Below are 57671 nucleotides of genomic sequence, written 5' to 3' on the forward strand. Positions count from 1 at the left end.
TCGGGCACGCGGTCGGCATCAGCATTCTTGCGCATCGCGCCGTCTATGAAGAGAACCATATGCACATCAGGCATGAAAGACAGCGGGTTGCGACTGCACTGTCGCAAGTTGGATTTTCTCTAACGCCCTCCCACGCAAACTTTTTGCTAGCGCGTGTGCCTGCGGGACACGACGGAAGATGGTGGCAGGCCGCTTTGGAAAGGCAAAGAATACTTGTTGCCTTCCTTCCCGATAACGGTCTTGAAAATTGCATCCGCGTGAGCATCGGGACAAAAGCGCAAATGGATGCGTTTCTGGGAGCTGTCAGTGACATCTCTGACAGCTTAAAGCTAGGAAGATCGCCAGTTGAGCCGCGCTAACGTCTGGTTTCTGCGTTACCCGGGCGAACGTACCACGACGCTGCCAATGGCGAAGATCTGTTGTGAGTGAGCGGCGAACAGTAACAACGGATCTATCCCCCTTGGCAACGGATGCTTAGGCCTCGAAGAGCGACGGACAATCGCCTCGCGATCAGCGATGAATACAAAAGCAGAGGAGAACAAAATGTGCGGCCACAATAGGAGAGGTCGCCGTCTTTGACCCGCTCAGATACCGAAAACAAGCGAACTTCCTGCCTTCACCTACAATTGGAGACAATCCAGTGAAAGACGCCTTTTCTTCTTCAAAACTAACGTTTGGCATCTTCGATCACTTAGACGAGGACGGCCGCGATATCGCCCGACAATATGCAGATCGCCTCGTCTTGGCCGAGGCGTACGACCGTCTCGGCTTCTTTGCATATCACGTGGCAGAGCACCACTGTACGCCGCATGGGAGAGGTCCATCGCCAAATTTGTTCTTGTCGAGCGTCGCACAGCGCACACGGCAACTTCGTATCGGGCCATTGGTGATGCTGCTTAACCTCTATCATCCCCTGCGTGCGTTTGAAGAGATTTGTATGCTCGATCACTTGAGCGGTGGCCGGCTTGAGGTGGGTATCGGACGCGGCTCTCTTCCGCTTGAATTGGGCTACTACGGCATCAGCGCCGACGCGGCGCCAAGCCGTTATGAAGAAGCAAGCGAAATCCTCATCAGCGCTATGAAAGGCGGCACGCTGTCCTATCGAGGTCAGCATTTTGAGCTAAACCACGTTCCGTTGACGGTAAAAACTTATCAGCGTCCAAGGCCGCCGACATGGATTGCCACAAATCGACCCGAGTCCGCAGCTTGGGCCGCTGCCAATGGCGCAAATCTCGCGTGCGTAGGCCCCTCCTCCGCTGTACGCAAAGTTACCGACGCCTTCCGCGCTCATCAAGAGCCCAGCGGCGAGGCTAACGATCAAATGCCATTTCTTGGCTTGCTTCGCATGGTCGTGATTGCGCGTTCAGAGACAGATGCGTATTCGCTCGCGGCATCTTCTTACGCACAATGGCTCGAGAGCTTTAAGTTCCTTTACGAGCTTAATGCCATCCCTACACCACCACACCTTCCGCTGACCTTCGATGCGGCAATCGAGAGCGAATTGTGCGTCGTCGGAACGCCAGCTTCTGTGCGACAAATTCTTCTAAATCAGCTGGAAGAGGCAGGTGCCAATTACCTTCTTTGTCAACTCGCATTTGGCAATCTGCCATTAGATGCTTCCCTGTGCACCGCAACCGCAATCCAATCCGAAATCATGGCTGGACTTGGCCGACAATGATTTGCCCGTCCGGCTTTAGAGATCAAGCGTTGTGGCAGCGCTCCGACCTCTCCCGTACCGTCGGCGGGCAGCATGCGCTCACGATCAGCGGCTCCTGTTTGCTCACCACGACGTCCATGGGTCAATGAGGTGCGCTGTTGCCGCGATCCAGCAACCGCACGTTTTTCTAACCATACCTACGAGGACTAACTAATGACGAAAGACCGATTCGCCATGGGCTTTGCCCTTGCATTCATTCTGATGGCAAGCTTTCCTGGAGCTGCCGGCGCGGAGGAGCCTGCGTACGCGGGGCTGAGCGGGGGCGCGCCGATCAACGTCGGCGACGTGTTGTCAGGCGAGCTCTACGCGTTGCGCATACGCGATGCCAAACACGGCAAAAACGTCGCCTACCAGATCATCTCCACTCCGCGCCGGCTGCCCGAGCCGCACGGGCTGTGCAAGCTAGAGACTGGACCGGTAATGTTTCAGCTCCTCACAACTGGCGAAGCGCAAGCCAATCAGCTGAAGCCACTAGTCGGCAAGAGGATCTCGGTGAAGGTCGATGAAATCGCCTGTACCGACGCTGAGCAGATGAGCGAGGCGGTGATCAAGAAGTGGAGTCTTGTGAAACAGCGTTGACTTTTTAGAGCCTCCGCTGACGATGTTCGGCATATCGCGCAAACAGTTGCGGAATTTACCGTGGAAGGCAGCTACCGCAGGGTAAGGATTTGAATCTATAAAGCGAAGCTTAGGCCATGATGAAACATTTTTCGTTGAAGACATATAGGCAATCACATGCTGCGTCCGAAACGCAGATGCTGAACTACGGCTACAATCCGCAATTATCGCAAGGAGCGGTTAAACCGACGGTTTTTCTGACCTCGACCTCTTCGTTTTCCTGACTGCGGAGAAGACGGGATGGACCTCTTCGATCTCGTCTCGGGTCAACCCGAGCCTCCCGAGGGAATCGACCAGGCCTGGTTTATTCGCGGTTCAATCACCCCAACAGTGAACGTGTAGGACAGGCTTTCCGTTTACGAGCGCACAAAGAGTTGCGCACTTCTCGTCCGGCATGGCGGTAATTGGACGATGATCCTCGCGCTCGGCAAGCCCTGGCGACGTGATTCTGCGCTCACCCCTTTACGGTGCACCGGAAGCGTTGCTTGCTTGCGGGCCTTTCGATCCGTTGCGTCGGACTTGCCTACGGCCTCGACGAAACCGGCGTCAGGTTGGCGGCGGGGGACGCGATACGCAAAGGTAGGGTGGCAATGATTTTCATCGAAACTCCGGCAAAACCAACCGATAGGCTGGTCGATATTGCGATGGTCCGCCGTCGCAGAGATAACCGGCCGGCCCCCCGGGGCACTCGCCGATCGTCGCGTGCGACAACAGATTGCTCGGGCCAGTGTTTCAGCGACCAATCGAACATGGTGCGGATTTCACTTTGTGTTCACTGACCAATATGTTCCGCGGTCATTCAGACCTGATTGCTGGCCCTGCGTCGGGCCAAAAGTCCTCATGAAGGACATCAAAGCGCGCGAGGCGCCATCTACACCCAGCTGACCCCTCCCGTAATCACTTTAACGAACTGCTTGTGACCTCCGAACAACCCTGAGCTGCGCTGCACGGAATGCGTGATAGGCAGGCTGCCAGCGCGGCTGCCCTTTTCATCCATAGAGGTCCGATTGCCATATCGATGCCATTAACAGCGCTATCAGGAGCTGCAAGCATCATCATTCGCTAAAGGAGAACCGTACGTGCGCGTTAGTCCGTATTTCGAGGAGATCAAGGCTCGCGCGCTGCAACTGCTAACTAGCTTTCGGCCCACCGCAACCACATTCCCTCGAATCAAAGGGGAACTCCGACATGCCGTGCGCGGCGCAGTCAGCCAAGCCCGCGACGAAATGTACAAGCGCGAGAGACCCCGCATTATGGGGTCGCGAGCGGAACGCGCTGCTGTGTATCGGCGCACTCACTTCAACGTCGGCAACTTCGCGCGAGCAGAGCGGGAAATTTGCAAGCTCATGTGGACGCGGCTGCACCACTGACGGTGGCGCCTATCGCAGCTCGTACAGGCATGGCAGCGTTTTGGAATAAAATCAAATCGCGCGCGAGCCTCACGCAACTCAGCCTTTGAATGTTTAAGACGCGGCACTCTTCCGCATTTGCATCTCAACCACAAAGTTGGACCTAAATGGGCGTAGATACAAATGGCGACGTTTCGTCGAGAGACTCTGCGGGCATCGCAAGAGACAGCAAAATCCGGGCTTAATCAAACTCGTCATCGACCGCTACTTCAAGCGAGAGCGGAATGGGCGCTACCTGCTCGGCGAATCTGTTCCCGACCTGCTAAAGCATCAAGGCGCAGAAGCGCGAAGACGAGCCCCGCCTCATAGCATCTGCTCATGGCCCGCGCCGAAGAGCGCTTAACGGTCGGCGTCGGCAAGCCATCCAGATTAAGCAGCACTGCGCAATCGGTTGAAACGCGCTCATGAGCGAAAGCAGACGCTATCTCCTCGGAATTCGGCCCGCTCTTCGAGCGAGCGTCCCGGGTAAGCATTTCGATAGTTGGGACTTCGCCGGACCGCCCCAAGGGCAAAATCCGCCACCTCCTCCCCTGACTTGATGGCGTGCTGATAAGCACCCGGCGAAGCGCCAGTCGAACTCGGATATTGCTTTGATCCCTGCCGCAGAGCGTTACCGGCGAATGTCTATGAAGCCTTGGGTTGCCCGGGAAGTCAGTAATTGTGCATTCCGTGATGCGTGAAGGCGATCACGTGTCAGTGGGAACAATCCATTCTCAATTGAGAGTTGTAACCGACAGATTTTTGCTATTTGGTCACACCGCCACGCAGCAAATCGCGGTAACGGTGGTCTGCCATCCATTTTGCTCGCGCCAAGTGACTATCAAACGCACTGCGAGCGCGACGGTTCGCGATCCGGATCGATATGCAAAACGATCCGAGCAACCTCCTTCCAGTCGGCGCCGTCGGCCTCGGCATCGAGAAGCCGCAAATACGTGACCAGATGCCGTTCACCGTAGCTCGTGAGCACCGGATCAACCGGAGCTGAGTCGGCGACATCAGGATCGAGTAGCGGGGTCTGCATGAGTGCTATCAACTCCATTGATCGATTTTGGTGCTTGTCCGTAGGTATATGCACACAACCGCCATATGGTTGCAGGTCGAGCATAACTACTTAGAACGAGTAGCTATCGGACGAGCTGCGTACCTCGCTTGTCGACTTTCCCGCTTAATATACCACGTAGCGCCAATATACGCGATTGCTTCCTATCCTGCGGATGGACCTTCGCAAGGTCGTTGGAGCAGACCCGCGTCGATTTCGCTTGGGCCTAAGCCAGGAAGCCGTTGCAGAACGTATGGGCGTCGATCGCCCCTTCATCAGTAGCATGGAGCGAGGGCTGCAACCGCGTGCATCACAAAATCTGCAACTTCCAGAGCCGGATTGTGCACGGGCTTGGGAATGAAATTGCATTCGACGGGGATCGGCCGTCCGTCTTCCTTGATCCGGAAATCGCCGAACGCTTGCTCAATCAGTTTGTCCGCGCGGCCCGCAGACCTCGAAGATGACATGCAGTTCGGAAAACGGCGTCCACCGCGCGATGTCGACGATGCGCCGCTTGAGCATCTCGGCAATGATGTTGAGGATGGCAATCCCATGGGCCCATTTGGTTTGGTTCGAGATGATACCGCGGATGCGGGCGAAGGGCTCAGCGCCGGAAAAAGTTCGCTACGGCCTCGATATCCTCCATGCGCGGCGGATGGCCGAGCGTCTTTGCGAAATCCTCATTCAGCAGATCGGCGGGTTGCCCCGCCGCCTGCCCGCCCAGGCCGCGCCCCTAACGATGTTTTCCTGCTCCACCTCATTGAGATCGTCGCGATCCGTGATCCAGGTCTGCAACAGCGCATCGCGTTCTCCCGGCCCGCGCGGCGTGGCAGTCGGGCTCTTCGAGGAGATCGTTCCCGGCTCGTTGCATAGGCCGCGCTCCTTGATCTGATCGCGGATATACGCCTCGATGCGCGCTTCAAGATTTGCATCGCTGGTCGCCTGGGCTTCCAGCTTCATGATGTGAGCGACACGGAAAAGGTCCCGCACGGCGATTTTGCGCGTGCGCACAGCATGCTGCAGGAAGCTGCTCGCTAGGAGGGCACAGACGAGCGTGCAGTCGAGCGGCCTCAGGCGGCGCGGCGCAGCGTTTTGAACTGAATTGCGCCGGTTGCCTCCAAGCGGTCGAGCGCCTCGACGCTTGGGGGGCGCATTTGGAGCTGGCCGGCGAATTGCACGCCGGTCATGCTCAAGGCCTCGCCTATGGCCCGGATCCAACCTTTTGGCGGCATGCGGAACCGCTCTGCTCGTTTGAGTCCGTCTAGTCGTTCATCCAACCGCTGCGGGCGAGAGGCTTGAAGTCGTTTCTCATCTTACAAACCGATTTCCTCGACCTTTCATCAGCCTATGACCTGATTTTGATTCATGAAATCAGGATACAATGACTCTTCATCAAGAAAGGTAAGATCACAACTTTATTCTAGGGCAAAATGGCCCATTTTTCGTGCAGAACCAATGACTTGTGGAGGTCAGTTAAAGCACAAATCGCGGTCATTCGCCTGCGTTGACTGCCGATGACAGATGCCACGCCCACGGAGACCCAGCCCAGCGCGGCGGGTGAAATGCCGCGGCCGACCGCGCCCGAATAGTTCGATCAGCCTTCGCGGGTTCGACACCGAGGAACATGCGCGCGCATTTGGCAACCTGGCCACGACGTATGTACACACTTTCAGCCGCTATATCGACTTGGCCGCGCTTGACGGCATCACCATCGCCTCCGACTACGCGCAAGCGCTCCTTCAGCTCAACCGCGGCTACGAGACCAAGCACAAGCTCACCCCGTCGGAAAGCATCGTATGGGCGTCGCCATGACCCGGCCGTCATGACATGCTCTTTATGCCGGCGTCCTACTTCTGCTCGAACACGAGAACGAGTTCTACGAGCAAGCACTCCACACCCTGGCTAATGAATGCGCCGTGTCGAAGTGACAGAACGCTTCAATGCGGCCTTCCGAGCCTGCTCCTGCAGAGCAAGCACCCGAATGCACTTGCGCAATACCGGTGGGAGATCATCAAGGCGTGTTGGGACCAATATGCGGTGACGCAGATTCGCGGGCCTTCGGGCAGCGCCTAACCCGACCGTCACGGGGAGACGTTCGTCACCGCACTTGGGTGAGCGGGCGCGAACGCGCTCGTCAAGGCCTACCCGCTCCATGCGAATTTCGAGCAGATCACGGCCGAGTCTATGACGAGCGGGCCCTCCTAAGCGGCGCGCCCATTATGATGTCTGTGCGGGTTCGATGTTGAGCGGCGCTGAGGACTTCATCATAGGGAGCACAGCACTCGACGATGACGCGCCGACGCGGTGCGCTTGCGGCAATCACTTGGCCCTGTCCGGCTCGATATCAGCGGAGCCGATGGAATGGAGATGTTTGATGTTTTCATGCGCCTTGGGCAGTCACTTCGATCCGGCCATGAATGGCCCCGAGGTGCATCGACTGAAGAAGGTCAAGGAGCTTCCGTTCGGATGGGTGGTCGAATGCCAAGACGTCTTGCCTTCTCGATTTCGGCTTCCGCAGTTTCGCGCCCGTCTTGGGACGCAGACCTGGCAAGAGATTGAGCTGGAATACAGAAACCGTCTGCCCGGTTCCAGTCTCATGGACGAGAACGTGACACAGTCACTGCTTCAGCTTTAGCTGCCGCTCTGCGGCTTGCGATGGTCGCGCTGAATTTTGACTTGTCATGTTTCTATTATGGCTCCAAACGCCGCCGGCCTCGCGTACTCTTTCCCTCGGTTTATGCATTTACGAATTATCGTGAGGAGAGCATCCACGGGCCTCGCGGGATCGTGCAAAGATTTCGAAGCCGCCCCACCCTTTTGATCCACGGCTCCGTGACCGTGTCACCTCCGGCCTCCAGCATTTCCCGCTGCGCCTCTGAACGCGCGAACTCGCGATACGCAATTCTTTCGGCGGCTTGCTAAGTAGGGTTGGGTTTTGCCCAATCTTCGCGAGTTCGGCTTGCGTCAAAGCCCCGTTCAGCCAATTCTTTAGTTCGTTGGTGTCATTCGGCCTGCAATATTGCCCCCTAAGCCGGGGGATCAGTGTCCAAAATTGCCCCCTTTAGGCTGGGCTGTTGCTGCCTGCTTTTGAATGAAAGCACGTGGTCGGGATGCTGGTCGTGGAGACGATTGCGCGGATACGGCGCGAGCACTTTATCAAGGGCAAGACGATCAAAGAGATCGGCCGTGACCTGAAGGTGTCGCGGAAACGGTCCGCAAGGTACTGAGGTCGGGAGAGAGCTCCTTCTAGTACGAGCGGCAAGTGCAGCCGCGGCCAAAGCTGGGACAATGGGCAGTAGAGCTTGACGGCTGCTTGCGGTGAATGCGGCCAAACCGGCTCGTGAATAGTTGACCTTGATCCGGATCTTCGAGGAGCTGCGCGGGCGTGGCTACGACGGCGGTTACGATGCCGTGCGGCGTTACGCCCGGCGGTGGAGCAAGGAGCGCCGGGCAATCAACCGCTGCGGCCTACGTCCCGCTGAGCTTTGCGCCGTCGAAGCGTGCCAACTCGACTGGAGTCACGAGGTGGCCTTGCTGAACGGCACCACGGTGATGGTGAAGGCCGCCCATCGCCGGCTCTGTCATAGACGCATGCTGTTCGTGCGGGCTTCTCCGCGGGAGACGCAGGAGACGGTGTTCGACGCCCATGACCAGGCGTTCGCCCGTTCAAGGGCACCTGCAGTCGCGGCATCTACGACAGTATGAAGGCCGCGGTGGAGACGATCTTTGGCGGCAAGGATCGCTGCTACAATCGCCGCTTGCTGCAGATGTGTAGCCACTAGCTGGTCGAGCCGGGTGCCTGCACGCTGGCCCGGGCTGGAAGAAGGGACAGAACCAGGTTCGGCTGGTTCGGGCTGGACGATCGCTGAGCGACCATCCGGCCCATCGCAAGGGTCCCGCCGCCGCCGATGGTGAGCGAAGCAGGCGATCTTGGCAAAGCTGACAGCCGAGCGCGGCAGCCTAGGATTGCACTCGTTCTCAGCCTCGACGGCAAGCGGCCACATGGGCCGCTTCTCGTTTAATGAAATTGCGGCAGGTTCGTCAGCTTCCCGAAAGCCAGCCCGAATACAAGACCGTTGAAGTTAGCGGCGCTTAGTTAGGATAGCGCCTGACCAGGACGGAGAAAGCGCAGCGTCACGTCGCTGCTAACCTCAATTGCAACGCGGGCGCGGTAGGCCAGCGTCGACTGCGCAACAAACGGCGGCGAGTCGCGCGTCCGCGCTGCTTCCAGTCGCTGGACTGGGTCCCCAGGCCACTGGTGCCGTCAAAATCTGTCAGCCAATGACACGAATGGCCATGATGGTGTTTTTCATGCTCGTCGGATGGCTTGGGAGGTGGTGTGGCTCGTCAGCTTCTTGAAAGCTGGCCCTGATAGTTGTGAACTTTTCGGGTGATCTGAGGAGGTGAGTGTGGACAAGTTCAATGTAACAGCTTGGTCGCAGGTGTCGCAGCCAGTCGCGCAGGAGGAGCAGACGGGACAGCCCGGGCAGATGGTGGCTTTCGAACAGCAAGTGAGCCCGTTCCTGTCCGATGATCTCTGTGCGTGCTATCCTCATCTGTCTCATGAGGATCGGAGTTTGATCGAGAGTGCAATTCGTGCCGCGTTTGTGAGGGGGGACGTGGACTTGGCATCCGGGGGGCGGTACGCCAACAATCTTGCCAGCTTCGCAAATAGTCTCGGATCTAAGGGTCTATCGATGGCTGGCCTTAACACCAACGAGCTGGAGGCTGAAAGAAAGGCCGGACACAATCGCGGCGCGTATTTACCTAAAGCACTGGATCACCTTCGTAAGTTTCGTGATCCCGATGCATCTGCAGAAGCAGGGAGCTCACGGAAGCCTCGGGGTCGGTCAAAGATCAAAAATTTTCCAAATGAGCAGCTTATGGGTGGCCCTCCACCAAAACGTCGGCGACTGCTGGATGACGAGCCCCCTCATTTGACGGTCTTGGTCGATCCAGGGGAGCTTCGCAGACCGGAAGAGCGGCTTCATGAGGAGCTTCAGCCACAGCGCCATGCTGAGCCCGGGCTGTTGCCGCTGGTTAATCCAGATCACTTCATTCTCGATCCAGTGCAAATCCCTCCAGCTGAACTTTGGCAGGTGCTAGATGAGGAACCTGCCGGGGCGCCATTCTTCAATGTCGATCCAGATCACTTCACGCTCGATCCAGTTCAATTCTCTCCAGGTGAGCTTCAGCGATTGCTGGATGATGAACCCACGCGATTCGAACAGCAAGTGCGCCTGAGCTCACGGCAGCCTCAGAGTTCGCCCGACATCATAGATTTTCGAAATGAGCAGCTCGTCGACAGCCCTTCAGCACAAGTTCGGCGACTGCTGGATGATGGGCACGCTCAGGTGACGATCTCGGTCGATCCAGGGGAGCTTCGGGAACTGGAAGAGCAGCTTCGTGAGGAGCTTCAGCCACAGCGCGGTGCCGAGCCCGGGCCGTTGGCGCTGATCGATCCAGAGCACTTCACCTTCGATGCAGTGCAATTCCCTCCAGCTGAACTTCGGCAGGTGCTAGATGAGGAACCCGCCGCGGCGCCATTCTTCAATGTCGATCCAGAGAATTTCACGCTCGATCCAGTTCAATTCTCTCCAAGTGAGCTTCAGCGATTGTTGGATGATGAACCCACGCGTTTCGAACAGCAAGTGCGCCCGAGCTCACGGCAGCCTCAGAGTTCGCCCGACATCATAGATTTTCGAAATGAGCAGCTCATCGACGGCCCTTCAGCACAAGTTCGGCGACTGCTGGATGATGAGCACGCTCAGGTGACGGTCTCGGTCGATCCAGGGGAGCTTCGGGAACTGGAAGAGCAGCTTCGTGAGGAGCTTCAGCAACAGCGCGGTGCCGAGCCCGGGCCGTTGGCGCTGATCGATCCAGAGCACCTCACCTTCGATGCAGTGCAATTCCCTCCAGCTGAGTTTCGGCAGTTGCTAGATGATGAACCCGCCGGGGCGCCATTCTTCAATGTCGATCCAGAGCACTTTACATTCGATCCAGTTCAATTGCCTCCAAGTGAGCATCGGCGATTGCTGAATGATGAACCCGTGCCTAACGAAGCGGGTCCGCTGCCACCCTTGTCGCTTTATGCACCTCCGGGCTGGCAACACGGGGACCAGTGGGCGCCGGAAGACCTCAAAGAAGGCATGCGCTTACACAACGTGCTGCCAAGTGTGCTTGAGCCAGAGAAAACTCTAACTCTCCGGGGCGTGAACTACACGGCCACTATTGGGCCGCCAGGCCTGGAGCACGAGATTTTTCTGCGCAGGACAATTTGATCAGTTTTGCCTGGCATAGCCTGCAGTCCTTCTCCGGGGCAGAACTTGGCGGCCCCGTGCGTTACATAACCCAAGCCTGGGAGCGAGGTGGTCAGCTTTGCTGATGCAAGGGCTCGTGAAAGCAGGCCCGGCGCGCCCTCTCGTCGAGCAGGGTGTCAAGCTGGTCGCGGATGCGGGGAGCTGCAATCGCGCCAGCATGGCCTCGAGCCGATCGATCGGTGCTTCGGTTGTCTTCTTTGCGAGCACCATCAGAAGCTCCCTGCAATAGCTGCTTTGTATTCGGCAAGAGGACCCAACAACCGATAGCGGTGGAGACCCACGGCAGCGTAGCTGCCGTAACCGCCGGTCCGCAGACCGTGCCATTGCGCCCGGCAACACCGTCGAGGTGGGTGGAATCGATGATCCGCAGCCGACGAATTTCCGGTTGTGGACGCAAGCTCGCTTATGCCATGGAGGATGCGCACCTTGCCGCCCGCAACCGTCACCACCACGCACTCGCCGATCAGCCGCCACGGCACCGAGTAGCTGTTCGTCTCGACGGCGCAATCGTTGCCGACCACGCGGGTCAGTTCTCGCAACGATCCGAACGACGGCGGCGCGCCGAGCGGCTTGAACCGGTGTGCCTCTTCACGCGCAAAAGCGAGTGATCGGCGTCTCGCCTGTCGCTCTGCGCATTGCTTCACCTAAGGATGTTTGAGGGATGTAGCCCCGACTTGTCGGCCGGTTCGAGGTTGGCTCATTGCTCGCAGGATCGGAGGGACCGGGCACGTCGCGGAGTGCCCATCACACGCAGCGGCGGCCCCAGTCCGGGGATCTCGGTCAGACGGGGCTCGGCGGATCGAGCATTGATGGCATTCTCATGCGATTTGTATGACTTGCGCATACGCAGATGGATGATGCGCTGCTCCCCTTAGATGCACCACATTGCCGAGCCCCTTCGCGACGCTGCTGCGCTTCGGGTGCGATTTCGCGCACCGAAACTTCCGCCACAAGAACGGCAAAACGCGCCTGCCCGCGGTTTGGAATCAACGAATGGCCGTCGCCAGAATTCAGGCGGCGGCGAATTCTACCGTTCTTCGAACGGACGTTGATCCCTCAAATCCGGCACGCCGGCCGCACGCATTCCTCAAGATTCTCATCGCAGCCTCCACATCCCCCTTCGCCGACAAAAAGTGCCATGGCTCGGCTCCATGGCCGCAAGGTAGACCGTCGCGGTCCGTCTCCTCCACCGCCGTTCCAGCCGGAAGCGGTGCGGCCGCCTCCTCCGGCGCCTTGCGCGCTCTCAGAAGGCCGAGCTTGGCGCGTCCTGGAAACGATGGAGAAATGTATGAGACTATTGCCCCTGACTGAACCTTGCGCGATGAGGCGCATCGAACTCGGTGATCTCGCGGGGCGGATCACGAATGCACTCGCAGACCTGACGCCGGAATTTGAATCCTGCACGAACGCCAGAATCAATTTGCGCAATATCCGGCGTTTGCTCGCGCAGAAGCATCCAGGTCCCATGCGGATTTCCTATGCCTTGTCGCTCGAGGATCTCACCTGCGCCGGCGGCCGCATCATAGCCGGCTGCGCGGCGCTCTCCTGAAATCTCTCACGATGTCATCCGCCAAAGCCTCCGCCCCCATATGGCCGAGACCGGCCTTGTTCACATCATGGCCGCCATAGCCTGTTGTCGCGGTTCTCGCAGAAAAAGCGGGATTCGATGGCGTGTGGGCTTCCGCTGCGACTGGAGATCGAAGAGCGCCCCCGCGGCACTTTTGCCGGCTCGCGTGTCCACTTGCGAGAAGAGCGACCGCCTCGGCGATGGTGCTGCGCTTAAGACGCGGTCTTCAATTAGAAGAGGCCATTGGCGTGCAGTGAAGTTTCGTTCCTGATCCTACGAATCGCACGGCCTCGAGAACAGGAAGCCGTTTTCCTGCGTGGGCTGCGCCCGATCAGCAGAAATTCGGCTTCGATCATCGAATATGTAAGCTTCCTATCTTTGCGATGGGATTAGCGTGAAAGCCTTCCCGGAATGTGCCGGAGCAAAAGATGGCCGCGCACGGTGGTGAAGTGCGGCATTGCACGCGAAGAAGCGTAATGCGCGGCTAAGGGAAAGAGCCAGTTCGGGGGCGCTCTACAACGCTGGAGTGAACCAGCAGGTTCACTTTGCAGATGCTAACAGGGTTGTCCCAGCCATCCAGTTAGACGATTCAGTTGTAACAAGGGCGCGATTGGGTTAATCATCCTGAGAGCGCATTTTCGCCGGACTAGACTTGTCAGTTGCACAGAGCCATTTTGGACTTCAATTTTTGGAAGCCTACTCCAGCAACAATTTCGTGCAGGGGCATAGCATGACGATTGTCGAGGAATTTCACCAATCCCGACCGTACGGACTGACGTCCAAGGAAACTCAATGTCTTGAATGGTGCAAGGAGGGAAAGACCAATTGGGAGATCGGAGAGATACTGTCGATTTCAGAGAAGACCGTCGAGTTTCATCTGGGTAATGCAATGAGGAAGCTCGGCGCTGGTAACCGGATTTCGGCGGTGATAGCCGGTATAAAGTGCGGCCTGATCGGGCTTTGAAGAACCAGCAAAGGGCGTGGACGGTCCCGCTGGCAAATTAGCGCGCAACGCTTGAGCGCAACCCTCGAGCGCGCATGGGCGTTCGGACGCCTGAACTCGACATTATCGACTGCTTGGCTCAGAGCGAACATGAACTGGTTGTTCGTTGGTGCTGCAAGTATTCGGCCGTTTACCCTTCAGATCGTGACGGCGAAGTTCACAGGCATGACACGTTGACGTGGATTGCTCAGGCAGGCCGGCGCCGGTCAAATCTAGCGTTCGATGCGCACAAGTGCTCAGTTGCTAGCGACTGCGGCTGCCGAAACCAAGTTTCCTGATCGCGAAGGTCAGCTGTGCGGCGGAGTTGCGACCACAGTTCTGTCGGCTCAAGACCGTCCACCCGGCAAGAGAGGAGCGGCTCTCGTCGTCACGAGACAGTTAGCGAACTCGCTTCAAGGAGTTCGCCGTGCGAATCCATTCCTGTCGGCGCGAGCAGGTAGCCTGCACCATTTCGCCAGACCGCTCGTGATGGCAAACGAATGGTCAGAATGCCGCCGGAAAGATCTCGCTTTCGCGAGTCGATCAATACCTCTCCTAGTTGATGCGGTTGAGAGGCGCGGCCCGCTGCTCGCTCGCCCCTCCCGCCCAATAGCGGTGCACGACATCGAAATAGAACGAGAATTCCCCCTCGATCCTTGCCGTTGGCGTCGTCCTTTTCACCCATCGCTTCAGGCCTTTTATCGCCATTCCACTCCAAGCCCCAAAAATGCAAGAAAACAAATAATTAACGATTTACTAACATTGATCCTTCACTGTAATGTGCAGGATATTGGCCGTACCGGACGGGTTGCGCCGGCCTCCAGCCGCGTTTATTTCGATGCGGCCTGCCTTGGACGGGCTGTCTCTTTGCGATTCGAGCGGTTAAAGTCGCGTATTCGGAGCGAATCATGACTTTCAAGAGCATTAAATCGGGCCAGTCGCGCGATTCCAACACCTCCGCATTCGACAGCACGCCGGTCAAGCCGCCCAAGCTCAGCGAACGAGCCGCACAGCAGGTGCAGCGGATTCAACGCTGGGAGGACGACTCCGCCAGGAAGTCCGTTCATCTGGAAGATTGATTTTTCGGCTTTCTCGACGGCGGTTCGCCTCCGGGGCCCTGCGGCCACCAGCAGCATTCGCCTTCTCCCGCGAGCGCCCTGTCCCATGAGGCCAGTGCGGATCTTACGCGCATGATCTTCTGCGGGTTCACGGCGACTGGCACCGCAGCACTCAGGATTCCCATTAGGACGCGCGCCTTATCCGCGAATTCGACCAGAAACAGAAACGCACTTTTGGGATCCTGGGCTGCCTGCGAAGCGAACCAGTTCGGAGCGAATTCCCTGGGTTTGACCGAGAACAAGCTTTGGATGCTACCCATGTATGTTCTCACCCGATCCACGTAGTCCTGATCGCTGTGGCCTGCTGCCCCGGCACCAAGCGCTTCAACGAGTGCTTCCCGCGCCGGCCGGTGCAGTTCGGGTGTTTGACCACGCAACAGGAGAGCTTCGAGATTCGGATCGGAAGAGGCGTGCTTTCCAACGCGGACCGTGGCTTTCGTACTGCCGAACGAAAGTTTGAGAAATTCGTCGCTTCCGCGACCGTCGAGCCGGTCTATCGACATCTGAACAGATTTGAGAGCGCTGGCGGTCGGGGCATGTGACTGAGAGCGGAATACGGTTTGGGCGCCGATGCGTATGATATCCTGATTGGCCGCACCGATCCGTTCGGCGAAATCGCGCTGAAGCGTCACAACAGATGCCAGATCGACGGTCCACTCCAACAGGCGCGATCCCCAACGCCCGCGTTGGAGATGGAGGCGAGTGATGGAGGCGAAGGATGAGGACGCCGTGAACACGGCGCGAGGCAGGATCTCGCTTTCGGACAGGCCCTCGACGATGGCAGTCAGGGAGACCAGATCGTCGTATGGGCTCGATCTAGAGTTCGTTGTGTGAATTCTGCGCAGCACTCTTATCAAATTGCCGAAGGCGGGCTTCGCACCGACGAATCCATCGGGGTAGGACATCAACGCAAGCGCCGTGGTCCAGTAAACCCGCCGGTCTAATTCAGTGGAGCGGATGTCTCTTGCCCCTTCCTGGGGCACGGCCGAGTTCAACTCGTGTGCGATTGATTGAATGTCGGCCTCACCTGCGTTCCACTCCGCGCTTTCGGCCAATGCCCTGAGAACAAACGTGGGGGGCCGCCCGGGGGAGCCGACCCGCCTTCTTCGCCAAAGATCTAAAGCGACGGCCGGATCGCCGGTTTCCGTGAGCCGGTCTCCTTCACCTGGGCGACCGGGATCGCCGGCGATAAAGCTTTCCCAAAGATCGTCCGGCAGTTCTTTCAACGCCTGTTCGGTCGAGATCGAGTTGCGGATCACGGCCTTCCTGCCGCGGCTTGTGCCGCTTTCGAAATCGAGCACGCCAACGAAGGTGCGCGCGATATCCGGATAGTCATTGAGATGCCGTCGTAAAAAGGGTCCCGTTCCGGAGAAATTATATCCTTCCAGAAGCGCTAGATCGTCTTTGGTATCGACGCGCATAAGAAGATGGTAGGCCAGCGCCGCTCTGTCGGCGACCATTCTTGACTTTGCGTGATGAAGCATCGCCGCCAGGCGAACGCGCTTGATTTCGGCTCCCCGCTCCCGATCGGCCGACATCAATCTTAGCATCAACCGTCTGACGTCGGGTCTCTGCACCAGGGCTCCTTTTTCAAGATGCACTAGCCAGGACGCGGAAGCGAGTTCGTCAAATATCTTCCTTGCCCTTTTCTCCGACATGCGCGCCTCGCCCTTGAGCGGTCCGAGCACTCGCCGGATCAGCACAGGCGTGAGTTGCGGCAATACCAAGCCCGGGTGGGCGTACGATCGAGCGTCCTCAGACTTCAAGTGCTTCAAGAAGCGGTCGTAGAGCACTGCTTGCAGAAGCTCCTGAGGTATCACGTTCGACTTGACGTCTTCGGCGATGGCTTGCACCTGGCCGATGCCCTCCCCCATCTTGACGAGCTTGCGGATCAGCGAGAGCACTAGAGGGTTTCCCCCAAGCGCCTTGTGCAACGAAAGCGCGACGTGCGTCGGAATGCCGGCCACCGCGAGCATTTTGCAGGCGTCTGCTTCTGATAATTCGTCAAGATACATGACCATAGGTCTGCGCCAACCTAAGATCTTGTCGAGATTGCGCGACCTCGGATCACTTCGCCCGGCGACCACCAGGCGCACCGCGTAAGCGCCGGCAATGCTGATCAATCGATCCACCCAATGCCGCAGCCCGCGGAGCGTCGCATCGCCGGCAGCTTCCACATTTTCGAAAGTATCGAGAACGATGAGAAGAACGCGCCGCTCCATCTTCAGTCTCGCCAGAGACTTGGCGAGAAGCAGCATTCCGTCCCGAGAACTTCTCTCGTGTGAACCGTAGGCAGGATCAACCAGACGTCTATGAAGTAGGCCTCGCAACTCCTCCCGCTTAGACTTGAGGTCAGCATCCATTTCCTGATCGATGGTGCCGACCTGACGCAGGAGCTCCATTGTCAGCGTCAGCGTATCTACCACTGACAGATCGCCACGATCGAAGTCCAGGTGCACCGGCACAATGCGCAAATCGCGCTCGCGCATGACACGCGACAGGAGCGCCGCAATCAAGGTAGATTTGCCGATGCCACCGGTGCCCCACAGCAAGGCGGTGGCAGCCTTGTACTTGCGGTGGTCCGACGTGATGAATTGAAGCAAGCTTGCGAGCTCTGCGTCGCGTCCGATGAACCCCTCGTTGACGAAGCGGTCAAACTCCTCAATGCGTGTCCGCAATGCAAGGTGACGCCTTATCTCCGCTCCTGTCGGAAGGCTCGTGGTCAGGTCGACCACTGCCGGCTCGATCGCGATCAGCGCACGAAGCTCGTCCGAGGTCAGGAGATCGAGCGAGAAAGGCCCGCCGAAGACCCTGGCGAGCGCTTTGGTCATCTCGTCGGGTTCGCTAATTGTCTGCAGCGCAGATGCAACTATGTCGGGCCCCTGACTTGCGAGTTGCGCGCGCCTGGCGGCATCCGAGAGGAGCCACAGCCCCTGTTCGTTGCCGGCGCCCGCGTCGCATTCTTCCGCGACCACATCGAGCACCTCGCCCCAACGTGCCCTTTCGATCTTAAGCTCTGAAAGCAACAGCGCAGGGTCGCATCTGCCCCGCAGCGCCAGCGCAAAGCGCAAGCGGTCTGCATCGGGCAAGAGCGAGGACGAGATCGTCGGGGCAGCCGGAGCGAAGGCGCTCTCCATCAGGCGCTCGAAGGATCCGTCCAGGAGGGCGCGCTGGAAGGCGGTCGAGGTCATGACGACTTCCCTACGATGTTCATAACCTTCAGGAAACTCAACGTCTTGGCGAAGCGGGCCCGCCCCGATGTACCGGCGACGGCGCCCTCCCAGAATTCCTGGGCTGCCGACACATCCGCCGCTTGGTTTTCGACGCCTCCGAGGTTCGCTTCAACGAACTCCTGCACCTCGGCCCATCCGAGCTCTGCAATCGTCTCTGGGAACGGAACGGATTTGTTGGAGAGGATCGCATGAAATTCGGCCTGGCGCCCTTCCGAAATTCCGGCGATCACCACCCTCGTCCAATCCCGCTGTAGAGCCTGACTCATGAAGGCCATCCAATCCTCCTGGCGCCCGGTTAACCAGCCTTCATCTCGACCGAAGTCGACAAACAGCCAGAGGCGGCTCTTCGTGCCCTCACTCTTGGTCAGCAGACGGTCGAGGGTCTCCAGGCCTTGCGGGATAAGATCATGGCGCAAGAGGCCGATGTCGGGACGGGTGGCTGCCCGAAAAGGATCATCCTCGGAAATGCCCGCGGCAACTGCCAGGCGCTCGAAAAGGTTCGGAATCGTCGTCAGCCGCGCCACCTCTGGCGCGATCTGGACAAGTATGTCGGGCGCATCCGAAAGTTTGGCGCGCATCAAGGCTCCTGTGAACGTCTTGCCCGAGCCCTTCGCCCCCGAAACGAGCGCCAGCCGCTCAGTGCTACCGTCCATTGCGGCGCGCCTGACCCAATCTTGGAACGCGGTTCGGCCCACAATTGGATGATCCGACCTCACATCTGGAAAGCCAAGACTCTTCCAGGAATCGGTGGCTTGTGACGCAGGTAGCCAGCGCAATCGCCGCGACCGGGGCGACAAGGGATCTTCGCTCAGCTGCTTGATTTTGCGCCTGATGGGCAGCATGTGCACCGACCGGTTGTAGCGCGCCCCGTTGGATTGAACGGTACCTTCATGAATGCCGACCACACGAGCCAATTTGTCGAGGCAAGCGCCACCTGACATTCCGTCAGCGGTATTCGCCTTATGATGCAACCGTCCGGTGCGTCTGCGATGTTCGAGCAGCGTTTCACTATGAAACCAGCAATCTGTGCCACCGGCATGACCGACGACGACCAATAGGGTGTTCATTTGAGCATCGGCGGGGTCATGAATGTCTAGAATGCCGATTTTGTCCCCGATCTTCTCATCAATGCGCACGAGCGCGAAATCGTGATTTTTGGCGGCGAGCTCTAGATTTGTGCAATCGAGGTCACGAGGCGGAGTGCCGCACGGCTCGCTGGCCGCCACTAACCACTTGCGGGCGAATTTGGCCACTCGGGGCTGATTGGGAGCAAAACGGCCACCGAGATTCCAGAATTCGACCTGAACTCCATCGGTGGCCCCGGGGATCTCCTCTGGCGGATTTTTTCCAAAATCGATCATGCCCCAAATCACGTGGGCCGCTGTCATGATCAGGTCGGCTCCCACAAGGAAGCACGTCCCGATGTATTCCTGATTGCGTCTCTTATCTCGGATGACTCCGATCTTTGGCTGCACCTTTCCGACCACGTTGACGATCTCGACGCTTTGGAGGCCGCCGCTGTCTGGAAAGACGGTCTGATGCAGACCTTTTTCCGCCTTCAAGATGATGTCGGTTGGCACAACCGTTCTGAGATCGTCCTGATTGGGAAGATTGAAACTGATTTCCGCCAGCAGCTTCTCGACGAAGCCGTTGTCGGCGGCGATGCGAAGACACTCCTTGATGGCGAGCAGGAAATCCTTGTCGCTCAACGCGTAGACGGTGGCAAAGACACGGCTTTTGCTTTCCCGCCCTACCGTGTCGAAAGATCGCCTGAACACCTCTACCGTCATCCCGCGGTGATCGTGAATCAATTGCGCCGCCAAGGCGATATCGTCCGCCGACAGCGTCATGCGCGCCACTTCCGCAGCGCTTGCATGGCACAATTTAGATCCTCTCCGATCGAGGCGAGGAATTCGGCCTCGTTCGTCTCGAACGTCATGCCAGACACGTGCACTCCGATCGCGGGCTGATGCTGATCTTTCCAGGCAATCACCGGTGAGCCGGAGTTTCCGCCGGCGGTCGTGGCGTCATGACCGAAGGTGCGGCCGTTGGAATTGGGATCTGGCTGCCGCAATGGAAGTCCCGGCGCCAGTCGTTTTACTCCCTGCGCTGCGCCAGTCAGGTGATATCTCACCCACTCCCAATTGACCTGATGGCCGTCCGGCTGAGACCGCGGTGGCGCAAAGCGGGCTGGGAATCCGATCACGCAGAGTGATCCGGGGACCGGCTTTCCCCCCGCAGGCACGACCAGGCGAGTGTCGATCGACGCCGGCACTTCGGCGTCTGCGTGATCTGCGTCCTCCTTTTCGCTCAGCGGACGCGCTACGAGCAGCGCCATGTCTGCCGACTTGCCGACGCGAACCCCGGCTTCGACCTTCAAGAGACGCTTTGCAGCGGTGTCAGCCTCGCCATCGAAGTCGATCCGGACTTCATCGCCGAGCTTAAGGACGTCACCTGACTTCGACCCGTTGCGGCCAACGCGCTTCACGATCTGGTCCAACACGTGGCCGGCGGTGATGATGAGCATGGCCTTGCAATCGAAGATGAACCCTGTCCCGAAGAAGTCGAGCGGACCGCCGCCACTTGGTTCGAGCCGTCCGACCGAGCTCGCGCAATGACGGATCGATTGTACACCGCCGCCGATATCGTTTGCCCATTTGCCGAGAAAGGGATGATGCGGGTCGACGGCGCCCTCGCGGAGGACCAGAGCCGGTCTTGAGCCGTCGAACTGCACAACGGCTTCGAGAGAACCGACCTCATCGTCAGAGAAATTCTCCGGTCCGTCGCCGGCCGACAGCTTTCGCAGGGCTTGCGTCCCATGCCCGATCAAGAGCGACCTGGCCTTCGCAAACTCAGATCCAGCAGCGGCACCGCGACGTTCGGCTTCAACGTCCAAAGAGGTCGACACGCGCTGCAGGATGGAATCCACCTCGAGCGCGACTGCCTCGTCTGTCGCCGGGGCGCTGCTTTCGTGCCCGGACGGAACGGAGTCGGCCAGCACGGCGCGGATGGCGGACAATCGATGAAGCTGGGAAGTCATGGTACGGATCAGATCACCCTACTGACGAACCTTCGCAGGGCATTTGCCACCTTGCCCGGTTCTTGGCCGACAATCACCGAGTCCAAGTATCGGGAGAACTGGGGTTTTCCCCAGTGTTCGTCAAAACGGTATCTGGTCCTGGTGCGGGCGGCTTAAGTCTCGTATTCGCCAGCGCCTAGGGATTCTCCTAGTTTCGCTTCTTCCGCGTGAGCGCGAGGACTCTCTGGCTCGCAAAGACACGAGGTGCGACATGGCTGCAAGGATTCGCAGGAATGTTTGGAAGCTCGACCGCAGCGACGAGACCCTAGCCTGGTATGGCAAGGCCGTCGCAGCTCTCATCAGGCGCCCCATTGAGGATCCGTCGTCGTGGCGATATCTCGCCGCCGTTCACGGCACCCCACAAGGTATGGCCACCCCAGCCTCCGCGCGCGGTTACTGGGACCAATGCCAGCACCAGAGCTGGTTCTTTCTCCCATGGCACCGCGGATATCTGGCAAGCTTCGAAGCGACCATCGCCAAAACGGTCAAGGATCTGGGCGGTCCCGCTGATTGGGCGCTCCCTTTCTGGGATTATAGCGAAAGCCTGTCCACCGAGCGCAATGCGAGATTGCTGCCGAGCGCCTTCGTCGAGCGGACCCTTGGAGACGGTAGTCCCAATCCACTCTGGTCGCGACGAGCGCGAGCTCCCGGTGGAAATTTCGAGCTCGACGACACCGCCGTTTCGACCGGGGCCCTGCGCTTCACCAATTTCACAAACTCAAGGCCGGGAGTTCCGTCCGGCTTCGGAGGGCCAGAGACGGGCTTCAATCCCGGCGGCGGCGACAATGGCGGCATCGAAAGCGTTCCGCACAACCGTATCCACGTCAAGATCGGCGGCGATTCCGGCTTTATGTCAGACCCATCCACCGCAGCGCTTGATCCAATTTTCTGGCTGCACCATGCCAATATCGACCGGTTGTGGGAGGTTTGGCGCAATCAAGGGCCTCAGTTTCAAGACCCAAGTGACGAACGATGGCTGACTTCGGTGGTATTCCAGATGCACGACGGAGACGGTCGGCCGATCACATTCCGTTGTGCCGACATGCTCGATACGACCAAGGTGCTCCACGGCTATACTTACGAGGCGGTACCTGTCGCGCAGGAAGCGGAGCTCGAGTCGGTGGAGATGGCAATGGCTGGCGGAGCGAGGCCGGAATTCGGCGGGGAAAGCGAAGGACCAGTCGTTTTGACGGGACCCACAACCAAAGCTGACGTTGTCCTGGTGCCGCCGTCAGGCTTGGAGGCTGCCACGGCAGAGCCACGTCATGTCTATCTCAATCTGGAGAACATCACCGGAGCCGGAATCCCAGGCGACTATCTCGTCTATATCGACGTGCCAGACGACGATCAGCCAACGGCTTCGTTCATAGGCGTGATGACAACCTTCGGGCTAGAACGGGCGAGCGACAAGTCGCTTAGCCACGGCGGCAGCGGACTTAGCCAAGTGTTTGAGATTACCGAATTGGCCAGTCAGCTGAAGCTGTCGGAAGCCAATGTTTCCCGCCTGAAGGTCACGTTCGTGCGAGAGGGTGTTGCAAAGGCCGATGCAGACGCTCCCGCCGAACTCGCCGACTACGCCGCCGTTCAGCGCAAGCCTGCGAACGTCACAGTCGGAAAGATTTCACTGTTTTACGACTAAAGCGCGATGAGATTGGATGAATCGTCATCGCGCTTTAGATTGTTGTTTGAGCATGGGCTTTTTCCGAAAACCGCTTCACACTTTTCCGGACCATGCTCTAATGGGGGAAAACCTTTCCATTGGCATCGATCGTCCGCTCGCGTTCTTGCGAGGCGGAGTCCTTGTATCCGACGTCGCGCGCTTCGCGATGCTGCCCGCAGCGTCGGCTTGGGCCATTATCCTCGCTCTTCCCTTCTTCGTCGGACCAATCGACGTCTGCACGGCTCGGCCGATCGGCGAGGATCTCGTGTCCCGCTATCTGGTCCCGCAATTGCTTTGGATCCTGATGGTGACCGCAATGATGGTGCCGCTCGCCGCGCCGCAGATAAAGATTCTGGCAGCGAGAAGCCCGACAGTTCGACGCAGCCGTTCGGTGTCGCTATTCCTCTTCGGTTTCCTGCTGCGGTGGATCTGCGTTGGTGTCGGGATCGCTGCAGCCGCCGATCTGATCGGATGGCCGCAATCCTCCAATCGTATGAGCGTATCGGTGCTCTATCTGGCCGCGGCAACGTGGCAGCTAACAGAATTCAAGAAGCGCGCCCTCAACAGATGCCACCATGTCGCACCGGCACGTGCGCTTGGACGGGCTGCCGACCGCGACGCGATGTGCAACGGATGGCTGCACGGCAGATATTGCGTATCATCTTGCCTGCTGACCATGCTGCCGGTGTCCACCTCCAAGTTGGGGCCGGTCGCGATGGCCGCGGTGTTTGCACTGCTCTTGGCCGAGCGGGCGGATCACAGGCCAAAACTGGGGCTATCGGCTTTCGTCCTCTTCCTCCTGTGGATCAACGAGATGGCCTAAGTCCTATCGCTTCCGACCAGGTTCCCCAGCCAAGCTTTCGATCAGCTCGATCACTTCCCGCCGGGCTTTCCGATTGGCAATCTTCAGGAAACGCGGTGACCAGCCGATCAGTTTCAGCGCCGCTGCCGCGGTCGGGACGAGCGGAACTGACGAAGAAGCAGGCATCGGAGTCTCGAGGGACTTTACGATGTCAGCCAGCCTGCTGCAGCCACCCTGTTTTTTACCTTTATCATATTTCTGAAGCTACTGAACGTGACACCCAGCCGTGCCGCGAGTTCGCGCCTTCGGAAAGCTCCATCCTCCGTTCTTTCGGATTCTGCACGCCCGTGATCTATCTGGCGCTCGAGCGCACAACCGCCGGCTCGAACCTGCGCTGCCGCCGGGGGCCAAGTCGACTGGATGCGGTTTCATCGCCGTTACTCCTGCTTTTTGTGCGAAGGCGCTTCCGGCCATCGCAAAGCGCGTTGGGACCTCGGCCTTTCCCCAGCTTACTTTCATGGATGACATCGGCCACCATCCCCGCCATGACTACCGGTCGACGCAGGGATGCAAGCTCATGAAAGGCTCTTTCAAGCACTGCGGCAGGGAAGCATTCCTCCTCGCAGCGATAGGCGTCTGCCACCGCCACGCCCCGTCGCCAGGCCTCTTGAATAGCAAAACTTCTGGAGCGGTCGTCACATGCGGCATCTGACATTGCAGCTGGGATCGATGCATCGATGCAGCTCTGCGCATGTTCGACCATCTGCGACGTGGCACGAATCGAGCGGCGAACGAGCGAGCCAGGATCGACGCATGCATCGAGGAAATATGCTCGCGCATGGCAGCATGCGAAACGTCGCATCGCCATCACGACTCGCTCACTGCGTGCGACTACCGCGACGTCATCTGTGTTCAACCCATAATTGAGTATTATGGAACCCTAGGATTGGAAAGTTGGGGGATATCCGCATGCCCGATATCAAACAGGACAGGTTGAGAGATTACGTTTCCTTGCTCAAACGAGCCCATGGCGATCTCCAGCCGCACGTCCAGGAGGCTGCCGAAAAGCGTCGTGAAAGCGCATCGGGTCTGGAGGGGGTCGATCCGACAGTCCATGCGGAGGAAGCCGTTCGCCAGGTCGATCGTGGCGCTGATCTTTCAACCGAGCAAGCCTTTGGGCTTGAGGCGATAATCGATGCCGACATTCGGCCCGCGATCGACATCATCAATGGTACGTTCACCTCGACACATCCCCTATGGATCAAGCTGTCACAGGATCAGACCATCAAGATGCGGATCGAGAGAGTCATCCCGTCTGTTGGCCGCATCGGACTGCCCGGAAACAGGAGATATCCTTACGCTGGTACGGGATTCGTCGTCGGCAATGGTCTTCTGATGACAAATCGGCACGTTGCGGAAATTTTCTCCCGCGGCTTGGGCAGCCGGCTGATCGAATTTCTCCCTAACGCCAAAGCCGATGTGGATTTTCTCCGCGAACTGAACGGTCCGCCGAATCCCAAAACGCTCGCGGTCGAGAAAACAATAATGATCCATCCGTATTGGGATATGGCGATCCTCAAGGTCGATGGGCTGGACCACGATCACCCGACACTCGAGCTTTCGCTCCAGGATGCGCGGGAACTGCCTGAGGGGCACGAGATCTTTGTGATCGGATATCCTGCCTTCGACCCGCGAAATCCCTCGGACGAGCAACAGGAGCTGTTTGACGGAAACTATGGCGTCAAACGGCTGCAACCTGGCGCACTGCATGGAAGATTGGGCGCGGCAAGCTTCGGAAAGACGGTCCCCGCCGCCGCTCACGACTGTTCCACGCTGGGCGGAAATTCCGGAAGCGCCGTGTTTGATCTCAGCACCGGGCAGGTGTTGGGTCTTCACTTCGGAGGCCAGTATCATCAGAAGAACTATGCGGTCCCCTCGTTCGAACTCTCGAGAGACACCCGCATCGTGGACGCCGGCGTGAAGTTCTTTGGAGACGGTGCCCGTGGAGGAACTGGTGACTGGGCAAACTGGTGGGCGAGAGCCGATCAGACTGAAACAACAGCTGAGCCGTCCAAGCCGACTGCAGGTGCACCGGTTCAAAAGCCCGCCGCCCCGGTCGCGGCGGGACCGAGTCCGCAGATGGGCGTGACGGATGGCTCGGTGAGGATCGAGATGCCTTTGATCATTACCGTCTCTCTTGGGCGACCGGGCGAGGGAACGCGGGTGGAAGCGGCGCCCCCGCAAGTCGAGGCGGTCGCGGAATTCACCGAAGCGATGCGCGAGCCGTTCAGGGACACGAGCTATGACGGGCGGACCGGATATTCTGCAAGCTTTCTCAACGAAAACATTGCAGGCGAAATCCCTCTGCAGATTCCGCTACCCGGCGCCGCCGACCCGACGGTTCTTGCCAAGAGCGATGTCGGCGAGAACATTCTCAAATATGAGCACTTCTCGATTGCGATGCACGAGAAGCGACGGATCGCACTGTTCACGGCTTCCAATGTCGTCGCCACACCCGAGCTGAAGAAGCCGGAGCCCGGAAAGGACTATACAAGACGCGGATTGAGCGGGCTTGGTCCGAACGATCAGGAAAAATGGTTTCCAGATCCTCGCATCAATGCGCGGTTTCAACTTCCAGACGTCTTCTATAACAAGGATCGTCAGGCCTTCGACAAAGGACATATCGTGCGGCGGGAGGACGTCGCGTGGGGCAAGACGTACGACGAGCTCCGCCGCGCGAATGGTGACACATATCACGTCACGAACTGCTCGCCCCAAGTGAAAGAATTCAATAGATCAACGCTCGGAGACGCAAATTGGGGCGACCTTGAAAACAATGTCCTGTCGGAAGCGGCGAGCGAGCGGCTGTCGGTGTTTGCCGGGCCCGTGCTGACCGACGACGATCGGGTCTTCACCGGAGCAGGAGATCGAGGAACGGTGTTAAAGGCGCGCATTCCGGAGAAATTCTGGAAGGTCGTCGTCGTCCGAACCGACGAGGGTTGCGCAGCGTTCGGTTTCATTCTGGAACAGGATCTGTCAGACGTCGAGTGGGAGTTCACCCCGGCAGACGAGTTGGTGCCGTTCATGTATCCAATCTCCGACATCTCGGAGATGGCCGGCGTCAGATTTCCATCAATCATCATTGACAATGATCAGTATGCCACGACCCGCGGGGGCAATGTGGCGCTGCGCAGCGGCGCCAAACGAAAGCGAAGGTCAAAGCGCTCCTAAGGTGCTTAATGAATACTCTGTTGGTGGCCATTCTGACCATCTCGGGAGCTTTCATGGTTCTCGACGGCACCGCTACGTTGGTGACATCGGCGGTTCAGGCGCTGGCAGCCTCAGTGAAAGCGGCTCGAAGCACAGAGGCGGCCGCCGTTGATGCCGATGGCGTAGCCAAGGTGCTTGAGATGCTATCCAAGCTCCCACAGTGGTTCCTCGCCATACTGACAGGTAATTTTCAGCTGTGGCTTGCCCTACGCACCCTCGCAGGGCAGTCATGGTGGCCATCCTGATCCGTCAACGTCTTTAGGTAAGATCAATGGGCGACATACGAACCTTCCGGGACCACTTCCTCTCTCTGTATCAGTCCGCTGCGGCCGACTATGTGTCGCAGAAGCGCAAAGAGACGACAACAGAAGGCGCAGTCGAAGCGGCCGATCCGCTGATGGAGGCGGTAAACGAGATTGCAGAGCTGAGGTCAAAAAACGCAAGCGAGATTCCTGACACCGAGGAAGGGATCGCCGATATCCCGAGGATCTGTGCCAGCCTGGGACTGCGATACCTGGAAGCGCTGGTCAGCGGTGACCACGCGCGCGCTGCACGCATTCAAGAGCAGATGACTGGCGGCACATGCGACCTGAAATGGGCCTCGACGCTCTCCGAATACGCAAAATTCTTCGGCGCCAATGGCAGTAGAGGCAAGATCCCGTATGTCCGCGCGGCAGAAGTCGGTGCGCACACGATCCCGATTGCAGCGGGCGCGCGCATCGCCGTCTTCGGCGACTGGGGCACTGGCGCGCAGCCGGCACGCCGAATATTGACAAGGATCAGAGAGCAAAAACCCGATGTGCTGCTTCACCTCGGAGACATCGACTATTCCGGCACTCCTGCGGAATGCCAAACGAACTTCGTCAATGTGATCCGATCGACGTTTGATCCTGCTATTCCGACCTTCACTCTGGCGGGCAATCACGACATGTATAGTGGCGGGCTAGGTTATTACGATCTCGCCAGGACGCTTAACGCGGGCGAGCAGGCGCAGAAAGCAAGCTTCTTCTGCCTGCGGTCCGCGGACGCCGCGTGGCAAATTCTGGCTATGGATACCGGCCTGCACGACTATAGTCCGATCTCTGTGACAGACGCGCTCACGTTCGTCGAGGAAGACGAGCAGCAATGGCTAGAGCAGCGTGTCGCGGAATTTCCCGGAGAGACCATTCTGGTATCGCATCATCAGTTGTTCTCGGCATTTTCCCAGATCGGCAAGCCAAGAGGCGATGGGACCCTTCTGCCCTACAATCCGAACCTGCTCGCGCTCTTCGAACGTCTAAAGGCTAAGGGGAAAATCGCCGCATGGCTCTGGGGCCATGAGCATAATCTGTGCGTTTACCAGGGCTATCTCGGCTTGGAGCGCGGGAGGTGCATTGGCCACGGCGCGATTCCGATCTTCGAAGAAGAGAAACCATACGATGTGCTCAAGGGCATCGCCGACCCGCCCGGGCTTGTTGCAGGGACACAGTTGAATGTGAGCGACGGCGCCTACGAACACGGCTTCGCCATGGTTGCGCTTGGGACGGGCGGAGGCAAGACCAAGGTGGAGTATTTCACCGAAAGCGGATTAAAGTACGCCGAGGAGCTCTAGCCTTCTCACCGACGCGGCGGACAGGCGGGGCAATCTGGTCCCGCCGCCTCCACTCCAGGCAAGGCGCCGAGAGCAGCCCTTCCTAGCGCATACAACGCAGGGGTGACCTTCAGCTTGAGGCCCTTCGCCTCGCACTCATCTGCGAATGCTTTGAGGGCTCCCTCGCGCTCCAGCATCGAGAGCACGTTGAAAACCGTCTCCACAGTCAATTCAATGTCCTTGCTTCCCGCCTGGCGTGCCATGACGTCTTCCTCTCCTTCTATGCCGGTACTACGGAAATCGCCCGATCCCGGTGCCTAGTCGCACGAGTGCATCCTGCGTATTGAAATCTCGCTGGCGATCCAGCGCAGCAGAGGCGGCCGCCTTCGAAGCCTCCTTCGGCGCGAGCGAAATTCTTCCGATCTCATCGAACCGCGGCAATCCCGATTTGTTCGGCGGAAGACGGATCAGGATTATGATGGTGTGCATATCCTGTCGGCTGTTGTCCAAATTCACTGCAAGATTGGATGGGACGAACTTGCCGGCTACCGGATTTAGCTGGGTTGATGGATCGAAATTGCCGGTGAACTTCGTCGTGAAAGTAATCGTGTCGGTCATCTGGGCGGTGGTGTACTCGTTGTTTTCGCCCGCGAGATTTCCGAGCTGGTTCTGTACCAGGAAGCTATGCACAAGTGATCGAATCTTGAGCAGCCCGGCGGCGGGATAGATGGCATTAATCTGCTTAGGGACAATGTCGCACATGCCCTCTGTACTAAGTCGTGCGAGGCTATCAAAACTGTCGTAGACCCTGAAATGCCGCTTAACTTCCCTGGTTCGGTCGTTTTTTGCGGTAACGCCAATCTTGTCCGTTCCACTAGAAAACGTCTTCAGGAGAGTAAGATCGATTCCATTGCCGTTCACCTCCGTCGAGTCGATGGTGAAGTCGTAGCTGATCGAGGTATCTTTGTAGAAAAGGAAAGGATCGCGAAGCTCTTTTACGAAGTAGTTCCAGTTGAGACTGCGGAAATACTCAGGCCGCGCGCGAAGCGTTTCGATCAATTCATCCTTGGTCATCCGCTGATACACGAACGGGCTTTTCGCGGCAGCAATGTTCGCGATGATCTCCTCCCTGATCGCGTCGCGCGTCTGGCATCTAATGATTGTCGCGATCTCTTCGCTGGCGAAACCCGTGGTATCTTCCGGCAGCGGATAGATAGAGCAGCCACCTGTTGCCAGACATAACAGCGAGAAGAACGCCCGGCGAAACATTGGCGCACCCCGCAAGAAATGAAAATAAGCCCGCAAGTCCCGTCCCCCTTCGACGCATCATGGCAACTCTATCGCTACCAGCGCTGGGGCAATCTGAGACCAGGGGAAATCCCTAGGTTGCATCGCCGGAAGCGTGTTCAAGCCGTTTTGGTGTGCTGGGACATAAAAGAGTGTCAAAGGACACAAAAGAGTGTCACGCTTTTCGGCGCGGAATCTACCGAAAAACCCAACTCCCTGCGCGAGGGTGGCATCACCGCGGCGGAAAACGGATCCAGCGTGGTTCTCTATGGCCAGATCGACGGCCGAAACATCTTTCTGACGGCGGACGCCGGATTGAAGGCTTTGGGGGTGGCCGTATCGTACGGGAACGCCATTGGTCTGCAGTTCGGAACCGCCCTAAACGTGTTTCGGGTGCCGCATCACGGCAGCCGCAGCAACATCTCCCCTACGCTTCTCAATCGGATCGTGGGGAATGTCTCAGGCTTGAACGAGAAATTCCATTGGTTGCGTCATCTCGGCGGGGCCTGATGATGAAACTCATCCCCGGCAAGTCGTGGTCAACGCGCTGATACGACGTGGTCTCGTGCCGCAGGATACAAAGGGAGGTATCCTTCTGTTCAATTACGGCGTACCGAACCGACCAAGGTTTCGGTCCGGCTCAAACGCTGCAGTTCGCGATCAGGGTGGAGGCCTACGATTGACGCGATGATGTCGGCATTTTCTTGATCCGGCCCAGATCCGACATGTGCCACGCGGGTGATGGTTTCGCACCCGGGCCCCGGCGGTCACATCCGATTTCCCGCTGTGGGAAGCTCTTCCGGGTCGTCGGTCGCGATCGTCGGATCATTCAGGTCGTAGCTGAAGCCTTCGTACACGAAAGCGCTGCGGATGAGCTCGCAGTCCCTTTCGCTGACACCAGCCTGGCGGGCGACCGCGTACCAGGAGGCGCCAACGGTTTCGATCATGCCGTCGATGATGCGAGTAGCCTCCTCCTGCGAGACGAGAAATCGCTCGCTTTGGGAAAGCAGATTGGTGCGGTTGGCGTACCGGCCCCAATCCCCGAAAGCCATCGCGAGATCACGGCGCTCAAGCGCGATCATCGGATTCGGCGTCAGATCGTAGGCAGGCGACAGCGACCAAGCCGTATCCTTTGCGACGATCGCGTGATTCCGAGGATGGTCGTCGGTGTTCGAAATCAGCGCATTGAAACATACGCGACGGAAGAGTTCCGGAAGATCCCTGGTCTGACTTGCCGTAGCGGCCCGCCGGACTTCGTCGGCGAGCAGCAGATAGGACCATTTGCGGCGTTTGTCCGCAGTATCGGGCGAGTCGTCCGCATCGATAAGCGTCAAGGCGCTCACCATTCGGCTACGCAAATATCCTTTCTCCGTTTTGTGACGGTCGAACCGCTTCACCAGGAGCACGTCGCGAGTACCGACGGTGGTCAATCGACTTTCCGCGCACGAAATCCCGCACGAGCGCGCGAGTGTCAGCATCGCATGCTCGACGCGAGGATTATTCCACCGGTCGTCGGGATGCGAAAATTTGGCTACCCAAAGCGCATCCTCATCTTCGACGGTCGCCTTCGGACGCGCGCCGCCCATGGACGTTCCGGCATTCAGAAGCGCTTCGGCCTGTTCGGCGTCGGCACCCGCGGGCTTTGGAGCATCCGGATCCCTCTCCGCCGCGACGATCTGGTCGGCGAGGTCGATGAGCTTGGCTAGATCGATAGTGCGATTGAATTTGCGCACAGGTGCCGGCGGTTCGACATTGAGACCGAAGCCGAGCGCGCCGGCGCGGTCGTCGGGCGAATTGAGCAGATACTGAATCTCTGTCGGTGCGACGTTGCCCAGCCGCTTCTCGATCAGTTTCCGCCCCCAGGCGTCGGGAGAACTGTCGCGAAGCGCTCCGAAGTTGCCCCGCAGCTTGGTCGTCCGGAACACCGGCACTTGAAGCTTGAGTTCGACCGGGTCGAATTCGACCCGGTCGTTTCGCGAGAGGTAGCTCTTGCCATAGACAAATTGGCCTACCGCCGTCCCTTGGCGGCCCGTATCGAGTTGGTACCTCCCGGCGGTGACCGGTTCGGTTTGTCCTGGCAGCGTGATGTAGACGAAGCACTCCTCAGAAGGCATTGCTGGGCCCTCCTCCGGTTCGCGCGCGCTCGCGCTCTTCGAGGCCGCTGAGGGCCAGTCCCTCTTCGTCGGTCTTCGGGTCGGCCACACCATCTAGCGTCTGAAGCAAATTCATGGCCCACAGAGCTGCGACGTAGATGCCCGCGCTGGTACCGAGCTTGCCCTTTTCTGCGTCGGAGAGCACATGGCGATCCACACCGAGTTTTGCGGCGAGCTCTGAAAGGCTGAGGTTGCGCCGAAGCCGCGCCGTCCTGAGCTTGTTACCCAAGTTTTGCAGAGCTTCTTGGACAGCAATCGGCGGAGCATTTGTGAGTGCGCTGCGGGGCGGCATGGCGTCTTAAGGCTCCCTTATCCAGGTTAAAGGCGTCTCATGGCTCCAAAAAGATAGGCCCGCTTCAGTCAAAAGTCAAGCCATTGGAACCATAACCTGCCCTAAACTGCCTTAAGGGTGCCTTAAGATGCCAAGAGGTCCAAATTTGAAGTGCCCACGGAGCCGACCGCGCCCCCAGCTAGGCCGACAGGTTACGGGACGCTTCTCCACTCGCGGTTTCGGGCTCAAGCATCTGGAGGTGGCGTCCTGCGGGTGGCGATCAGAGTCGGCACTTCTTCGCACCCTGCGTTGACTCGATGGCATCGAGACCTACTTGCCTGTAATCGGCTTGCTCCATCTGCCGGCTAGAACAACAGTCGACTGTCTAACATGAACGAACCGCTCGAACCGTCCGGTGAAGCGCATTCCGCCCGAACTCGCGTCGTTCGTCCGCGCGGTTCGCGAGGCACTTCATCCTTGAAATCTGGCTGTTCGGAAGCCGCGCGAGAGGGATTGCGATCCTGACAGCGACTGGGATCTGCTGGCCGTTCTACCGGACCACGCTCCGGACGAATTGACAGATCCGATTGCGACGTGGCGGATCGCGTGGAACGGTCGCTTTCCTGTAACCCTGCTCGCGACAAAGCTGCACGATCTGAAGGAAATCTGGGGGGTGCCCAACACGTTGGGATACAGTCTCTCGCGAGAGAGCGTGCGACTTGTCGACTAAGCGGCTGATCGCCAAACACAGGTTGGATGCGGGAAAGTCCGATCTGGAGGTCCTTTCACCTAATGCCGTCTACCATGTCGAGCAAGCGCTTGAGCACATCATCTTAGCGTTGGCGCAATCGGAAGGCATCCTCTACCCACGGACCAGCAAACTGGATACAATGGCGCGCGCGTTGCCGGAGGATAACTTATTCCGCACAAAAGGCAGCATCGTCGAAGGCCCCGCCCCGCTCCAAACTAGAGCTAGCGCTAGGTGGTGTGGACACTTATCGCATCCATAAGGTGATGGCCGCGAGGGTGACGACGGCACGGTAGTTGCGGGCGGTCTTTTCGTAGCGGGTTGCAACGCGGCGGAATTGCTTGAGCTTGGAGAAGCAGCATTCCACGAGATGGCGCTGGGCATAGAGATGCTTGTCGAGCGGATATTTGAGCGCGCGTGACGGGTTGTTGGGGATGACGGCGAGCGCGCCTTTGGCGGCGATGGCCTGACGCAAGTGATCGGCGTCATAGGCTGCATCGGCCATGACGACCTCGGCAGGTAAGCCTTCGAGCAAAGCAGCCGCTTGCGGTGCATCGCCCTTCTGTCCTGCCGTGAGCGTGAAGCGCACAGGACATCCCAAGCCACGGACGGCCAGATGGATCTTGGTGCTCAGGCCGCCGCGCGAGCGGCCGAGCGCCTGATCTTCAGACCCCCTTTTTTGGCCCCAGCAGCGTGCTGGTGGGCTCGGACGATGGTGGAATCGACGATCAGATATTCGAAGTCCGGATCATCGGACATCGCCTCGAAGATCCGCCACCAAACACCCTTGATGCTCCATCGACTGAAGCGCCGGAACACGCTGTTCCAATCCCCAAAGACTTCCGGAAGATCACGCCAGGGAGCGCCCGTGCGCACGATCCACAGCACACCTTCCACGAACATCCGGTTGTCGCGGCCGGTGGAGCCCTTCTGGTCAGGCCGGCCTATGATCAGCGGCGCCATCCGCTCCCACGCCGCGTCGCTCAAGACCAATCGATCCATCACACCCAAGACTGCCTCCCCAAAAGCAGCCTTGAATCTGATTTGCTCCTAAAAGGGAATCCGTAGAGTCCACACCACCTAGAGCTAGAGCAGATTGGCTCCGTCCTCAAAAAAACTGCAGAGCATTTCGGCGTCGATCTTGATGCGCCGGCAGCGCCTGGCCGGAACGTCAGGGCCTTCACGGCTTCGCCAGCGGTCGCGAACGCGCGAGTTCATCACTGACTTCGGACTTGTTAGACGTTCTCCACATTTAGTCAATTTGACAAAATTGATTTCTCTTGAATCAGAGTCTCCGCATCGCATTTTGTGCAATGTCGCCGCTATCTCTGATTGGCGTCGGTGACCTGCCACCGAGTATTTCCTCCAGAAGGAGTTAGAGTCCGCCCGAAGAAGGATGGACGGATGAAGCGAGCAAGGTTCACGGAAGAGCAGATTATTGCTGTGTTGAAGGAGCATGAGGCCGGGGCGAAGACCGCCGACCTGGCTCGCAAGCACGGGGTATCGGAAGCGACGATTTACAACTGGAAGGCCAAGTTCGGCGGCATGGATGTCTCCGAGGCCAGACGGCTGAAGGCGCTGGAGGATGAGAACGCGAAGCTGAAGAAGCTGCTGGCCGAGCAGATGCTTGATGCGGCTGCGCTACGCGAGCTTCTTTCAAAAAAATGGTAGGGCCCGCCGCCAAACGCGCTGCGGTGGCGCATCTGGAGGCCAAGATGGGCCTGTCGGAGCGGCGGGCCTGTTCGATTGTGGGCGCGGACCGGAAGATGATCCGCTACCGCTCCTGCCGGCCGCCAGACACCGAGCTTCGCGCCCGGCTACGCGGACTGGCCAACCAACGCCGCCGGTTCGGCTATCGCCAGCTGTTCGTCCTGCTGCGACGGGAGGGCGAGCCGTCGGACATAAACCGGATCCAGCGGCTTATCGGGAGGAAGGGCTCACCGTCCGCAAGCGGCGGGCCCGCCGCAAGGCCACAGGCAGCCGGGCGCCGATCTTGGTGGAAGCGAAGCCGAACGCACGCTGGTCCATCGACTTCGTCTACGATCAGTTCGCCAATGGACGGCGCCTCCGTGTCCTCAACATCGTCGACGATGTCACCAGGAATGCCTGGGTGCGATCCCGGACACGTCGATCTCCGGACGGCGGGTGGCTCGGGAACTGACGATGATCGTCGAGCGGCGCGGCAAGCCAGGCTCGATTGTCTCCGACAATGGCACCGAGTTCACCTGCAACGCCATGCTGGCCTGGTGCAAGGACACCGGCATCGACTGGCACTACATCGCGCCAGGCAAGCCCATGCAGAATGCCTTCATCGAGAGCTTCATGTATAGACGGCCCCGCGGATGCAAGGGATTTCAGCAGCACTTCGGATACCGGTCGGGTGCGTTCATGTATACGGCCTGTTAGCGCGGCCGATTGCATGGCCGCTGACCCTGATGGAGATCGCGGATCGAGGCCTCATCAACGGGTCGCGCTTGTTGCGCTTAAAGCTCTTCGGGCTTGCTCGATCCCCAGCTCCGCCGGTTTCCATCATGCTGTCATCTGCCCTCGCACCATAGTATGGCCAGCATCTGCGGCAGCTCAAGCCGCCAGCTTTGGCCGATAGAATTCCCCGGTTATCATCATCGCCCAGACGATCCTGGCCAACTTGTTAGCGACGGCGATAGCGACGACCAAGGGCCGACGCCGTTCAAGCAGGGCTTCGATCCAGCCGCCTCCCACCCGGGAGCGTGCCTTTGGGTACCGAACGACGTTACGTGCTCCGATGACAAGCAAGTGCCTGAGATAGGAATCGCCCTGTTTCGTAATCCGGCCGAGCCGATCCTTCCCGCCGGTGGAATTCTGCTTAGGCGTCAGGCCAAGCCAGGCCGCGAACTCCCGCCCGGACCGGAACATTGTCGCGTCCGGCACGGTCGCGGCGAGAGCCGTGGCCGTGATGGGACCGATCCCGGGAATCGAGGACAGCAACTTCGCCATCGGATTTACTCGCTGGATCTGAGCTAGCTCGCGCTCGATGGCCTCGACCTGCCGGTCCAATTCCTTCAGTTGGTTCACAAGTACGGCTAGTGCGATGCGGGCGTGCGCCGGGAGCGTCATGTCGTCGTCATCCAACAAGTCCACCAGACCATCCACCCGTTGCCGGCCTTGCCCGACAACAATTCCGAACTCAGCAAAGTGAGCACGAATGGCGCAGGCTGTCATGGTTCGCTGGCGGACCAGCAAGCCTCTTGCGCGATGAAGCATCAAGAATCCTTGGTTTTCGATGCTCTTGATCGGAACGAACCGCATATGACCGCTTCGCAGATTGCGGCCGCGTCAGCGGCATCATTCTTTGCCCCTCTTCGTACGTAGGGTTTGACATAGGCCGGCGGAATCAATCTCACATCGTGTCCGAACTGCCGAATCTCCCGCGCCCAGTGATGAGCGGTCGCGCAGGCCTCGATCCCGACCAGGCAAGGTGCGAGCAACGAGAAGAACGACACGATCTCACTTCGCCGGAGGCGTTGGCGGCTTGGTCACCTGGCCCAGGCTGTCAACTGCGTGGACATGGAATACGTGTTTCGAAATGTCTAATCCGATTGTCGCGACTTCCATTTAAGGTCTCCTGTTGGCGGTTCGGTCCATCGCCAGTATACCGCTGGCGCTCGAGGGAGCGGGGCCGTCTTCCCCATCAACGGTCGCATGCGCGATGAACTGCTCAACGAGACCCTGTTCTTCGATATTGACGACGCCAGGACGAAGATTGCGGTGTGGGTTGCCGACTACAACAGCGACCGTCCGCATTCTTCGCTGAAATACTAGAACGACGCGATTTCAGATCTCACTGATTGGACTGCCGAATTTCGCCCCGATTTTTTCGCCCGCTTTTCGAGCCCAAAAAACCGAGGGGGGTCCCAGATTGTTCACGCGGCCATTTTGCAGACGAGCGGGGCATCCTTTTGTTAGTCCGGATCGCCGCGGCGAAAATCGAGCGGAGGGTGCACACCGAGCGTGCGGCGAGGCTCGGTCCGTGCCGCAGCGCAGGTTGGAAACGAGGCTCAGGACTGACCGGCAGATTCGTTCCTAAGTGCAAGCAGCTCGACATGATGAGGATAATCTTCAAGAGACGCCTCAATTAACGAGGCTCGGGTCATACCCCGGCCTCCGCCGCCTAACTTCAGCGTCCGAAGTGCGGCAAACCACTTTGCCCGCCCCGTTCCGGCGAGGCTTAGTCGAGAAACATCACCGCCGGCGCGTGTCCATATCGCTTGGTCAGTCGGACCTTCCGGATACAAGTCAGCCATGATGTTTTCCAAGTCCCGCCATTCCTGCTGCGCTAGTGGAGAAGTGGCGGGCGATTTCGAGCCACCGCCGTCTAGAGAAATCGGGAAGTTGTCCTCCAAGTCCGATGCTTTAAAGATCGGATGTTGTCGGCCCGGAACGGCTCGCCTGACCTGCTCAGACACAAAGTTAAAAACCTCGAAGACGCGAATGAGGCCATCGCCCGCAGTGCGCGCCTGCCCTTTGAGCGCGCGGACCAACTGATCAGTGAATACGCTATTGCGGGCGCCCCCCAAGACGAGCGAAGTCTCACTGGCACGAGACGAAGCGATGATAACCCGTCCTGTCCCCTGAGCGAGACGATCAAGAGACTTCTCGCCGAATCCAAAGTTCACCTCGCCGCCTAGATCACTTTTAAATTGACCGGCCCCGCCTGCATGGCAGGCGTCGATTAGAACAAGAAGGCGCCTAGCCTTTATGGATTGCAGCGCCGACGAAAATTCTCGCTCCGGAATGGTGCTTTGCTGCAGATTCCTTTTGGCGCAATCAAAGGGCACCAATGCGCTGGTTTCCAACGCTCCGGAGCCGATGCGTGCGCCGTGCCCTGAGAAGAAGATTACAACCGTGTCGCTCTCCTTAGCTTCGGAAGCGAGACCCGCGAGCGCGTCTCGGATCCCGGTTAAGGTTGCCTCATCGTCCAAAAGCAATTTTACCTTTGATGGAGCAAAACCGCAGAGGCTTTCAGTTTGCAGAACCGCAGAAATATCGCGAGCGTCGTTCAACACCGCTTCAGGAAGGCTTGGGACATCGCGGTAGTTGGCGATCCCGATAACGAGGGCGCGTCCATTCTCGAACTCCACTAGACTTCATCTCCCGTCAATTGGCGAAATAAGTGTCAGTAACGCGAGAAATCCCGCTCTTCAGCAAGTAGCCGAAGGGAAGAATTGCCAGGAAAATCACGCTGCATCTCGCGCAAAAGGCTCCCTATTTTAGGCCCTTTTCCGCCTCGACGGATTTGTGCGAGAGCATCGCGCCACCTGGAGCGACCGCTCGATCCCCATGGCAAATCTGCATTGTAGCCGCCGGCTCTCTCCCAAACACCCTCGTCGTCGGGACCCGACGGATAGAGGTCGGCGGACAAGTGTTCCAGCGCCTCCCATTTTTCCATCTGCGAGATAGGCGACAAGCCATACACCCAACGATCGAAAATCCCTACCATTGATGCGCACTCGCGAAGCGCTGGTCGCAAATCCTGCCTTCCAGACCAACGGAGCATGCGCATCATCTCATCTGCTGCACTCCTCCAGCGTCGCTGCTCAATCAGACGTCCAAGCGCCGCTGATGCACTGGCCTCGACGCGGGCTCCGTCCAACGCAGAACGCAGCCAACTCGTGAAGCGATTTTCAGGGTACATGGGCAGGTTCGTCAATATACGTACCGCGCGGTCAAAGCGGTCGGTAGCGTCAGACTGGTTCAGCAGCTGATCGAGGCGCTGGTCATGGAGAATTGCAGTTTGAATTTGAGCATCCAGCCCGGGGACCGGCAGACCGGATGCGATCTTGTCCAGCCAACCGCGTGCGGTTTCCCGCAGAAAATTATCTCGGGTCGACGAGTTGACTTTCGACCAGACCTCCGGCTGCCGAGAGAACTCGGATAAATCTGCGAGAGGCGTACGCGATAGCCTGTCGAGTAGCTCTGACGCAACTTTCCGGCCACCGAGCAGATCCAGCAAGATACCTTCAAAAGCAGCTCGCGGATCAGCGGGGCCTCGCCATGCTTCCAGATTTCGCTCTAGAGCAGAAGACCAGATCGTTCGAACAACGTCTGTCGATAGGTCAAATGCGACAAGGAGATTAGGCGCCCTTGACACTGCCTCGGCGGCTAGCTCAACGAGACGCCTATCCATCAATTCTGTCGCGCAGACCAGTACATCGTGATCCGAAGCGTTCCTTAGCACCACGGGGATTGTGTCAGTCAAGCTGGCCGGCACGACTTTAAGGTGAACCCTAACAGCCTCGCCTGGACTAAAAATCGCAGATACAATCGCGGCATGCAGTTGGTAAAGACCTTCTTCCAGCACGAATTCCGCAATCGCCTGGCCAGCTTTCTGCCGGAGCTTAGCAGGTGCGAACCTAACTAGACACTCCTCAAGCCCGGCGACCGCGCCGACTGCCTTCCAAAGGGCCGTTGCGAGTTCCGGGGCTTCCTCGACCCATCTCCAAAATGCTTTTTCGAACGCGCCGTTACGCGTTTCGGCAGCTTTAACCAGCCCGCCGATAACGGCAGATCGCCACTCCTGAGCGGCTTCATTTCCCATTCCGTCCGAGACAATGGACCTGAAAGCATCATCTTGCCGGACCGGAAACGAGTTCCTCTCGAGCCAACGACTTAGCGACGACCACAGGGATGTAGGTTCACCGAAGGCGGTCATAACGAGGTTGCGCAACGCTAAAACATCGGCACCCCTTGCGGTCTCGAGTTGCAAATTCAGCCGCTTGATCAACTCTCGCTTTGCGCTATCACCAAACTTCGGATCCGGCGACAAGCGACCGATTAGCCGTACCGCAGCGATGGTGTTGTCGATCACATTTGGCTGCACAACAGCGAAGCGATAAGCTTGCTCAAGAAGAGCAAGATCTCCAAAACTCGTGAGCTCGGTGCCGAGAGAGTTGGCAAACGTCCGTAAAGGATGGTTGCCCTCAGATCCACTCAACATGGTGACAGCCGGCGATGGCGTAGTGCTTCGAAAACTCTCTGCCAAAAGGTGACCTTGCCAACGGGTACTCAGGCTCGGCGGCGTACAAACCAGAGCCGGTGGTGGGGTATCGACGATATCCCGAGGACTAAAACTTAATCGGAATGACAATCCACGACGCAACGAGGGCTCAATTCTTCCCCATAGCGCAGCGACAAGGGATTCGAAGCCCTCGTGCCCGAGCCGAACAACGGGCCCCGAATGGCGAGCGCATAGCGCCGACGCTACTGCTCTGAGCTCCTGCGTTGTTGAAGGAACAGTTTCACTTGGGCTGAGGTTCAACGTCGCCAAGCTTGATGGGGCTTCTGGAACAGAAATCAATTGATCAAAAAAGTCTCCCAAGTTGGAGGCGACCACCACTTCATCCAACGGGGCGATAAGCGCGTGCGACAGTACCATTCCAGATCGAGTAGCTTTCGCATCCTTGAAAGTCCTCGCTAAGACAAACCATTCGCGATACGGAAATCCAGAAACGAACGGGGACCACTCTACCCCGGGAGGCGGCGTGTCTGGCAAGTCCAACCTAGGCGCGAGTTCAGCAAGCCACGACCGAGAGATGCTCGCAACTCTTAGGCCATGGCCAGCCTTAACTTCTCCAAATATCGCCTGCTCAACGATCACACGGAGACCTCGCACTACTTCGAGCGAAGTTCGTTCAAGAACGATTGGATCGGTAATGTCAGATCAGGCGAGGTTGATCCATCCGACCCCACAACATAGCCAAAATGTTCTGGTCCGCGACTAACATATTCAACATCCTGCTCGCTGGGGCTTAGCGGGCGACCAAGCGCCGAAAGTCCCATGACCTTAGGAGTCTGCCAATTTGAGCTCACAAAGTCCCATAGCATCGGCAGCCGCTCCTTTAAGGCGACTTCTGGCACCGCGCCATCGATACGCAGCTCGTCCCAGCACGTTAGCAAAATGCCAAGCTTAGGACGCGCGATAGGGCGCTGAGCCAGCGGGTCTGCGATGTACATCAACATTTGGAGCAGCTCAATCAAGCGCGCCTGATCCGAAACAACGACTTCATGGTTCTCTACTGCCGACCCACGAAGATCGGCCAAAGGCCGCGAAAATATATCTTCTCCGACCCTCGCTTGCTGAAGACGGACTAGTAAGAACCATACAGCCGCGTCACGAACACGTTCCTGCCAGGCCACAGGAACACGACGGAATGTCACGATGTTTTTGATCTGCTCACCACCGTAATCCGGCCAAATCAATTCGGCGGAATAACCATCTGCATCCGCTATCGGCCAAATGCTATCGACATACGTAGAAGTCGCAGTGTGCCCGGCGGCCTTGCCTTCATTTAAGCTCTCAAGCGCTGCTTCGAAAGGCTCCAGATTTGTGGCAGCGCCGTTCATTCGAAGTGAACCATCACCCTTCATCAAGCGCTTGAGCAGCTGAGCGCCGAAATGGGTTTTTCCGACGCCGCTCTCTCCTATCAACAAGATGGTGTTACCGGAGAGCGCGGTCATGATGCGCCGCCGTAAATGAAGAGAGGATCGGAGTTGGCAACTGACGGCTTCGGAAGGTCGACAGACCCTCTGTGAAGACTAAGGATCCAATCCAGAAGCTCGATAAGACCAACGCCAACACCTGGTTCGGATCCCGATCTAGACAATACGCTTACAGAGAACTCCCTCGCATCCGGCATGGGGCCGAAAACCGCTTGCCGAACCGCTTTCTCGACATCAGGAGAGACGCGCACATCTGCTTTTGTCCAGACTAGAGCAACAGGACGACCTTTCCGCTCAGCTGCCATTCGGCCTGCGAGAACCTGAAAAGCTCCGCGGGCCGATCCCATTCCCTCGCCGGACAAGGCATCGCGATCGGCGACGATAAGCAGGATGTCTGCTCGCTCAGCAACCCATCGCGCCCCTAAGCCGCCGGGGGAGTCGCGATTGATTGACCACTTTTGAAACCACTCACCAGGCGCATCCGTCATTAGGTAATCCGTCAGCCGCCTACGACGCTCGTCTCTGAACGACAGATGCAGAAGTCCCGGAGCTCTTCCGCTCCGACTAGTCGTGTGAGGAGGAAAACTCGCGGGGTACCCTGGATCCCATCGCAAGGAACCCGCTACCGCCTCCCAGCCGGCAAGGGAATACGATCCAGCAAACACCTTGTTAGGGAGTTTGACGGCACCCCGACCAAGTAAAAGGTACCACGCTCCAAGGAGGGTAGTTTTCCCTGCGTTCTGAGATCCAGCAATACCAACGACCATCGGACGGGCCCGACCGGCTAAAAATCCGAGGTCGGCCAAGCCTAACGCGCTTCCTGACCACGGAAGTAGGACCTCATCAGTGAGTTCCGAGAGGGCTGAGCTTGCCTCCTCATTTGCGGTCCAGGCAGGGCACTTAGTTAAGTCAGTGTGGCCGAGACCACAGCCCGTATCCGGAACAAAGCAGGTCTCTCGCGTGCATCGGCGCATATCCATTAGGCTTCATCCGCCTCGGCAGCCTCGATCACGTTTGGGCGCGCGTCCGCTTCTCTTGCTGCTCGGCCAGCCAGCAGCTCGCGAAAAGTCCAAGTTGCCCATTGAGGCAACGTTATTTTTACATCGGCAGGCACACCAGTCAGGCGACGAAATTCCGGCTCGATTTCTGATCCTACCGCGTCTGGATATGCAATGAGTGACACTACTGGGCCGCGACCAACAGGAGGAGCTACAAGAGCCTTGGCGGCTGTTCTGAGAATGGACAAAGCCGGGTGCTTTTGAACCACAGTAACGATCTCAGTCAAAGGGTAGGTCTTTTGACGATCCAATGATGGTAGCGTCCCCACGGCCTCCGATAAAAAGGCAGCTACGCTCGCCGGCGAGAAACTTGGAACCTGCTGATGCAGATCGAACGCCATCAGCGTTGCCGCAACGGGCAGGGGAAGATCGCGATAGCTAACTCGTGCACTGGGAGAAAACAGAGCTTCCTTCCACCAAAGCAGATTTGTGCGCCGCTGCAGCCCGGTCGTCGCTCCCGTTACGGCTTGCAGGGTCGTATCAACGTAGTTGGTAACGGCGCTAAGCAATGCTTTGAAAGGCGTGGAAAGATTGGGCGGCTCGACCGCGAACTGCTTGGCCGAGGCTTCGATTACTTCCGCTAAGGCCTCGCCCATACGTTCACCAAACTCGGTAACCCAAGGCGCGTTTGCCTGGGGCCAGTGAGGATTTCCGCCCGTGGCAACATTCCCTTGCTGCGGGCTATTGAAATGCGGACCAACTGCCGCCCTCATCCTGGTTTTGATATTCTCGCGGTTCAGCTGCGTTGCTTTGGCTTTTGGCGCGGTGGTCTGAGGCAGTTCGAAAGCCACTCTCGGGACTGTTATCGACGACGGCGTGGCCCATTCACTTTCAGATCGCGCATCGATCCTCGTTTCGATCTCCGTCACCACATCAGTCCAGATAGCCTGTTCGTTGCCTGCCTCCATAAATGGCAACGCATTTCGCGCGGACGAGACAAAGGCGACGCCAACGCGATCGTCTGCGGCTGAGGCCTGCATCAAGGCATCAAGCAACATTGCCCTTACCACCGAGATGGGCACCCCCGAAAAGGTGTTTACATAAGTAGTCCAACGCCTTTTGAGAGCGGCGAGCGCTTCGTGAACCACGGGATCATCCGCGGGAGCTTCCGGATCGAATGCGACTAATGCAAACGCGGTTGCTTTGGACGGCTCGGCTCCTAAAGAGGTAGCCAGATCGGTGGCTGTGGCTCTCAACTTCTCCAGCTTGGCGTCATCGCCCCCGACATCGATTAATCCGCCATCCAAAAAGCGGAGAAGAACATCTTCACTCACCAAAATCCTCCCGACGCCGCCCTACTAATGAAATACGTTTGAGCCCACCAAGGGAAGATAGAAACAAGAATCGTGCTGTTAGTTCAACCGTAGAATGCGGGCAGGTGGACACGACGCGCAACTCTAAGAGAAGCGATGCCCACGGGGCCCGTCTATTTTGTCATTTTGGCTCGTCGTCTCAGGAACTCTCGGGCCGCCTGCTCCATCACGTCCCAGGCGGCTCGATGCTCCTCGATCGCGACCTGTTTAATGTCCGCAATGACGTCCTTGTCCATCATCGCGAGAAAGGTCACGCGGTCGCCGATCGGCGTCCTCTTGCCCCTTTTCGGCGCCCTCTTCTTCCCGACCATCCGTCCGTCCGCTGCGCGTTAAGCTCCATTAACCATAAGAGTGAGGCGGCGTGGGCGCCAGAGACGATGGCCCATCTTATATAAGAAGCTCAGCCCTTCTTATATAAGAAGGACGCGCTAACCGCTTGACTCGAGCTGACCTTCCTGCTTTTAGTGTTCTTGTTTCGTTCTCATATTGAGTGGTTGGCGTCGTGTTGGCGAGGACAAGGCCTACGACGCCGCCGTCACATCGCCAAGCTGCGTACACTGAAAGTCACGCCCCACGTAGCCCAGTACAACAGCGGCAATCCGAACGGGCGCTAAAGCGCCATCGACGGACGAACCACCCGGCACGACGGCTACGGCATGTCGCAATCGCGCCGTCCCCTGATCGAATGCATCTTCGGGTGGGGCAAGCAGCACGGAACCATGCGCAAGACCAAACATCGCGGTCCCGCTCGCGTCTCCTCCGACTTCCTGCTCAACCCGATTGCATACAACCTCGCCCGCATACCAAGCTGATCGCCGCATAATGCCAATCGCAGCACCCAACCGCGCGTAGACGTCGGAGGCCAAAGCCAAGATGCAAAATTAAACGAAAACTACGGGCGATTTTGCCGGTTTTCAGCAGACTGCTAGTCTAGATTGTCTATTTCGTAGTCTAACGTCGAGTAGCCGCTTCTATCTCCGGATCGAATGTTTCCGGAAAGCTTTCGAGGGCGGCCTCGATGCCCACCCTGAGTTCAGACTGCTCCTCGGGTGCGAGCAGGCAAGGCATTTCGCCTCGGCGAATGACCCCGCAGCGTTGAAGCAATCCAAGGCCGCGGATAGATCAGCTATGACCACCAGGTGCTTTGACGCGGCCGCGAAGGCTTGCCAGTCCGTATCTCTGCTGACCAGCAACACAGTTGTATGATGGCGTGAGGCCCACGCCTCAAGAGACAGGAGCGCGAGTGCATCTGGAAATTCTGTCTTCTTCAGCTCACCTCGAGAGAACGGCGGCTCGATAGTGAAATACCGCCGCAGCACTTCCGAATGCGCGACCCAGTCCGTCGGCCGCCAGCACCTCGATGGGCAGGTCTTTGATGAATTGCGCGACAGACTTTTGCGCGAATTCAGCCGCTGTCTGCCGAAGGCCGAGAAGCTCGTCGACGGCGGCGTTGTCGACCGGCCTTCTCCAGCTCTTGCGGACCAGACCGAGCGCCGCCTTAAGGCTGGATGGCGCGTCTTATGGTTGCATGCGACGTGACCGCTGACTTCGCCGAGAACGACGTCACAGAGCAGAACGCGCGTCCGGGTTTTCGTGAACTGTCCCTAGCTTTGAAGGAGCTGCGCATCCAGGTTGCACCTGCGCCCGTCAAAGATCGATGTATCGATTAAATGGCTCCCACGTTATCGCCTGCAATGGCTGTTTTGAGGGCTTCCTCGTCAAAAGTCGGCATGATGTAATCGATCGATCGTTTGAGGCTAAGGCTTGTTAGCGAGGACTATCATCTGAGCGCAACATGCGGCCAAAGCGGGATGATCGGCCGCGGCTTGCGTCGCGGATAGGCCATTGGGCAATCTATGGCAGGGGCTTGAGATGCAAAAATATATTCTCCTGCGGAGCGGGTCCGACCCAGGCGAATATGCCCTCACGGACGCGAGCATCGAAGTTACAGATCTCAGTGAGAGGAACGTCGCCGAAGCTGAGCGCGACCCCACGGTCCGCGAGGTCGCTCCCGTTGCATCGATGGAGCTGATCGATCATTGCGAGTCTTTCGAAAGCTTCGACGATGCAGCACATCATCGCGACAACTGGGGCATTTCGGCGGTTGGAGCAAGGACCTGCGATCTCAGTGGCGCCGGTGTTACCGTCGCGATCATCGATTCAGGCATCGTGAACGACCATCCCGCGTTTGATTCCTTTAAGATCTTCGAAAGGGATTTCTCGGGGTCAGGGAACGGCGATCGATGCGGCCACGGCACACATTGCGCTGGCATTCTCTTTGGGCAGAGCGTCCGGGGGACGAGGATAGGTATCGCCCCAGGCATCAAGCGAGCGCTGATTGCCAAAGTCAGGCCTGACACGGGGAAGATCGAGTCCGACATGGTATTCGAGGCAATGTTGTGGGCTATGCGCGAACGCGCGGACATCATCTCGATGTCCCTGGGGTTCGATTATCTCGGCATGGTATCGAAGAGCGAGGAACGAGGATTGCCCCGCGATCTTGCGCTCTCGGATGGTCTCATATCTTACCGGAAGAACCTTCGGATGTTCGATGCCATAGCGGCTTTGATGCGAAAGCAAGCGGCGCTGGGCTGCTCGCCCCTCATCGTCGCAGCTGCCGGTAACCAGAGCCGACGCCAATGCACACCTGCAGTCAAGATAGGTGTCTCGCTCCCGGCCGCAGCGTCCGACGTGGTCTCGGTTGCTGCGGCGGCGCGCGAGCAGGACGGCCTTCTCCGCATTGCCAGCTTCTCGAACATCCTTCCCACGATTACAGCGCCCGGTGTCGGTATCCTGTCCGCTTGGCTAGGCGGCGGGTTGAGGCTATCGAGCGGCACAAGCGCGGCCTGCCCTCACGCTGCAGGTGTGGCAGCACTTTGGCTCGAACGACTGCGACGGGGAGACCGCAAGGTCGATGCGGATCGGTTGCGGGCAATGCTGCGGGACACTGCCCGCAGGGACAATCTCAGCGCGGACTACGACCCCTCCGATTTCGGGGCAGGTGTCGTGGCCGCACCGACAGCCGGATAGGCCGGCGGCTCCTCGCCCGATTTGAATTCATCTACGTCGAAATCCAGAGTATCAACACCGTGGTTGAAGTGGACGACGACCGGAAATTTCAGGCCTGCTAGATGCTCCGGACGAATAGTCATGTCGGTCTCGCCGACTGCGACGAGACCATCGGCATTCTGCAGCAAATGCGAGTCTGTTGCGCTGACGGTCTCTGCAAGCGGGCTGTCGATCCGCATGCGCTTATCCACTATGGGTGCTTCGTCCAAAAGCACCGAGCGGCCACCGACGCTGAACGGCGCTACGCGGGATAGAGTGACCCTCACGTGAAGCCGGCAAGTCGTGCCTGGTTCTGACGGCGTGGATTGCACTTCGACCAAAGGGAAATGGGACTGCCCGGCTGCGGCTAGAAGCTTCCGGAATCCGCTTACGAACTCAGTCTGTTCCTTCTCGTTCAAATCGGTCGGCGAGGCTTTCGGGTTCAACCCGCCGCGGAAGCTCGGCGAACCTGATACGAGCGCATAGGCTGCCAGGCGCGCTTCATCTCCGTTGGTCGAGAACAAGCGCTCGAACAAACGTTCGGGAATGGTGCCTCCCTCTAGGATTTCAACCGGTGACAGCGCCTTGCCGCTTCGCATGCTGTCTCCCTCCTCCTGGGATTGCAGAAAAAGTGAAGCCTCCTTGATTCCTTCTAGCCTTTCCGCAACCTCTCCGGATTCAAGGTTTTTCACAATTCTCGATGGCAAAGGTTGCCTGTCGACTAACGATCCGAGTTCGGGGGCGGTTCCGGCGGCGACCGGGACCATCCTATCGTTAATTTCATCCTTATTTTGGGCGAACGCAAGGTCCGGACGGCTGGCCAAAATGCCCGCCAAGCGGGCCAGGTGGGCAGGAGGCTCTCGGAAGGACCTGACGATCCGGGCGGCCGGCGCCGAAAGAAGGCGGATGATGTTGGCCCGGGTCTCGTCCAGAGACGGAAGCTCCGCTAAGGCCTTCACGCCGTCGGCATCGAGCGTAATGTTTTCGACGGCGCCACCGATGATGACGAACTTTTCGTGATCCTTGGCGAACTCGACCGCGGCCTTCGAGGCGGCAACTGGATCCCTGGAATAGGCAAGTAGTGTCTGTCCCTTCAGAAAAGGGACGATCGCCTCGGCGTCAGTACCTATGGCAGCAATTTGTGCGAGCCGGTTTTTTGCCACCTTTATCTTTGTTTGGCTCGCCTTCGCGTGCCTGCGCAAGGCCTGCATCTCTCGCACGGACAGGCCAGCATAGGCGGCCACAATCACGCTTCTGCTTTCCTGGAACTCGCATCTTAGGCCTTTGACGAATTCTACTTTCTCGGCCCGCCGCACCGGTGCGCGGCCGAACGCGACCGCCGGCATCAGACGAACAGGCTTAGGTCTCGCAAGCGGTTGAGCGGGAGCCATGCGCTCAAACCAGACGATGGTTGTCGTTGCCGATAAAAGTATACTGGAGCGCCATCGGATGCCCCTCCTCGAGCAACTTCTGTCTCGCAGCCAAGAGCGCGGTCACCACATTCATGCCGTCTCCAAGATGGTCATAAAATACTCTCGCCAGCCTCGTCGCGAAGCGGTCTTCGATCGGGCCGGTCGTGCAGAGGATGCATGATGCCCGGCGCTGTCGAAAGAATTCGGCAATCGACGTCTTGAGGCTACTTCTGCCGATCACAGACGAGCTGGCGTTGAGAAACACCAGGGTTCCGCGAAAGTCCGCCGCCCTCACCGGATGGGTCATTTCCAAAATCCCGATCTTCGCGCCGGAACGCAACCGCAGCCTGGGAAATTCTAAGCTCTGGTCCGTGTGGCAATTGAAATGCAGGACGTGGTTCTTCTCGGCAATCCAATTCCGCAGAACCTCCAGCTCGGCATCCGAAAGGGACTCGGTCAGCGCATCGAGCACCGACAGCCTGTCTTTGCCGCCCGCCAAATCCGTCAGAATGGAGATCTCCTCCTCTGACCGAGCGGGATCAGGCCTGTTGTGCATCCGGCATGCGCTATCTAGCGAACTATCTTCGGCGTAGCCCACCAATCTCGGGCCAGCACGCTGGGCCGCTTCATAGTGCTTTCTCAGGTCAGCTCGCTTGGCATTGATCACTCTGTATCGGCAGATGCATCGCTCTCCGAGAAAGAATTCGCCGTTTCCGTCGTTCAGCAAGCAATGCTCGAACAAGGGCTGTTCTGAACGACCATAGGTGTACTGCGTCAGGACCGGAGAAGTCAGCAGACCCAGATATCGGGCGAATTCGTCTTGCCTGCCATCGAAAAACGCTCCGGCCAAACGCCTTCCACGCTGTTTGAGAGCGTTCACATGCTCGGCTCTCGCAACCTCCGAAAGGTCGCTCCATCCCTTTACGACGTCCACAAGTGCTCGCAGCGAATCGTTCATGTCACGAGATGCATCCCGAACGTCGTCGACAGGCCCGCTCTGAAAATCGATCGCCTCACCATCTGGCCCGCAATCGATTCTCCATATCCAGCGGTCACCGATGAGCTCGACGGTGGCGACGACCGGAAATGGATCAGCGGAAGGCATCTGTTGGCTGGCTAAACGGCTGGTAGGTTGAATTCAATACTCGTTGGGGGAGTATCGCGAGCGAAGACTTGCAATCGGATCAGGTGGCGCGCGGCGCCTGAAGCTTCTATGAGGAAAGACTTCGGCCGGCCGAAACTCGTATCGGCGAACCGCGGAAAAATCTGGCAAGTCGGACTGCGTGGGACAAGTCGATAAATATCGCGTCGCCCCGAGGCGCCACGTCCCGCCAACCCGGAAAGTGTAGCCAACTCGCTGTCTATGACGAAGTCGACCCTTAGCATCCCGCTGAGAGACTTCGGCGGCCGAACGATCATTGAGACTTCGGCGGACCGGGAGACGTCCTTCGCCAGCCAGGATGCAATCATGGACGGCTCCAATCCAACCGTTCCGACCACCGCATGTCTGAGCGGCCCTTCCCTGCGCTGGCCTGCGGGCAAGCCGAAAGTGGCCAGCGGCAACTTCATTCCGGTGAACCGCCGCATATGGAATCCTATGCGAGGTATGGTGCGAGCGACGTCTGCTGCCAGCTCTGGCCAGAGATCGAGCTGTTCGCCTTCGCCAGTCAAGCGCGCTCTTAACCTTCGGCTGGTGCCGGACTGTGCGGGCATTCCTGCCGCGGCAAAGCCATGAGCGGCCTGCCGGTACAGGCGAAGCACCGAGCTCCGATCGCTGTCGCACAGCATTGCACTTCGGATGGCGTCCGCGTACATCCGCAGCGCGATGGCCCTGAGGGGTGATCGAGAATTGAGCTGGGGGTGATCCAGGAGCTCGACGCAAAGGCGTTCGGTCAGACGGGCACTTTCGGCCATCTCCCGTACCAAAAGGACGTCGATGGTGCTTTCGATCTCGTTTCGCGACCAGCCCTTGCGATCGCGCCGCAGGGTGTTTGAGGCGAACTTGACTAGCCCTAGATCCAGCGAGCGACCAGGGATCGAGCGATCTGGGTTTGCCCGGAAAGACGCCACGATCCGGCCCGCCAGCTCTTTGGCTTGCCTCGCATCGAGGGACGCCGGATCGATCAGCACGTCTAGGCCGGGCCGGTCCGCAGTCTTCAAAAGCAGGATGTCGCAGGAATGAACAGCCTCGGCCCCTGTCTCCAAATCGACGAGCAGGAACGGCCGAGCCGTCCCTTTCCCCGAGCGTCGCCGCAGCGCATCCGCATCGTCCTTGCCGGCCGACAACAGCCAAACCGAGCGCCCTTCGGTTGCACCGATAGCGGCTGCCATAGGCAACGGAAGCTGCAAGCCAGCCTCTCGGTCCACGAGGCTCATTCCCGGTCCTCGGCGTTTGCGATTTGATTCGCCCGATCATTTTGTCTCTAGCACCGCAAGACGCCATAGATTTGAAGCCATTCCCACAGACAACTTTCCTCGTGCCGGGGGAGATCGTCCCAATAACCGGATATTGGCTGTTGGCTAGCTGGGGAATCCCCGGGGGTGAACCTGCGAACGATCCTTTAGTCCCTCACGGCCAGGTCCTGCGACCTTAGGCCTATACAGCAAAGTTTGCCGCCAGATACGACCTGACCGTAGAACAATAAACAGCCGAGCCTGGACTAACGCACGAGGAACGACGACCCTGCTCGGCAAGCCAACACGCAAGTTCGAAATGTGGAAAGTGATCTCGGGGTCTTGAGCGTTATCAAACGGGGGCACCGATCTAGAGGCATTCTGGACCCACCAGTGTGCACCACGCTGGCGAGCTTCATCACATGTCGAGAGCGGTTTACTCAGGCGGATATCTGCCGTTCAAAAACGTCATGGTGCCAACCTAGTACGCGCTCGTTCACCATCTATCATACTATTCAGTTCGTCTGCACCAAGTTGGGCATCCAGCAGCTCCAAGGCCGGGATTGAGCGGAGGCCTTTTCGTCTGTCGTTGAGCATCATGAATTGATCCGGTCAGCTTGATCAGCTCTTTCGTGCTCACGCTGACCTTCTCAACACCGTCAGCGACCAATAAAGCGGCGCGGCAATCCCTGAAGGTTGACCAGATCAAACTCTAGGCCGGTCCATCGCCCGTCTGCAGTTTTTACTTGCGCGCCCACCGTGAAAGTGCCGTAAGCATTAACCTCCTCGAGCACAGCAGAGCTGCCCTCGCGAATTCGACGAATGTAGATCGTCTTGCGCGGGAACGAGTCGTGCAAATGAAAAAGCACCGGTCCCTCAAGGAGAGAACCATCCGTAGAAAGTACCGTGAGATCCACGTCAAAAGATTCGCGATCAACTTCTCCGATCTTCGCCTCTAGCCGACGACCATTGCGTTCGGGCCTGCCTCCCCAGCGACCTTTTTGCAGGTCATCAGGATGCACCACCTCCCCTGGGGAGGGAGGGGCGTCAACACCCTCGGCCTCGTTGCGGTTGAGAAGTTCATCTATCTGTTCGCGCCACCGCTGCAAATGCAGTCGCATCTGTCTCAGATCGGCCGCCTCCGGACCTGAAGCCAAGTCGAGAACCGCCGTCGCGGTGCGATTTAGGTTGGCTCCTTCATCGGCCCACCGAAATAACTGCAATGCATCGTCTGGCTGGCGAAAGCCCCGTTCAGGTCGCGTTGGCAAATAGGCCTCACGCACAAGTTGGTTGAACAAATCAACTGTCTTGGAGGGCTCGCCGAGCACACGGGCCGCGGCATAGCCAAGCGGGACTATCCAATCGTCGTTTCTGGCTGCGAAGAAGCGACGAAGAACATGGATGTTTTCGGAATTGTCTCCGTCCAACAATTTCTGCGCGCGGTCCAGTACCGCCAGGCGAAAGTCTGGATTCCCAATACGAGCTACTTTAGGCGTCTTGGCGCGGGCATTGGCGGCCAGGTCGCTCCAGCTGATCGAGAGCTTCTTGAGCCGAGGCTCAAGACTGCTTCTCATCGCTCTGCGCTGCGAGCGATTGACGTCCAAGAGCGCGACTATTTCAGCCAGCGAAACGGCCTTCGGTGCGGTGGGCAGCTCCTGCAGGCTGAACCATGCGCGAGCGGCCGGAACAGACGACTGCCGGCCGAACACCACAGCCGTGCGCAAGGCAGCGAAGTCGGAAGGTTCTACATTGCCCATAGCCTCACGCAATCTATTCGTCACCATCCTGTCGAGCAAAAACTCCCTTGGTGAGCGTGCAATTCGGGCTGCTGCAAGCTCCTGAACAAGGGTCCTCAGAGGAAGTCTATCGTCGATTGATTCAGTCAGTTGGTCTTGCAGCTCACCCGTATCTCGGGCCCGCTTGAAAAGCCTGGCGAATTCAGCGTGCGCGCGCCATTCGCTTGTTCCTCCTTCGAAACTTGCAGGCACATTCCACTGCCCGGTCTTGGCGAGCAGGACAGCCTTGACGGGGTGCGGGTAGCTTGAGGCGACCTGTGGATTCGCTATGCGCTGAGATAAGCTTAAGACAATCGGTTCGATCCGCGTGTCATCGAATGAGCCGAGTTGCGCCCCTGTCCGTGCAACATGATCGAGCGCCAAGCGGGGGGAAAGCTTCTGAACGGATTGTGGTGGGAGCAACGCTTCGGCCGTGCGGCCCATAAGGTAGGCTCTCGCCTCACTATCCGCCGCGAAATCATCGGCTGCCCCTGCCAGCAGCATTGCCATTTCGTCTGTCCAGTCGCGATCGACGCGATCGGGATGCTCGCCGCCGAGCAAGCGGTGGTAAAGCCATTCCGCGCGGGCTTTGGGTGTTAATTGCCGCGATTCATAGTATTTACGGACCGCGCTGTTTACCTTGTCAAACTTCTCTGGATCACGTTTGCGCATGAGCGGAAGTGTGCGCGAACGAAGGTCGGTGCGATGCCGCAACACTTCGCCATTGTCTTCCTCCTCCACCATCCAGACTTCATTTGCGAGGGCCTTGAAAACTTGATCGACCTTATCAGGATCCAGGTCGCAAATCGGCGCCAACGTGGTCGCAATAATGTCGCGCGTCACCCGACGAGCGACGAGGCCCGGCCAAGCCAGCTTGCGTACTTCCTCCTCCTGGACATGTTCGAGAATGCGCCGCTCGTAAAGCAACCCGACGAAGCCATCGCTGGCATTCTCCCCATCTTTAGCAATGGACTGCACCAGGCGCTCGCGATCCTCAGGCTTGCATGAGCGAATGAGTTCGATCGCAACTCGGACGACCAGCGGCTCACGGCGCTCCGGCGGATCCGATGGGTTACCGGCCACCAAACTTTCCCAGTGAGCTTGCCATTCATCGCCGAGGAAGTCGCGCCCGACATTCCTGGCCATCAGACCGGCGTCCGACCACGAAAGCGGCTGCAGAATTAAGCGGTTTCTGTCAGACCGCAAGTCTTGCTCGGTCCTCAATTCGGGCACGTCCGCCCGGCCTGAAGCAACGATCCTGAGTTCGGGAAATGCTCCAGCGGCCGTGAACCCATTGAGATAGGTAACGAAATTAATGACTGCCGCTAGCGATGCCGGATCATATTGTACGACCTCCATCGTGTCGAACACGATAAGAAACGCGCGGCTTCCTCGTGTAAGCTTCTGAACGATATGGCGAAAGCGATCAAAGAAAGCAGTTGAAGATGAACGACCGGCCGCCATTTCCTCACGTAGATCTGCGGTGAGCTCAACAAGTTCAGTCTCCACTTCGGGGAACTGCAAGCTCACCTGACGCGCTGCTTCGAACAGCAGCTGGCGTGAGTCGCGCGTATGAAGCGTTGCTCGATCGAAATCGAGGTAGACAAAGGGAAACTGTCGCGACTGATTCATCGCATGATCAAGCACGAATTTTGCAAGCAGTGTCGTCTTGCCGATACCTCCGCGTGCAATGAGGAAAAAGACGGCCTCTTCGCCGATGTTCAAATAGTATCGCACGCCCTTGAAAAAGCGATCGAAACCTCGGGTAACCGCCTCGAAAGCAGTCTCAGAGTGGAGCTCGTCGACAAAGGCGCGCAATCGGGCGAGTTCTTCTTGCCGGCCGACGAAACGATCCCTCAAAGGTGCACCGTTCCAGCCGCCTTGCATGCCTATCAGAATTCGAAGGGGCTCAAGCAGTTGGCTAAGCCCGAGAGCACGCTGGGCATCTGCAAGGGAGACCTTGGTCTTGACGACGTCAGGACCGGCAAACCGTAACCGGCTCAACGCATCCACCGCCGCGCGCACCTCACGGGGCGGCGCCTCTAGTACATCGCCCGGCGTACCTGAGAGAAAGCTGCGCAGCCATGCGCCCGGTAGACGAATATCGTCTCTTCCCACCTCCTCGAAGTCATCCTCATCCACCTTTGCCGCGCTGAACAGAAGACGCAAAAAAAGTTCGGTATCATGAACACGAGTCAGCAGATCCCCTCGCGCTTCGTCGGAAAGCTGCAGACGTCGATGACCACCGACCATGATAGGGGTTGAGTTGGCGAGAATGGCGCTACGCTCGTCCTCGTCTAACATTCGGATGTCACGCGTCTCTGGAACAAGGCCCCTTCCGGTTGCTTCCTCAGACGCTGTCGCCTGGGAGATCGTGAAAGTGTGGGCAATGGCGGCATAAATCGCAGCCTCCGTTTCTGGCAACGGCGGCGGCTCGTTCGATGTTGACGTCGGAGTAGGCACAGGTGCCGATTTCAGACTATCGCTGAATTTGGCAAACATCTCGCGGAGCGCTGGATTATCAATCTGCGCGACTAATTCGGCCTTGCGGCGCTCCAGATCAGCTTTCATGCTGGACTGATCTTCGTTCACGTTAAAGGTGCTCCAAAGAGACGCGCGAACTTTGATTGCAATGAGCCGATAGCGATTTGCAGCGCCTCAAGCCGCTTGAGCGGGTTCTCATACTCAGACTTCAAGGGCTCCAGGCTGACGAGCTCCTCGACCAGGATAGCAGCCAATCCCAGCATCTGATCCTGTGGAGTCGAATTGTAGCTCGCTGCGAAATTGCGAATGCATTCCTTCACCGCCTCGCTATTTGCCAGGACGGTCGATGGGTTAAGGCTTTCCCAAGATATGGTTCCAAGGAAGGCCGGCTTTTCGCCGAGGAACAACCAGCGTATGCGCCGTAGCTCGTTGGGCACGGCAGTTTCCTCAGGACGGGAACCTACCAGCGCAGTGATGATCTCACTCAATGGGCCGATATTTTCCTTGGCGGCATTGTCAATAACGATCCAGATACGCTGCCAGCGGCTGCGCCTTTCTGTGATAGGCGGCACTGCGTTCGCAATCTCCAAGTCCCGAGGGTCAGGCGGGACGCCCGGGACTGGATTATCGATCCGCATCCTGGCCTCTTTAGTCAGATTTCCCTCCAATTCACGCGCGCCCAAAAGGATGTTGTTGAACCACCGTGGAATCCCGTCCGACAACCAGTCATTGAGCTTATCCTCTGACTGCCCTTCGGATTGTTCAACAGAAGGACGTGGCATCGCGGGAAAGCTCTCGGGTGGGATTCCGATTTGGGTAACAATCGCGGAGGCAAAATCGGCGGGGGTGGTCGGGATCTTCTCCACGCCGGTGCCAAATTCGACGATCCGATCTGACGCATCTCTCAGCGCGGCCTTCAAAATCTCAATCGAGAATGTCTTGCCACCACGTCGCTCGGCCTCTACCGCATGGACCCGCTGGCTTCGGCTGGCCGGGAACTCCGCCATTGCCCCGCTAATCCAGTCCATAAGCGCTTTTCGCCCCACGATGACTCGCGGCTTGAGAGAATCCGGACTGACGCTCCAAAGAGTAGATGTGCCGGCATCCGCATTGGCAGGATACTTCTCGCGGAGTCGGTTCATTATTTTTGCGAAATGAACGGCTTGATTGAAGACGGCGATATTGTGGGGTCGGTACGCCGCATTGTGCACGCCGACCAATTCGTAGTCCTGATCGAAGCATGGGGCCCCCGATGTCCCACCCGCAGTTTCGGCGTCATACCGAAGCCGAGTAAGGGAAGCATCGAGCTTGTTGAAGCGACCGAAATCGATACGTTGCGGTTGGCCACTGGGATGTTGCGGGATAATGATGCGGTCGTCCCTTCTCGGTGTCCGTTCGGGAAAGCGTGAAAGATCGAACCAGCCTCGACGGGTTCCGCCATAGACATGCCGGGAGTAGGCTCCAATCGGCTCAACGAGGCGAACCAGCGCGTAATCGAGCTTTTCCTGTAGCTCCACGATTTGTTCTGCAGTCGGTTCGTCAAACGCCTCCCCGGGGATGTCGTCGCACGCGGCGACCAGCCAATTGTTGGCAAACTCGACCGCGCGAGCACGCGTCCGCAACTGCGGCGTAATAGCATCGATATTTATGATGGGTTCACCGAAGAGATGATCGAAAAACGCGTACAATGGACCTGGCGAGGGCGTGATTTGCTGGCCATCCTGGGAAATGTGATATTTCAAGACATGTCGCGCAGTCAGAACCAAATCCGGCCCCACGAGAAAGCCTGTGCCGTTGCTGTATTGCACGTGGCCGCCAAGATCTGCCTTTGCCGTAATGACGCAAAGCTTTGGTTCGCACTCGTTCAGAAATCTGCTCAACCGAGGTGACTGCAGGAAATTTGCACGAAGTGCGAAAGCAGCCTGCTGTTCGCCGGCTCCCTCGAGGGGCAGAAAGCCCGACATTGCCTGAGCAAAACCGCTATCGGACCAGCCGCGTCGATAGAGTTCCTGAATGAAACGCAATAGCAGCTGAGATTTTTCATAGATCTCGATGACAGCGAGCGCGACGCTCTTGATATTCTCGTGCGGATCTGGTGGTGCGGCCTTGCGGATTTCGTCAAAATTCGCCACGACGCCCTGCGAGCTGACAATGTCGGCCAACATCACCAGGGAGACGTTCCTGGCGATCAGGTCAGCGAGTTGCTGCTTCCTTTCAATAGTCAACGTTTCCAAATTCGCCATCGCACGAACAACTTACAAGAATTGCCCGACTGGGTGCGCGCGCAATGCTGCTGCCGTGAATGCACGGTTACCGCTTAGTGGATTACCGTAGTAGTGCAGACCGATTACCTCCCTCTTCAGGAAAGGCAGGACGCAACCACCGGAGTATCCCCCTATCGTGGACGCATCGTGCAGGAATTCGTTCGGTCCCGGCGCACTGGTGTCCATCGTCTCACCGAAGCTCACCCGTTTGCGCTCATTTGGCGTGCCGAACACGGCCAGCACATTTTCAGGCACCTTCGCCATTTTGCCCGGATGCCCCATCACGTAAATGTACTGATAGTCGCCTGGACTGCTCGAGATCGAAAGGGGCGCCGGCAACTCCTGCGCGGTTTCGACGGGCGATCCGATCCTGATCAAGGCAACGTCTATTGGGTCGGCGTCTTGAGATACATACAGGACCTCACTCACGGGGCAGGTCAAGGCGCGTCCGGCTTGGCGATCATCGAAGGAGAAATCGATAGTGACCTCAAGATCACTCTTGAAGCGTGCTGTCGTGGTCTCTCCCGGAATGCGACGCGCCAATCGCATGCCCCATGGAGGGAATAAAACGTGTCGATTGGTCATCACCAAGTTGGATTTGA

Annotated in this window: 44 protein-coding genes and 5 pseudogenes (2 of these 49 running past the window's edge); 22 read left to right on the plus strand and 27 right to left on the minus strand. The window is 58.3% G+C overall.

Annotated features, from left to right (window positions below; genetic code table 11):
- The 4 genes and pseudogenes from hisC to J6524_RS09820 form a co-directional block, all read left to right on the plus strand.
- Positions 1–359 carry the 3' portion of a histidinol-phosphate transaminase gene (gene hisC, locus J6524_RS09805; RefSeq protein WP_225670135.1) on the plus strand. 760 nt of this gene lie to the left of the window's left edge, so 359 of the gene's 1119 nt are visible here — the last part of the coding sequence; its start codon lies beyond the left edge, outside the window; it ends in the stop codon at positions 357–359.
- 281 nt (positions 360–640) lie between these two features.
- Positions 641–1678, plus strand: coding sequence for an LLM class flavin-dependent oxidoreductase (locus J6524_RS09810; protein WP_225670136.1), 1038 nt, complete (start codon positions 641–643; stop codon positions 1676–1678).
- 192 nt (positions 1679–1870) lie between these two features.
- On the plus strand, positions 1871–2296 hold the full coding sequence (locus J6524_RS09815; protein ID WP_376711996.1) for a hypothetical protein: 426 nt from the start codon (positions 1871–1873) through the stop codon (positions 2294–2296).
- Positions 2297–2452: 156 nt separating this feature from the next.
- Positions 2453–3225 (plus strand): annotated as a pseudogene (locus tag J6524_RS09820) (PLP-dependent transferase); the annotation flags it as partial.
- A 1263-nt stretch (positions 3226–4488) separates the two neighbouring features.
- On the opposite strand, the pseudogene J6524_RS09825 reads toward J6524_RS09820, so the two are convergent.
- A pseudogene (locus tag J6524_RS09825) lies at positions 4489–4765 on the minus strand (DNA -binding domain-containing protein).
- 193 nt (positions 4766–4958) lie between these two features.
- On the opposite strand from J6524_RS09825, the gene J6524_RS37325 reads away from it, so the two are divergent.
- Entirely contained in the window at positions 4959–5144 is a 186-nt protein-coding gene (locus J6524_RS37325) for a helix-turn-helix transcriptional regulator (RefSeq protein WP_225670137.1), read from the plus strand.
- A 323-nt stretch (positions 5145–5467) separates the two neighbouring features.
- Here J6524_RS37325 and J6524_RS37885 read toward each other — a convergent pair whose 3' ends face one another.
- On the minus strand, positions 5468–5794 hold the full coding sequence (locus J6524_RS37885; protein ID WP_376711997.1) for a hypothetical protein: 327 nt from the start codon (positions 5792–5794) through the stop codon (positions 5468–5470).
- 59 nt (positions 5795–5853) lie between these two features.
- A complete protein-coding gene (locus J6524_RS37655) occupies positions 5854–5976 on the minus strand; it encodes a helix-turn-helix domain-containing protein (protein WP_312002369.1) in 123 nt (40 codons plus the stop codon).
- Positions 5977–6469: 493 nt separating this feature from the next.
- Here J6524_RS37655 and J6524_RS37330 point away from each other — a divergent pair, with 493 nt between their 5' ends.
- The 4 genes and pseudogenes from J6524_RS37330 (at position 6470) to J6524_RS09850 (ending at position 11064) form a co-directional block, all read left to right on the plus strand.
- Positions 6470–6595, plus strand: a complete 126-nt coding sequence (locus tag J6524_RS37330) for a hypothetical protein (protein WP_283843287.1) — start codon at positions 6470–6472, stop codon at positions 6593–6595.
- 562 nt (positions 6596–7157) lie between these two features.
- On the plus strand, positions 7158–7418 hold the full coding sequence (locus J6524_RS09840; protein ID WP_225670138.1) for a hypothetical protein: 261 nt from the start codon (positions 7158–7160) through the stop codon (positions 7416–7418).
- A gap of 475 nt (positions 7419–7893) precedes the next feature.
- Positions 7894–8636: pseudogene (istA, locus tag J6524_RS09845) on the plus strand (IS21 family transposase); the annotation flags it as partial.
- Between the two features lie 556 nt (positions 8637–9192).
- Positions 9193–11064 (plus strand): hypothetical protein, encoded by a 1872-nt coding sequence (locus tag J6524_RS09850; protein ID WP_225670139.1) that lies wholly within the window; start codon positions 9193–9195, stop codon positions 11062–11064.
- Between the two features lie 248 nt (positions 11065–11312).
- Here the strand turns inward: J6524_RS09850 and J6524_RS37890 are convergent, their stop codons facing one another.
- Positions 11313–11747 (minus strand): Mu transposase domain-containing protein, encoded by a 435-nt coding sequence (locus J6524_RS37890; protein WP_376711998.1) that lies wholly within the window; start codon positions 11745–11747, stop codon positions 11313–11315.
- Between the two features lie 644 nt (positions 11748–12391).
- On the opposite strand from J6524_RS37890, the gene J6524_RS09860 reads away from it, so the two are divergent.
- Positions 12392–12652, plus strand: coding sequence for a hypothetical protein (locus J6524_RS09860; RefSeq protein WP_225670141.1), 261 nt, complete (start codon positions 12392–12394; stop codon positions 12650–12652).
- 748 nt (positions 12653–13400) lie between these two features.
- The gene (locus tag J6524_RS09865) at positions 13401–13634 is read left to right on the plus strand and encodes a helix-turn-helix transcriptional regulator (RefSeq protein ID WP_225670142.1); all 234 of its coding nucleotides are present in this window, start codon (positions 13401–13403) and stop codon (positions 13632–13634) included.
- 573 nt (positions 13635–14207) lie between these two features.
- On the opposite strand, the gene J6524_RS37335 is transcribed toward J6524_RS09865, so the two are convergent.
- Positions 14208–14333 (minus strand): hypothetical protein, encoded by a 126-nt coding sequence (locus tag J6524_RS37335; RefSeq protein WP_283843288.1) that lies wholly within the window; start codon positions 14331–14333, stop codon positions 14208–14210.
- 227 nt (positions 14334–14560) lie between these two features.
- On the opposite strand from J6524_RS37335, the gene J6524_RS09870 reads away from it, so the two are divergent.
- Positions 14561–14731, plus strand: coding sequence for a hypothetical protein (locus J6524_RS09870; RefSeq protein WP_225670143.1), 171 nt, complete (start codon positions 14561–14563; stop codon positions 14729–14731).
- On the opposite strand, the gene J6524_RS09875 is transcribed toward J6524_RS09870, so the two are convergent.
- Genes J6524_RS09875 through J6524_RS09885 form a run of 3 tightly spaced genes read right to left on the minus strand, consistent with a single transcriptional unit; the run spans position 14716 to position 21043 of the window.
- Positions 14716–17961 (minus strand): ATP-binding protein, encoded by a 3246-nt coding sequence (locus J6524_RS09875; RefSeq protein ID WP_225670144.1) that lies wholly within the window; start codon positions 17959–17961, stop codon positions 14716–14718. The two genes, J6524_RS09870 and J6524_RS09875, sit on opposite strands and share 16 nt — an antisense overlap.
- Complete coding sequence (locus J6524_RS09880; protein WP_225670145.1) at positions 17958–19853, minus strand: trypsin-like serine peptidase; 1896 nt, start codon at positions 19851–19853, stop codon at positions 17958–17960. Before J6524_RS09880 ends, J6524_RS09875 begins: the two co-directional genes overlap by 4 nt.
- Entirely contained in the window at positions 19850–21043 is a 1194-nt protein-coding gene (locus tag J6524_RS09885; protein ID WP_225670146.1) for a trypsin-like peptidase domain-containing protein, read from the minus strand. The genes J6524_RS09880 and J6524_RS09885 overlap by 4 nt, the downstream gene beginning before the upstream one ends.
- A 250-nt stretch (positions 21044–21293) precedes the next feature.
- Here J6524_RS09885 and J6524_RS09895 point away from each other — a divergent pair, with 250 nt between their 5' ends.
- The 5 genes from J6524_RS09895 to J6524_RS09915 all read left to right on the plus strand — a co-directional run bounded on the left by J6524_RS09895 (position 21294) and on the right by J6524_RS09915 (position 28405).
- Positions 21294–22721 (plus strand): tyrosinase family protein, encoded by a 1428-nt coding sequence (locus J6524_RS09895; RefSeq protein ID WP_512699562.1) that lies wholly within the window; start codon positions 21294–21296, stop codon positions 22719–22721.
- A 187-nt stretch (positions 22722–22908) separates the two neighbouring features.
- The gene (locus tag J6524_RS09900) at positions 22909–23565 is read left to right on the plus strand and encodes a copper chaperone (RefSeq protein ID WP_283843295.1); all 657 of its coding nucleotides are present in this window, start codon (positions 22909–22911) and stop codon (positions 23563–23565) included.
- A gap of 948 nt (positions 23566–24513) precedes the next feature.
- Positions 24514–26775 (plus strand): DNA/RNA non-specific endonuclease, encoded by a 2262-nt coding sequence (locus J6524_RS09905; RefSeq protein ID WP_225670147.1) that lies wholly within the window; start codon positions 24514–24516, stop codon positions 26773–26775.
- A gap of 8 nt (positions 26776–26783) precedes the next feature.
- Positions 26784–27059: a hypothetical protein gene (locus J6524_RS09910; RefSeq protein WP_225670148.1), complete on the plus strand. Its 276-nt coding sequence runs from the start codon at positions 26784–26786 to the stop codon at positions 27057–27059.
- A gap of 26 nt (positions 27060–27085) precedes the next feature.
- The gene (locus J6524_RS09915; RefSeq protein WP_225670149.1) at positions 27086–28405 is read left to right on the plus strand and encodes a metallophosphoesterase family protein; all 1320 of its coding nucleotides are present in this window, start codon (positions 27086–27088) and stop codon (positions 28403–28405) included.
- A gap of 5 nt (positions 28406–28410) precedes the next feature.
- Here J6524_RS09915 and J6524_RS09920 read toward each other — a convergent pair whose 3' ends face one another.
- A complete protein-coding gene (locus J6524_RS09920; RefSeq protein ID WP_225670150.1) occupies positions 28411–28647 on the minus strand; it encodes a hypothetical protein in 237 nt (78 codons plus the stop codon).
- A 28-nt stretch (positions 28648–28675) separates the two neighbouring features.
- Positions 28676–29653, minus strand: a complete 978-nt coding sequence (locus tag J6524_RS09925) for a Y4kA family protein (RefSeq protein ID WP_225670151.1) — start codon at positions 29651–29653, stop codon at positions 28676–28678.
- 117 nt (positions 29654–29770) lie between these two features.
- Between J6524_RS09925 and J6524_RS09930 the strand changes: the two genes are divergently transcribed.
- Positions 29771–30181, plus strand: coding sequence for a ComEC/Rec2 family competence protein (locus J6524_RS09930; protein WP_225670152.1), 411 nt, complete (start codon positions 29771–29773; stop codon positions 30179–30181).
- Positions 30182–30438: 257 nt separating this feature from the next.
- On the opposite strand, the gene J6524_RS09935 is transcribed toward J6524_RS09930, so the two are convergent.
- The 3 genes from J6524_RS09935 to J6524_RS09950 form a co-directional block, all read right to left on the minus strand.
- On the minus strand, positions 30439–31785 hold the full coding sequence (locus J6524_RS09935) for a type II toxin-antitoxin system HipA family toxin (protein WP_225670153.1): 1347 nt from the start codon (positions 31783–31785) through the stop codon (positions 30439–30441).
- On the minus strand, positions 31775–32053 hold the full coding sequence (locus tag J6524_RS09940; protein WP_225670154.1) for a helix-turn-helix transcriptional regulator: 279 nt from the start codon (positions 32051–32053) through the stop codon (positions 31775–31777). Before J6524_RS09940 ends, J6524_RS09935 begins: the two co-directional genes overlap by 11 nt.
- 1037 nt (positions 32054–33090) lie before the next feature.
- Positions 33091–33854 (minus strand): IS5 family transposase gene (locus J6524_RS09950; RefSeq protein WP_225670155.1). Its coding sequence is split into 2 segments (ribosomal slippage): positions 33091–33516 and positions 33519–33854, totalling 762 coding nucleotides; the frame shifts between segments, so codons are not numbered across the junction.
- 393 nt (positions 33855–34247) lie between these two features.
- Between J6524_RS09950 and J6524_RS09955 the strand changes: the two are divergent.
- Positions 34248–35165, plus strand: a pseudogene (locus tag J6524_RS09955) (IS3 family transposase); the annotation flags it as partial.
- A gap of 258 nt (positions 35166–35423) precedes the next feature.
- Here the strand turns inward: J6524_RS09955 and J6524_RS09960 are convergent.
- Positions 35424–36146: an IS110 family RNA-guided transposase gene (locus J6524_RS09960; protein ID WP_283843296.1), complete on the minus strand. Its 723-nt coding sequence runs from the start codon at positions 36144–36146 to the stop codon at positions 35424–35426.
- 357 nt (positions 36147–36503) lie between these two features.
- Here J6524_RS09960 and J6524_RS09965 point away from each other — a divergent pair.
- Positions 36504–36641, plus strand: a pseudogene (locus J6524_RS09965) (integrase core domain-containing protein); the annotation flags it as partial.
- A 239-nt stretch (positions 36642–36880) separates the two neighbouring features.
- On the opposite strand, the gene J6524_RS37660 reads toward J6524_RS09965, so the two are convergent.
- The 6 genes from J6524_RS37660 to J6524_RS09995 all read right to left on the minus strand — a co-directional run bounded on the left by J6524_RS37660 (position 36881) and on the right by J6524_RS09995 (position 44003).
- Positions 36881–37963 (minus strand): caspase family protein, encoded by a 1083-nt coding sequence (locus tag J6524_RS37660; protein ID WP_225670156.1) that lies wholly within the window; start codon positions 37961–37963, stop codon positions 36881–36883.
- 35 nt (positions 37964–37998) lie between these two features.
- Positions 37999–40494 carry a GAP1-N1 domain-containing protein gene (locus J6524_RS37665; RefSeq protein WP_312002370.1) on the minus strand — a complete coding sequence of 832 codons (2496 nt, stop codon included), beginning with the start codon at positions 40492–40494 and terminating at the stop codon, positions 37999–38001.
- The gene (locus tag J6524_RS09980) at positions 40494–41339 is read right to left on the minus strand and encodes a TRAFAC clade GTPase domain-containing protein (RefSeq protein WP_225670158.1); all 846 of its coding nucleotides are present in this window, start codon (positions 41337–41339) and stop codon (positions 40494–40496) included. Before J6524_RS09980 ends, J6524_RS37665 begins: the two co-directional genes overlap by 1 nt.
- Complete coding sequence (locus tag J6524_RS09985) at positions 41336–42301, minus strand: TRAFAC clade GTPase domain-containing protein (protein WP_312002371.1); 966 nt, start codon at positions 42299–42301, stop codon at positions 41336–41338. The genes J6524_RS09980 and J6524_RS09985 overlap by 4 nt, the downstream gene beginning before the upstream one ends.
- Positions 42301–43653, minus strand: a complete 1353-nt coding sequence (locus J6524_RS09990) for a GTPase-associated system all-helical protein GASH (protein WP_225670159.1) — start codon at positions 43651–43653, stop codon at positions 42301–42303. Before J6524_RS09990 ends, J6524_RS09985 begins: the two co-directional genes overlap by 1 nt.
- Positions 43654–43805: 152 nt before the next feature.
- Positions 43806–44003 (minus strand): hypothetical protein, encoded by a 198-nt coding sequence (locus tag J6524_RS09995; protein ID WP_225670160.1) that lies wholly within the window; start codon positions 44001–44003, stop codon positions 43806–43808.
- 345 nt (positions 44004–44348) lie between these two features.
- On the opposite strand from J6524_RS09995, the gene J6524_RS37900 reads away from it, so the two are divergent.
- Positions 44349–44504 carry a transposase gene (locus tag J6524_RS37900; protein WP_376711999.1) on the plus strand — a complete coding sequence of 52 codons (156 nt, stop codon included), beginning with the start codon at positions 44349–44351 and terminating at the stop codon, positions 44502–44504.
- Positions 44505–44663: 159 nt separating this feature from the next.
- On the opposite strand, the gene J6524_RS37905 is transcribed toward J6524_RS37900, so the two are convergent.
- Entirely contained in the window at positions 44664–45266 is a 603-nt protein-coding gene (locus tag J6524_RS37905) for a PIN domain-containing protein (protein ID WP_376712007.1), read from the minus strand.
- A gap of 448 nt (positions 45267–45714) precedes the next feature.
- Between J6524_RS37905 and J6524_RS10010 the strand changes: the two genes are divergently transcribed.
- Positions 45715–46722: a S8 family peptidase gene (locus J6524_RS10010; protein ID WP_225670161.1), complete on the plus strand. Its 1008-nt coding sequence runs from the start codon at positions 45715–45717 to the stop codon at positions 46720–46722.
- Here the strand turns inward: J6524_RS10010 and rplJ are convergent.
- The 6 genes from rplJ to J6524_RS37675 all read right to left on the minus strand — a co-directional run.
- Positions 46668–48086 (minus strand): 50S ribosomal protein L10, encoded by a 1419-nt coding sequence (rplJ, locus tag J6524_RS37670; protein WP_312002372.1) that lies wholly within the window; start codon positions 48084–48086, stop codon positions 46668–46670. The genes J6524_RS10010 and rplJ overlap by 55 nt on opposite strands.
- Positions 48087–48135: 49 nt before the next feature.
- Positions 48136–49257, minus strand: coding sequence for a CHAT domain-containing protein (locus J6524_RS10020; RefSeq protein WP_225670162.1), 1122 nt, complete (start codon positions 49255–49257; stop codon positions 48136–48138).
- Between the two features lie 11 nt (positions 49258–49268).
- The gene (locus J6524_RS10025; RefSeq protein WP_225670163.1) at positions 49269–50528 is read right to left on the minus strand and encodes a hypothetical protein; all 1260 of its coding nucleotides are present in this window, start codon (positions 50526–50528) and stop codon (positions 49269–49271) included.
- Positions 50529–51205: 677 nt separating this feature from the next.
- Entirely contained in the window at positions 51206–54913 is a 3708-nt protein-coding gene (locus J6524_RS10030) for an ATP-binding protein (RefSeq protein WP_225670164.1), read from the minus strand.
- The gene (locus tag J6524_RS10035) at positions 54910–57048 is read right to left on the minus strand and encodes a trypsin-like serine peptidase (protein ID WP_225670165.1); all 2139 of its coding nucleotides are present in this window, start codon (positions 57046–57048) and stop codon (positions 54910–54912) included. The genes J6524_RS10030 and J6524_RS10035 overlap by 4 nt, the downstream gene beginning before the upstream one ends.
- Before the next feature lie 12 nt (positions 57049–57060).
- A protein-coding gene (locus J6524_RS37675) for a trypsin-like serine peptidase (protein ID WP_225670166.1) crosses the window boundary here: on the minus strand, positions 57061–57671 show its 3' portion. The gene runs 577 nt beyond the window's last position; only the last 611 of its 1188 coding nucleotides appear in the window; the start codon falls outside the window, past its right edge; the stop codon is at positions 57061–57063.

The sequence above is a fragment of the Bradyrhizobium hereditatis genome (assembly GCF_020329435.1).
Lineage (GTDB): Bacteria > Pseudomonadota > Alphaproteobacteria > Rhizobiales > Xanthobacteraceae > Bradyrhizobium > Bradyrhizobium hereditatis.

Excerpts from the sequence above, each read along its gene's own strand:
- J6524_RS09815 (WP_376711996.1), top strand. The coding sequence starts at position 1,871 with ATGACGAAAGACCGATTCGCCATGGGCTTTGCCCTTGCATTCATTCTG.
- J6524_RS37325 (WP_225670137.1), top strand. The coding sequence starts at position 4,959 with ATGGACCTTCGCAAGGTCGTTGGAGCAGACCCGCGTCGATTTCGCTTG.
- J6524_RS09840 (WP_225670138.1), top strand. The coding sequence starts at position 7,158 with ATGTTTTCATGCGCCTTGGGCAGTCACTTCGATCCGGCCATGAATGGC.
- J6524_RS09860 (WP_225670141.1), top strand. The coding sequence starts at position 12,392 with ATGAGACTATTGCCCCTGACTGAACCTTGCGCGATGAGGCGCATCGAA.
- J6524_RS09865 (WP_225670142.1), top strand. The coding sequence starts at position 13,401 with ATGACGATTGTCGAGGAATTTCACCAATCCCGACCGTACGGACTGACG.
- J6524_RS09870 (WP_225670143.1), top strand. The coding sequence starts at position 14,561 with ATGACTTTCAAGAGCATTAAATCGGGCCAGTCGCGCGATTCCAACACC.
- J6524_RS09875 (WP_225670144.1), bottom strand. The coding sequence starts at position 17,961 with ATGACCTCGACCGCCTTCCAGCGCGCCCTCCTGGACGGATCCTTCGAG.
- J6524_RS09880 (WP_225670145.1), bottom strand. The coding sequence starts at position 19,853 with ATGACGCTGTCGGCGGACGATATCGCCTTGGCGGCGCAATTGATTCAC.
- J6524_RS09885 (WP_225670146.1), bottom strand. The coding sequence starts at position 21,043 with ATGACTTCCCAGCTTCATCGATTGTCCGCCATCCGCGCCGTGCTGGCC.
- J6524_RS09895 (WP_512699562.1), top strand. The coding sequence starts at position 21,294 with ATGGCTGCAAGGATTCGCAGGAATGTTTGGAAGCTCGACCGCAGCGAC.
- J6524_RS09900 (WP_283843295.1), top strand. The coding sequence starts at position 22,909 with ATGCTGCCCGCAGCGTCGGCTTGGGCCATTATCCTCGCTCTTCCCTTC.
- J6524_RS09905 (WP_225670147.1), top strand. The coding sequence starts at position 24,514 with ATGCCCGATATCAAACAGGACAGGTTGAGAGATTACGTTTCCTTGCTC.
- J6524_RS09910 (WP_225670148.1), top strand. The coding sequence starts at position 26,784 with ATGAATACTCTGTTGGTGGCCATTCTGACCATCTCGGGAGCTTTCATG.
- J6524_RS09915 (WP_225670149.1), top strand. The coding sequence starts at position 27,086 with ATGGGCGACATACGAACCTTCCGGGACCACTTCCTCTCTCTGTATCAG.
- J6524_RS09920 (WP_225670150.1), bottom strand. The coding sequence starts at position 28,647 with ATGGCACGCCAGGCGGGAAGCAAGGACATTGAATTGACTGTGGAGACG.
- J6524_RS09925 (WP_225670151.1), bottom strand. The coding sequence starts at position 29,653 with ATGTTTCGCCGGGCGTTCTTCTCGCTGTTATGTCTGGCAACAGGTGGC.
- J6524_RS09935 (WP_225670153.1), bottom strand. The coding sequence starts at position 31,785 with ATGCCTTCTGAGGAGTGCTTCGTCTACATCACGCTGCCAGGACAAACC.
- J6524_RS09980 (WP_225670158.1), bottom strand. The coding sequence starts at position 41,339 with ATGACCGCGCTCTCCGGTAACACCATCTTGTTGATAGGAGAGAGCGGC.
- J6524_RS09985 (WP_312002371.1), bottom strand. The coding sequence starts at position 42,301 with ATGGATATGCGCCGATGCACGCGAGAGACCTGCTTTGTTCCGGATACG.
- J6524_RS09995 (WP_225670160.1), bottom strand. The coding sequence starts at position 44,003 with ATGGTCGGGAAGAAGAGGGCGCCGAAAAGGGGCAAGAGGACGCCGATC.
- J6524_RS37900 (WP_376711999.1), top strand. The coding sequence starts at position 44,349 with ATGTCGCAATCGCGCCGTCCCCTGATCGAATGCATCTTCGGGTGGGGC.
- J6524_RS10010 (WP_225670161.1), top strand. The coding sequence starts at position 45,715 with ATGGAGCTGATCGATCATTGCGAGTCTTTCGAAAGCTTCGACGATGCA.
- rplJ (WP_312002372.1), bottom strand. The coding sequence starts at position 48,086 with ATGCCGGCGGTCGCGTTCGGCCGCGCACCGGTGCGGCGGGCCGAGAAA.
- J6524_RS10020 (WP_225670162.1), bottom strand. The coding sequence starts at position 49,257 with ATGCCTTCCGCTGATCCATTTCCGGTCGTCGCCACCGTCGAGCTCATC.
- J6524_RS10025 (WP_225670163.1), bottom strand. The coding sequence starts at position 50,528 with ATGAGCCTCGTGGACCGAGAGGCTGGCTTGCAGCTTCCGTTGCCTATG.
- J6524_RS10035 (WP_225670165.1), bottom strand. The coding sequence starts at position 57,048 with ATGGCGAATTTGGAAACGTTGACTATTGAAAGGAAGCAGCAACTCGCT.